We start from the raw sequence: 44,617 nt of genomic DNA on the forward strand, positions 1-44,617 counted from the left end.
ATGAGAGTTACCTCGTATTTTGTATTTTGTATAAGGATTAGACACCCATATCAAAACCGGTAACTCTCAATCTTTCAAGATCCAGTGTCAGTTCAAGTCACGACTAATACATATAAATTTAGGGCGAGTTTGGTTAGACTGTGTATCAGCCATCGTTTTTACCTTACTTAAACGGTTGTTGGTTATGCGCCCTGTATGTGTTGCGAGCACTACGGGGCGTTGTGTTTTATATTCTGTTTCTTATGTCATAGTCTTGTCTGCGTTATGCTACCCGTGATATCAGCGATATGTTGCGCGATCCAGTTATCAATTTCTGCTTCAATAAAGGCTACGGAGCGCGAGCCAATTTTGACTTGTTGTGGAAATGCGCCGTCACTAATCAATTTGTAGATCCACGTTTTGCTGTAACCCGTTCTGCGTTGCACTTCCGACAGACGGATCAGGCTGGTTTTCAATACTGCCATTGTCATGTTTTATTCTCCTGTTACCGAGTCCTTGAGCGCTCATCGCGGAGACAGGCGGATCATTGAAAAAACAAGACATAATGAACGGCGTTAACTCTTTTTCTCCCGATGAGAATTAATTTTTAGGTTGCATTATCGGTTTTTTCTGTCACGCAGCGGTTTGGCGAAGTCATACGGTGTGATGAGTTTTTCCCGGTTTGCGTCCAGATAATCCGCCCACCACTGCATCATCAACCGCCGTTCATCCAGATGTTTAGAGGTGTGGATATATGCTGCCCTAACGCTGTTTCGTTCGATATGGCTCAGCTGGCGCTCGATGGCGTCATCGCTCCACAGGCCGGATTCGCCCATTGCCCCGCGTGCCATTGTGCGGAATCCGTGTCCACATACCTCGGTTTGAGTGTCGTAGCCTATGTTGCGTAAAACTCTGTTAACAGTTGTTGCATCCATAACTTTCGTGGAATGGTAAGCGCCGGGAAACATCACATCACTGTTACCGCTCAGTTTATGCAGGGTTTTGATAAGCCGGGTTGCTTGATGGCTTAAAGGCACAATGTGATCAGTTTTCATTTTCATACCGCGTTCAGAAAAGGGAACACCATTGATGGGGGATCGTGTGGCAGGAATTTTCCACAGGGCATTTTCAAGATCGATTTCCTGCCAGCGGGCGAATCTTAATTCGCTGGCGCGGACAAATGTTAATAGTGTCAGTTCGACGGCTATCTTGAATATTAAGTGTCCACGGTAGGTAGATAAGCGTCTCAGAAAATCAGGTAAATCTTCATGGGCCAGAGCCGGGCGGTGGTGACATTTTGCGGTAGTCAGTGCGCCTGCCATGTCGTTAGCTGGATTGAATTCCAGAATGTCATTCTGGACGGCGTATCGCATAATCGACGTGATGCGTTGGCATAAACGTTGAGCGGTATCATGCTTGCCTTGTTCATCAATGGCTTTGACTGGAGCTAACAGTTGGCTAGTGCGTAATGTGGTAATGTCACGTGAGCCAATGCAGGGGAAAATATAATGTTCAAGGCTACGCATGATCCGGTTGCTGTGATCTTCACTCCAACGTTTATTGCTAGCGTGCCAGTCACGGGCAACTTTTTCAAAGGTATGTTTCCTTTTCGCTCCAGCATGAGTCTCTTTTTTCTCGGCTTTGGGATCAATGCCTTGTGCCATCAGCTTTTTAGCTTCATCGCGTTTAGCACGAGCTTCGGCTAATGACACGGCCGGGTAGACACCAAACGCCATCCGGTCTTCTTTTTTATCGGTGGGTCGGTGGTACTTCATGCGCCAATATTTAGATCCGCTGTGACGTGATCTCCAGATAGAGACCGCCACCATCGGCAAGTTTGTAGGTTTTTTCTTTGGGTTTTGCAGTTTCAACTTGTCGGGCGGTGAGTTTCATTATTAGAGCATCTCTGTAATCGAATAATAGTAATAGTCAAATGGTAAGTGCCCCAGATTATGCCCCTCACTGCATATTGATTGCAACAGACTAAACTAGACGTAAAAATAATAGATCACACTGATTTTGTTATAGTTTATAAAAATTATTTTACTTAGACAGACCTCACTGGAAGTGGAGCTGGTTCCAATATCAATAACGATAAGTTTCATTTACTGGTTGCGGAAGATGGGAATGACAATATTAAGGGTTTTGCTATTGCCCAGGAGGAAAAGACACCTTCCTTCAATTGCTTGGTACCAAGAACTTATGGTTATGTTTTTGACTTGATGGTAAGTCAGGATGCCAGAAATCTTGGAGTTGGTCAGAAGTTACTGGCTGGTATGAAAAAGTGGGCGCAAGAAAATCATTATTCACACCTTGAACTGAGTGTATTATCCCAGAATTTTGATGCGATACGCTTTTATATCAGGGAAGGGTATCAAGAAGTCAGCAGAACGATGGCAATGACCTTGTGAACAAAAATAATATATTGAAACCATCAAAGGTTATACTTTGATGGTTATTTTACTCTTCATGTTTTTAAACAGTAACACCAAACTTATTAGGAAATAATATTTGCAGCAGCCCGATACTCTTTTAATACTTCATCAATAACACAACTGGTGCGGGCGGCAGATTCACCCGTGGAGGGACAATCGCCATTTCCTTGTAGGTTATTAATCACTGTCTGAATGAATGGCATTTGGATATGTTTTGGATTTTCGAAATGATATTGGTGTAGTTGGTTATTTTCGTCATAGTATGAAATGGGGGAATCACCAAATGTGGCAAAAACGATTTTGCCTCTTGTGCCGATAATTTCAACTTTATCTTCGCGAGAACTGGCGACAAAATTCCAAATACCAGCTCCCTGAACATGATTCTCGAACATAAATGACATGGAAACGCAGTCTTCGGCGGGATAGGCTTTTGCCTGTGAATTGGCATGTCCTTTGACTGAGATAATTTTACCCAGCAGGAAATCCAATATATCGAGTGTATGGCACGCTAAATCAACAAATAAGCCACCACCAGATATTTCTGGTTTCACAGACCAGGGTAAATTATCAGGATCTTGATAGATAGCCGCCATTTCCCTGAATTGCATGCAATTGACTATCCGTGGCGTACCAATTACTCCAGAATCAATTAATTCTTTTATTTTAATAAACCTCGGTAGTGCTCTGCGGTAATAAGCGACGAACAAAGGAACTTTTTGAAATCGGCAGATAGCAATCATTTCGTTGCATTCTTCAAATGTTAATGCCATGGGTTTTTCGACATAAACACTTTTGCCAGCTTGTGCTGCTAAGATAGTATATTTTTTATGGGTAGAAGGTGGGGTAGCAATATAAACAGCATCAACTTCCGGATCATTAATCAAAGATTCAGCATCCGAATACCATTTTCGGATATTATGCCGTTCGGCAAAATCTTTGGCTAAATCCGCATTGCGACGCATGACGGCGACTAATTCTGAATTCTCCAATTTATAAAAAGCTGGACCACTTTTTACTTCTGTTACATCACCACAACCTATAATGCCCCATCTTACTTTTTGCATTGTGTTTTTCCGATATATCAAATTGTTGATTTGTAGAATATAGAGGAAAGTTTATAACAGTACCGTTTTCTATTCTATATTTCTCTGTTCAACAGATTAGTTTCTTTTATATAAAAGTGGTTAATATTCAGCGTGTTATTTTAGGTGCTGTCCTGATCTTAAAAGTGGGCAACGCATTCTGGCGATACTTTTCTTCTATTGTGGCATAATGCGCGACTATCGGTTTTATCATTCCCTTTTATCCACTTTAAGAGCAACAGTTGTGTTAAGTACAAACAACATCACTATGCAGTTTGGCAGTAAGCCACTGTTTGAAAATATTTCTGTCAAATTCGGCAACGGTAACCGCTATGGTTTGATTGGTGCGAATGGAGCAGGTAAATCTACTTTCATGAAAATCCTGGGCCGAGATTTAACCCCAACTTCCGGTAATGTCAGCCTTGATCCTAATGAACGTTTGGGTAAGTTGCGTCAGGATCAGTTTGCTTTCGAAGAATATACCGTGCTGGATACCGTCATCATGGGGCATAAGGAGCTGTGGGAGGTCAAACAGGAACGTGACCGTATTTATGCGATGGCGGAAATGAGCGAAGAAGATGGTTATCGTGTCGCGGATCTGGAAGTCGCTTATGGTGAAATGGATGGTTACAGTGCAGAAGCGCGTGCTGGCGAATTGTTGTTGGGTGTCGGCATTCCTGTTGAGCAGCATTATGGCTTGATGAGTGCAGTAGCACCGGGCTGGAAATTGCGTGTATTGCTGGCACAAGCTTTGTTTTCCGATCCTGACGTCCTGCTGCTTGATGAGCCAACCAACAACCTGGATATCGATACTATCCGTTGGTTGGAGCAAGTGCTCAACGAACGTAACAGCACCATGATCATCATTTCCCATGACCGTCATTTCCTGAATACGGTATGTACACATATGGCCGATCTGGACTATGGCGAGCTGCGTCTGTTCCCTGGCAACTATGATGAGTACATGATTGCAGCAACGCAAGCTCGTGAACGTCTGTTGGCCGATAATGCCAAGAAAAAGGCACAGATTGCTGACTTACAGGCATTCGTTAGCCGTTTTAGTGCTAATGCTTCCAAGTCTAAACAGGCGACTTCCCGCGCCCGTCAGATTGACAAGATCCAGTTGGAAGAGGTGAAGGCTTCCAGCCGTCAGAATCCTTATATCCGCTTTGAACAAGAGAAAAAACTGTTCCGCAATGCGCTGGAATTGGAGGGATTAACTAAGGGATACGATAACGGACCACTGTTTAAAAATCTAAATCTGCTGATGGAAGTCGGCGAAAAGATGGCGGTAATCGGTGAAAATGGTATTGGTAAAACGACTCTTCTGAAGACGCTGATTGGTGAGGAAACGCCAAATAGCGGCACCATTAAATGGTCTGAAAATAGCACGATTGGTTACTATGCGCAGGATCATGCCAGTGATTTTAACTGTGATATGACGGTGTTTGAGTGGATGAGCCAATGGAAGCGCGAAGGCGATGATGAGCAGGCAGTACGCAGTATTCTTGGTCGCTTGTTGTTTGGGCAGGATGATATCAAGAAGAAAGTGGGTGTGCTTTCCGGTGGTGAGCAAGGCCGGATGCTGTTTGGCAAGCTGATGATGCAGAAACCTAACATTCTGGTGATGGATGAACCGACTAACCACCTGGATATGGAATCTATCGAATCTTTGAACCTTGCGCTGGAACTCTACCAGGGAACACTGATTTTCGTCTCCCATGACCGTGCCTTTGTTAGCTCTCTGGCTAGCCGTGTTTTGGAAATTAAATCTGACAAGGTTATTGATTTTAAAGGTACTTATGATGAGTATCTGAGAAGTCAGGGTATTGACGAGTAAGCCTTTGATATTAATAGAGAAACATCCAGCTCAATTGGGCTGGATGTTTTTTTATCATAATAAGTTTCCAACGATATATTTATGGCGACTGGCAAACTTCACATAAGGGATCTTGCAGCAATGTTATTTGGCGAAATTGCATTGTCATTGCATCGAAAAGTAATACCTTGCCATGACAGGTTTGCCCATATTGAGTCAATAGCTTAATTGTTTCCATTGCCTGCAATGAACCGACAGTTCCTACCAATGGCGCCATAACACCTGCTTCAACACAAGTCAGGCTGTTTTCGCCAAATAAACGGCTCAGGCAACGGTAACAGGGTGTTTCCGGTTGGTAAGTAAAGACGGAAAGCTGGCCTTCCATGCGGATCGCAGCACCCGAAACCAATGCTATTTTATGGCCATAACACAGACGATTGAGTTGTTCACGAATGGCAACATTATCTGTACAGTCGAGCACAATTTCATGTTGGCTGATTAATTCATCTAACGCCGGATCATCCAACAGTCCTTCAATGGGATTGATAGTGATGTGTGGATTGATCTCCCGTAGGGTCAGTGCCGCGGAATGCACTTTTGCCATACCAATACGCTCATCACGATGGAGGATTTGCCGTTGCAGATTGGAAAGGGAAACCGTGTCAAAATCCAGCAGGGTCATTGTCCCAATACCCGCCGCCGCAAGATATTGGGAAGCGGCGCAACCCAGCCCTCCAGCTCCCACTATCAACACCTCGGCTGATTTTAATTTTTCCTGTCCGTCGAAATCGAAACCACGTAAGACAATTTGTCGGTTATAACGCAACGTTTCTTTATCAGTAAGTTCGACTGCCATGTTTCATATCTTCTTAATTATACGCATTAAACTTCAAGTTACATTTACAACACGCTATGAAATCACACGCATCTTGAAGTTAGATTGGTATATTAGTTTTTCAATTACTGGTTATTTCAATAAATAGTTAAAAAACTCGATTTGTACCGTTTCACCAGCAGTAACATGCCCACGTTCCCGTTCCAACACAATAAAACAGTTGCCGAGGCTATATGAACTAAAGATATGGGAGCCTTGATGCCCTGTAGTTTGTACCTCTAATTCACCTTGTTCATTAAGTGAAGCAATACCACGTTGGAAATCCAATCTGCCAGGGGATTTTTTCAAAGGTGTTGTCGTCTTGGCCGTGAGACGCATAGGTGGTTGCCATGCAGAAAAACCCGCTAGATGGGCAATCAACGGTTGTACCAATTGGTAGAACGTGAGCACGGCAGACACAGGGTTACCTGGCAGGCCGCAGAACCAGGCATTTTCCAATTTTCCAAAGGCGAAAGGTTTACCCGGTTTGATGGCGAGTTTCCAAAAACTGATTTTTCCTGCTTCCTCTAAAATCTGTTTGGTGTAATCCGCTTCACCAACAGAAACGCCACCGCTGCTGATCACTAAATCAGCTTGTTTATCTGCTTCAATAAAGGCCTGACGCAATGCATCAGGTTCATCGCGGATTACGCCAAGATCGATGATTTCACAATCCAGTTTTTCCAGCATCAGGCGAATAGCAAATCGGTTGGTATCGTAAATTTGGCCTGCCTGTAAGGGTTCACCGATGGCTTGTAACTCGTCACCGGTAGAAAAAATGGCCACTTTCAGTTTGCGAACAATATCAACCGTTGCAATTCCTAGCGAAGCAATCAGCGGTAATTGTGCTGTGGAGAGTTTGATCCCTTTTGGCAATACCACTGCATTTTGACTGATATCTTCCCCAATGGTGCGAATGTTCTGCCCCGGTTTTACCGGATGGGTGAAGCGAATTCCTGTTTCGGTAACCTCCGTTTGTTCTTGCATAACAACGGCATCAGCGCCAGAAGGAATGGGAGCACCGGTCATAATGCGGATGCAACTGCCATTCGGCCATTCCTGCTGAAACGGCATACCAGCGAGCGCCTTGCCTGCCACTGGCAAGGTTTGGTTTTCGTTAAGATCTACCAGGCGAATGGCATAACCATCCATTGCTGAGTTATCAAACGAGGGTACGTTGATCGGGGAAATGATATCCGTAGCGGTAATTCTGCCCGCAGATTCGGTCAGGTTAATGGTTTCTGTCGTGGTCAAAGGCGTCGCAGTGAGGGGAATGGTGTGTGCCAGTAATTTTTCTAGTGCTTGCTCAAGTGAGATTAAGTCTGAGGTATGACAATGATCCATAAAAACTCCCTATATGCCGCCAATTGCGGGCGCGTGTTTATTCTTGTATTGAACGCATTATGGCAAAGATTGCATTGATGGGGAATGACAGGCGATAGTGACTGCCACAGAGACGAAGTTTGTTAATAAAAGATGTATATCATATTCATGATTTGTTATAGATTTATCATATCCACAAAGCCAATTAATTTCATTAACACTTAATTACTATGGAAAATCAATCTATTACATTACGTAGTCGTAACTATCAAGCTTTTCAGATTGCATTAAGCGGTTTCCTCGCTTTGGTTGTTGCAATGGGAATAGGACGCTTCACTTTCACCCCACAAGTTCCATTGATGATCGCTGAGTCACAACTCACATTAACGAGCGCGGGGATAGTCGCAGCATTCAATTACCTCGGCTATCTGGCGGGTTCTTATGATGCTATGCGGGCGCAACGTTTTGTGGAATACCGTTTGTGGAGCGGTTTGTGGGGAGCCGTCATTATCACCCTGCTTTCCGCATTGTTGGATGGACCGATATTGCACAGTATCGCCCGTTTTTTTATTGGCTGGGCAAGTGGTTGGGCGTTGGTATTAGTGGCCGCATGGACGAATGATGAATTGTCAAAATTGAATCGTCCTGGGTTGGGTGCAGCCGTTTTCTCCGGGACAGGGGTGGGGATTTTTATTAGTGGCATGGTAGCAATTGGGATCCAGTCCTGGCAGATGAGTGCAGCCAGTGCGTGGATGTTATATGGTATTTTTGCGCTGTTATTCAGTATTTATGTCAGTCGTTATCTACCCCGCAGCGGTGAATTGCACCGTCCGCAGACGTCAATCCAAACACTGAGCCTGACACCGGAAATCAAGCGATTGGTGTGGTGTTATAGTCTGGCGGGATTTGGCTATATTTTACCTGCGACGTTTCTTTCCCAAATGGCGACAGCGCGTTTTCCTGATAGCTTGTTTGCCCAGTTTGTTTGGCCAATATTTGGCGGAGCTTCGGTCATTGGCATTATGTTAGGAATTTTGTTACGTAATGTCTCAACATCCCCAATTCGTCTGGCGGTGACGTTATGGCTTCAGGCACTAGGCATCCTGATTGCGGAAATGTTGCCGGGCATTGGTGGTTTGATGATTGGGGCATTGCTGGTAGGAGGTGGATTTATGTGTGTCGTTCAGCTTGCTTTGCAGTATGGCCGTGAATTGGCGCCCAATCATGCCCGTTATATGGCAGGATTGCTGACCACGGGCTATGCGCTGGGGCAATTGGTCGGGCCAATGTTATCCGCTATTTCGACATGGCTTACAGGCAAACTGGAACCTGCTTTGTATATCGCATTTATTGGGTTGCTCATTGCTGGTTTACTGGTATTTTATCGCACCAATCCTCATCGTGAGCCATCCTGATTTGGTGCATTGATGATATACAGGTATAGTTATGCGCTTATTCGTGCATGCGATATATGCGTAGAACAAGATAAATAAAGTCGATATTGTGTGGTATTACATTCGCTGATATCTGCGTAAAATAAGCATCCTGATTTCCCGTCAAGTAACGGAAATATTTACCTTGGAGAAACTGATGTCATCCCTAAGTACAGAAGCTGCGCTAGTGCATTCGGCACTGGTTGACCGTGGTCTTGAAACCCCACTGCGTGGACAAACTTTGGAGCCAGAGGTGCGTAAAGTACGCATTGAGGAACACATGACAGAAATTATGAAGCTGTTAAATCTCGATTTGAGTGATGACAGTTTGGCAGATACGCCCGGTCGTATCGCGAAAATGTATGTGGATGAGATATTCTCAGGGTTGGACTATAACAATTTCCCGAAAATTACGCTGATAGAAAATAAAATGAAAGTAGATGAAATGGTGACAGTGCGTGATATTACGATGACCAGCACTTGTGAACACCATTTTGTCACTATTGATGGCAAAGCCACGGTTGCTTATATCCCTAAGGATAAAGTTATTGGTTTGTCGAAGATTAACCGCATTGTCCAGTTTTTTGCGCAACGTCCACAAGTGCAGGAGCGCTTAACACAGCAGATCCTGATTGCACTACAAACCCTGCTTGGCACAAACAATGTCGCTGTTTCCATTGATGCTGTCCATTATTGCGTGAAAGCGCGTGGTATTCGCGATGCGACCAGTACCACAACGACGACTTCTCTGGGAGGGTTATTTAAAACCAGCCAGAATACACGACAGGAATTCCTGCGTGCTGTGCGTCACCTGCATTTGTCATGATGAACTCTTATTATCATGAAACACAGTTGTAATGGGGTAATGTGTCAGAGAATTGAGATACTTGATAGTGTGCGTGGTTTTGCCATTTTGGGAATATTGTTGCTGAACATTTCCAGTTTTGCTTTGCCATATGCAGCCTCTATGAATTTGTTTTATAAAGATTCAGTCTCGTTCTCTGATGTAATGACATGGTCTGTATTGAATACTTTTACTCAGGGAAAATTCCTGTTCATCTTGACGCTGTTGTTCGGGGCATCACTCGAATTGCTTCGGCAGCGGGGACGTGATTGGAATATTTCCCGGTTACTGGTTTTGGCTGTTATTGGTTTGTTGCATGGTGTGTTGCTATGGGATGGCGACATTTTGTTGTCATATGGCGTTGTTGGCTTATTGGCATGGCGTTTTATCAATACTCGTCAAAAGTTGTTTGGTACAGCGGCGACTTTCTATTTATTCGGCGTAATGATGTTTTACCTGCTAGGACTCTTTCCCTTAGGGGAAAATAATGCATTTTGGCAGCCTACACCGGAAGATATTTCTTATGAAAGCTACTGGAAAATGTATGGTGGATTATTGGCCATAGAATACCGTATTCGTCAGATAAGCGGCGCGATGATTGTGGTGATTGTGCAATATGGCTGGCAAATAATGGGAGTCATGCTTTGTGGCACTATGTTACTGCGTAATGGTTGGTTGAAAGGAGAGTTTAGCCGTAAACATTACCGCCGATTGGCATTATGTCTGATCCCTGTTGGTATGGTGGTTCAGGGGATTGCTTTGTCGATACAATATTTATATCCCTACAGCTATTTTGCATCCTGGACAGTCCGCTACACCATCACCGAATTGGCAACACCGTTGCTGGCATTGGCGTATATCGCATCGATTTATGGATTTTGGCCTGCCATTTCGCGTTGGAAAATCACGTTTTGGCTCCGGCAGGTCGGGAAAATGGCACTGAGCAGCTACTTGTTACAAACACTGATTTGTACCACACTTTTTTATCGTTTTGAGTTATTTGGACAGTTTAGCCGTTTGGAGTTAATGGCATTTATTCCCTTTATCTGGGCATTGAATATTTGGTTTGCTTGCTGGTGGTTGCAACGTTATTCTCAGGGACCGATGGAAAAGCTCTGGCGTAGCTTAACAGCAAAATTGGCTGGTAGGGTTTAGTGGAAGCGCTTTGCCAACCATTTTATCTCTGAGAGATTTTAAGAGGTTAATAGGTTGCAGTTTTAGTTTTGTCGGCAAACTGCAACTTTTATCCATTCTTATTTCTTTTGTGACTTCTTATCTAATTCCTGTAATTCCTCTGGTGATACCGCAGGGTAGCCTTGAATTCCTGTTGGTACGGTATGTGGTGCAGGGATAGGCAATAATGGGCCTAAAAAGCGAGGTTCACGTTTTAAAATATAGAGATCAGTCAAGGCGCCAAGACGAGCCAATACTTCCCTGATACGGATTGTCATCATATTTTTGGGGGAGGGAACCACATAACATTGCGCTTCTATACCAAAATGCATAGCGATAAACAGGGCTCGTTCGCAGTGGAAGCGTTGAGTGATGATAGTAAAATCGTTGGTATCAAATACCTTGCGGGTTCTGACAACTGAGTCCAATGTTCTAAAACCGGCAAAATCCATCACAATGTTACTGGCTGGAATTCCTGCCTTGATCAAATCTTTCCGCATGGTAATTGGCTCATTATAACTATGCTGGGCATTATCTCCGCTCAATAGCAGGTATTTGACTTTACCGCTGTTGTAAGCATTAACCGCTCCCTGGATACGATAAAAATAATATTGGTTATATGTACCGGTCTTATAATACTTGGATGTGCCGAGTACCATACCGACTTCTCGCTCAGGCAGTTGACTGACATCATCAAAAATGTAAGGAGCGGTTTTCCAGCTAACCCAACGGTCAAGCATCATGGCTGCCAGAATAAGAACAGCAATGATAAAAATGAAACCAGTAATCAAGCGCTTCCACATGATTTTTATTTGCCTTATATGTGCTGGTGAACCAATGCCGTAAAGGCTACTTGACTTGAAATATTGAAGCAAGTATTGGGGGATCATATCGGCACTAAACTGATTCAATTTAAAAAATATAAAGCAATTATTTATGATTTATCTGGCCAGATTATTATTTGATTACTTTTCAAGCCTGCCAATATGACTGGCAGGCTTATTACCAATATCAGAATGAAGTGCGTTTATAGACGCGATATTCTGGTTTCCAGAAGTTGCGCTCAATCGCTTCATCCAACGCATCTTCCGATGTAACAATCGCTACGCCTTGAATTTGGGCTTTTTTCGCCACTTCTTTGGCTATTTTGCGGGAAACATCCTGGATGTCATCAATCAGTGGCAACAATGGACCAGAACCTGTTTGCGCCAGCGGTGAACGATCCGCTAATGCGCGGCTGGCAGCCATCAACATATCATCGGTAACACGTTTGGCGCCAGCAGCGATAACACCTAAGCCGATCCCTGGGAAGATATAGGAGTTGTTGCATTGTGCAATTGGATATTCCTGACCGTCATATTTTACGGGTGCAAACGGGCTTCCTGTAGCGACCAATGCTTTGCCTTCTGTCCAATTGATGATGTCTTCCGGGCGAGCTTCCACACGTGATGTTGGGTTAGACAGAGGCATCACGATGGGACGTTCACAATGCTTGTGCATTTCACGAATGATCTCTTCGCTGAACAGACCTGATTGACCAGAAACACCAATCAGAACGGTAGGCTTGGCGTTGCGAACCACATCCATCAATGAGAGAGAATCGCTGGTGACATCCCACGATTGCAAGGCGGAGCTTTTTTGTACCAATGCACTTTGGAAATCCAGTAAGTTTGGCAGCTTGTCAGTGAGGAGGCCAAAGCGGTCAACCATAAACACACGGGCACGAGCTTGTTCATCACTCAATCCTTCAGATTTCATTTGAGCAATGATCTGCTCTGCAATACCACAGCCAGCTGAGCCAGCACCGAGGAATGTCACGGTTTGATCTTTCAATTGGCGTCCTGCGGCACGGCTGGCGGCAATCAGGCTACCTAAAGCGACGGCTGCGGTGCCTTGGATGTCATCGTTGAAGCAGCAAAGCTCATCACGATAGCGGTTCAACAGTGGCATGGCGTTGTTCTGGGCAAAATCTTCAAATTGCAGCAGTACGTTAGGCCAGCGACGTTTTACGGCCTGAATAAATTCATCGACAAATTCATCGTACTCTTTGCCAGTAATGCGTGGATGCCGCCAGCCCATATACAGTGGGTCATTGAGGAGTTGTGGGTTATTTGTCCCTACATCCAGAACCACAGGCAGGGTATAAGCAGGGCTGATCCCGCCACAGGAGGTGTACAGCGACAGTTTTCCAATAGGAATACCCATGCCTCCGATTCCCTGATCCCCCAGACCAAGGATGCGTTCACCATCGGTAACAACGATAACTTTTACATTTTGCTTGGTGGCATTTTGCAGCATGTCATCAATGTAAGCCCGGTTTGGGTAGGAGATAAACAAGCCACGGGCACGGCGATAAATATCAGAAAAGTGTTCACACGCAGCACCAACGGTTGGCGTGTAGATAATAGGCATCATTTCGCTTAAGTGAGCATCAAGGAGGCGGTAGAACAGCGTTTCGTTGGTGTCCTGAATATTCCTTAAATAAATGTGTCTATCGATATCGTTTTTGAAATCGCAATATTGACGGTAGGCGCGTTCGGCCTGTTCTTCTATTGTTTCAACGGCCTGCGGCAATAAGCCATGTAAATTGAAATTACTGCGTTCTTCTTCTGTAAAGGCACTGCCTTTATTCAGCAGAGGGAATTCCAACAAGATAGGACCAGCGTAGGGAATATAGAGAGGACGTTTACTTTCGTGTTCCAGTTCCATGATGCTTACTCTTTGAACTTATCAATAACAAAATCGGCTATAGATCCTAAGAAGATAAAAACAATAAGTACAGTAAATGTTACTTAGATATGATTATCATGAGCAAAAATGAGAGATAACATACAGAATTCGCTAATAAAATGTTATTGGATGATGTATGTTTCAAAATGTATACCGTTCTGCTTTTGTACAACCAAGAGCAGTTAATGTGTATTCTGTCGCATTCCATTGTGATAAATGGTTATTTTCACCTTCCACCAAGACTGCTCGCTTGATGGATTGACAATTGCCACCTGACATATTCATGAAAATCAGTGCTGCCTGTAATGGGGGTAAGCTTGGATTGAATGCAGCATTTTCTGCATAACGGCCGGTATAAATTTTCCCTTGTTCATCTTGTAGGGCAATTCCTGCGTGGGATTGGCTATAAGGTGCATGACTGCGGTTCGCTGCATCCAATGCTGCCTGCACCAATTCGTCACGGGTAGCTAACTGATAGCCGTGATTAACCTCATCCAGCAACAATGGTGTGTCAGCTAAATCGCTTGGGCCAAAGGCTTCTGGCAGGTAATCGGCCAGAGTTAATGCGGGACGGTTGGGGAGGCAAACTTCCAATTGTGTTCCACTATTCAGTTCATTCATAAATTGTCGGCAATGGCCACAAGGTGAATAATTGACAGTGATGGCAACTAACTTCTTCTCACCACGCAGCCAGGCGTGTGTGATGGCCGATTGTTCTGCGTGGATAGTTTGTTGTAATGGAACGTCAACAAATTCCATATTGGCACCGAAATAGAGATGACCACTTTCTCCCCGCGCAATTGCGCCAACATAAAAATGGGAAACAGGAGCAAAGGAATAAGCCGTAGCAAGTGGCAATAAGGCTAACGCTAGTGCCTGATCATCCAATCCGCAGAGCTGTTTAATTGATTCCGCTTGCTCTGCTGTCAGCATGGCTGGAAAATCGTCGTTGCCAATATAAGGTAATAGGGCTTTTTGTAGTTCAGGTGTGATTTCTGACCAAATAGCGTGAAAACGAACTTGCATAGAATGATCTCCAAATTAATTGAAGGTCATTCTAGGACGTCTGTTCAGGTTTGCAATGTGATAAATAGCATATAATTAATGAAATTCGTGTAATAAATACATTATTTTATTAATCTATATCAAATTTTTACTATTTTGTAGTATTTGTTTACTTTGTTGCTACGTTTTCGTAACCAGTAAAACCATAAAATGATTAGCCAAACAGATGCAGCAATACTGGAAATAGAAAAGGTGCAATCAGTGAGGTAATAATGCCGCAGGTCATTAAGGCCAGTGAGCTGTATGCCCCTTCAACATGATCCATTTCCGCACAGCGAGCCGTTCCCACCGCATGAGATGCTGTACCCATTGCCAACCCTCGTGCCGCCTGGGTTTTTATTTTCAGGGCGTTAAATAGATTGTGACCAAAGATAGCCCCCAAAATACCGACCATAATGACACAAGCTGCGCTAATAGCAGGAATACCGCCAATAGAATCGGCCACAGCCATAGCAATTGGGGTTGTCACGGATTTGGGGAGAACAGAGGCCGCAATTTCAGGCGTGGCACCTGCCCATAATGCGATGGCAGTCCCCGTAACCATTGCGACAATGCTGCCCACAAAACAGATGCTAATAATAGATTTCCACTGGGCACGGATTTGATGTAGCTGTTCATACAGCGGAAAGGCCAGGGCAACAACAGCAGGTTGCAGCAAATCGTTCAGTATCCGGCTGCCGGTAAAATAGTGTTCGTATGGTGTATGTGACAGCAACAGCAGGGGGATGATAACGGCCATTGATATCAATAACGGATTAAATATAGGCAATTTGAGTCGCACGGATAGCTTTTTAGCGCAGTAAAATACAATCAGGGTTAACGGTAGTGACCACCAAATATGACTTAACATTTTTCTTTCTCTTCCGGTTCTTGTGATAACTGTTGTGATGGATTTGTGGGTGTTGAGATGAATTGAGTTGAGGTGTGTTCTTGCTGCGCAGTATTCGTTGGGCTGGTATCCATTTGTTGTGCACCAATAATGATACGTTCACGATGAATATAGTGGGAACTGTAGGCAACAACGACCATTACAATCACTGTGCTAACGATACAAGAAAGCAGAATAGGGAGCATTTGTTGGCTAAGCTGTGGGTAATAATCCATGATCCCCACTCCAATGGGCAAAAAGAGCAGTGTCATGTTTTTCATCAACAGGCTACAGCCTGGCTTTACCCAGTGTGAGGGAATAATTTGGGATGCGAGTAAGCCAAACAAGAGAAGTAGGCCAATAATACTACCGGGGAGAGAGAAAGGAAGTTGTGCCGAAATGATATTCCCCGCGATCAGGCACAAATAAAGCAGCGCGAATGCGCGCAGGTATTGCCAACCTATTATCAGCACATTTTGGAAAGACATAATCAATAATTCCTCAATATAACGAGGGTTTTATCATACGACTAACATTATAAATGTGCCATACATCACATTAAAAAGCGGGCCCTTTTTGGAACCCGCTTTGTTATCTAATTAATAATATCTGTCAAAAATATGCAACGATCATTTAACCAGCATACCTGGCTGGGCGCCACTATCAGGGCTTAGCAGGAAAATATCTTTTCCACCAGGGCCTGCCGCCATCACCATACCTTCTGAAACACCGAAGCGCATCTTGCGTGGTGCAAGGTTAGCAACCATCACTGTCAGGCGATTTTCCAGCGCCTTGGGATCAGGATAGGCTGAGCGAATACCAGAGAAGACTTGGCGAGTTTCACCTCCGAGATCAAGCGTGAGTTTCAGTAACTTATCTGAACCTTCAACAAAATCAGCCTGTTTGATCAGTGCGATTCTCAGGTCAACCTTGGCAAAGTCATCAAATGCAATGATGTCCTGAATGGGATCATCTGCCAGTGGGCCTGTTACGGTTTGTTGTGGTTCGATGCTCTCTTTCGAATCAGCGACCATTGCTTCAATTTTCGTCATTTCAATGCGGTTGAACAGCGCCTTGAATGGTGAAACAGCATGGTTTAACAGAGGTTGCTGAATGCCATCCCAGGTCAATTCAGTATTCAGGAAGGCTTCTGCTCGTGCGGCCAAAGCCGGAAGTACAGGTTTCAGGTAAGTCATCAGCACGCGGAACAGGTTAATCCCCATTGAACAGATTGCTTGCAGATCAGCATCACGGCCTTCTTGTTTTGCCACAACCCACGGTGCTTGCTCATCAACATAGCGGTTAGCCAGATCGGCCAGTGCCATCATTTCACGGATTGCCTTGCCGAATTCACGGTTGGTAAAGTCTTCTGCAATACTTTGTGCAGCATCGACAAATTTCTGGTATAGCACAGGATCAGCGAGTTGCTCCGCCAGTTTGCCCCCAAAGCGCTTGTTGATAAAGCCTGCATTGCGTGAAGCAAGATTAACCACTTTATTAACGATATCGCTGTTTACACGCTGAACAAAATCTTCCAGATTCAAATCAATATCGTCAATGCGGGAAGAGAGTTTTGCCGCGTAGTAATAGCGCAGGCAGTCTGCATCAAGGTGTTTCAGATAAGTACTGGCCTTGATGAAGGTGCCACGGGACTTGGACATCTTAGTGCCGTTAACCGTGATATAACCGTGGACAAACAGGTTGGTTGGTTTACGGTAGTTACAGCCTTCCAACATAGCAGGCCAGAACAGACTGTGGAAATAAACGATATCTTTGCCAATAAAATGGTAGAGATCGGCTTTGGAATCTTTCTTCCAGAACTCATCAAAATTCAGGTCATCACGTTTATCACACAGATTTTGGAACGAGCCCATATAGCCAATGGGGGCATCCAGCCAGACATAGAAATATTTACCTGGCTGATCAGGGATCTCAAAACCAAAATAAGGTGCATCACGGGTAATATCCCATTGTTGCAACCCCGCTTCGAACCACTCGTGCATTTTATTAGCCACTTGTTCCTGCAAGGTGCCGGAACGTATCCATTTTTGCAGCATATCGCTGAAAGCAGGTAGATCGAAAAAGAAATGCTCTGTGTCACGCATTTCTGGCGTTGCTCCAGAGACAACAGAACGAGGATTAAGCAATTCCGTTGGGGAATAGGTGGTTCCGCAGACTTCACAGTTATCGCCGTACTGATCTTCTGCCTTACATTTCGGGCAGGAGCCTTTGACGAAACGGTCTGGCAAGAACATACTTTTTTCGGGATCAAATAATTGAGAAATCGTCCGGTTTTTAATGTAACCGTTCTTTTTCAGTTCCAGATAAATTTTGGAGGCAAGTGCTTTGTTCTCTTCGCTGTGCGTAGAGTGGTAATTATCATAGCTGATGGCAAAACCAGCAAAATCCTGCTGATGCTCTAGGCTCACCTTGGCAATCATCTCTTCTGGAGAAATACCACTTTGCTGGGCTTTCAGCATAATTGGTGTACCGTGGGCATCGTCGGCACAGACAAAGTGAACCTCTTTGCCGCGCATTCGATGATAACGAACCCAAATATCAGCCTGAATGTGTTCCAGAATATGACCGAGATGAATTGGACCGTTAGCATAAGGTAACGCACAGGTCACCAATAATTTGTTCGCGACTTGAGACATAGTTAGGATCTGACTTCCGTAAAGTGTAAAGGGTTTTTGATGTTACCTGATAAGGCGCGTTGCTGCTAGGGTAACGCGAGATCTTCGTCACTTTTACTGGTTGCCTTTATCCGAAGTGGTTAGCTTCTGTTATGATGGCTGAACAGTTTTAGGTTTGAGAAAGATAAATCAAAAGGAGCTGGGATGAACTCACAATCCCCGGAGCAGACCAACCCTGACCTGCTGAAAGAACATGTTGCAAAGATATTAGCAACATTCAAACATCCGACTTTAGAACAAGATTTGATTGCCCTGAAAGCATGGCATCATTGCACTATGCTGGATGGGGTATTGCATATTGAATTAACCATGCCGTTTGTCTGGAAACGTGCCTTCGAAATATTAAAGAAAGAAACCACCCAACTTTTGCAATCCGTAACGGGAGCAAAATCCGTTGAATGGCGATTAACCCATAATATCAGCACATTACGCCGATCCAATAATCTACCAGGTGTTAATGGCGTGCGCAATATCGTGGCAGTCAGTTCAGGGAAAGGGGGCGTAGGGAAATCCAGCACAGCGGTGAATCTGGCACTGGCACTAGCACAGGAAGGCGCAAAAGTGGGAATTTTGGATGCGGATATTTATGGCCCGTCTATCCCCAATATGCTTGGTACAGCCAAAGAGCGCCCGACTTCCCCTGATGGACAGCATATGGCGCCAATTATGGTTCACAGCATGGCAACTAACTCCATCGGCTACCTTGTTACTGATGATAATGCAATGGTATGGCGTGGTCCGATGGCAAGTAAGGCCTTGATGCAAATGCTGCAAGATACGCTGTGGCCGGATCTGGATTATTTGGTGATTGATATGCCGCCAGGAACAGGCGATATCCAGCTAACGTTGTCCCAGAATATTCCGGTGACAGGCGCGTTGGTTATCACAACACCGCAAGATATTGCCCTGATCGATGCGATGAAAGGCATCGTCATGTTCCAGAAAGTCAATGTGCCAGTGTTGGGTATTGTTGAGAACATGAGTACCCATATTTGCAGTAACTGCGGTCATCATGAGCCAATTTTCGGCACGGGTGGGGCGGCAAAACTGGCAGAAAAATATGATTGCCAGTTATTGGGGCAGATCCCACTGCATATTTCACTGCGTGAAGATCTTGATCGTGGTGAACCAACAGTAAGCAGCCAGCCTGACAGTGAATTTGCCGATATTTATCGTGAAATTGCTGCCAATATTTCTGCGAAAATGTATTGGCAGGGCGAAAAAATTCCGACTGAAATTTCTTTTCGTGCAGTTTGATTAATGAGTTTAACCGCATGTAACAGCGGTTGCGTAGGAAATGTTGGTCAATGGCTCAATTGATACAGAGTCATTGAGCACTGCTCAATGTTTTCTACGCTTTTTATTTGCAGAATATTTTCCATCAGGGGCATAAAATTGCGGGATTTTTATGCGAAGCGTATCGAAAAAAACGAGACTTATCTTGTTTACTCTGGAATAGAAGTCATTAACTCCCTATAATCCGTCAAACATGGTGTTAGCGAATACCATATTTCTACTTTATTTTTTTCTTTTTTAACCAGGTTATTTTTAGTATGGCTGATGAAGCACATAAGTGTACAATCGTAGGTATTTCAGGTGCCTCCGCCTCAGGCAAAAGCCTTATTGCCAGCACACTTTATCGAGAATTACGGGCTCAGGTTGGTGATCACAATATCGGCGTTATTCCAGAAGATTGCTATTATAAAGACCAAACTAACACCCCGATAGAAGAACGTTATAAAGTTAATTATGATCACCCAAATTCAATGGATCACAATTTACTATTCGAACATCTTCAGGCATTGAAAGCTGGAAAATCCATTGAATTGCCACAATATGACTACGTTGAGCACACCCGCAAACCTGAATCTATTCATTTTGAACCAAAAAGAGTTATTATCCTCGAAGGTATTCTACTATTAACAGACAAGCGTCTACGCCAAGAGCTGGATTTCTCCATTTTTGTCGATACGCCACTGGATATTTGTTTGATGCGCCGCATCAAACGTGATGTGAATGAACGCGGACGTTCATTGGATTCCGTGATAGATCAGTACAATCAAACTGTGCGCCCAATGTTTCTGCAATTTATCGAGCCATCGAAAAAATATGCCGATATTATTGTGCCTCGTGGTGGGAAAAACCGCGTGGCCATTGATATCTTAAAAGCCAAAATTGGTCAATTTTGCGAATAATCTGTTGTTCAGGCATTCATAAGTTAATATCGTATTTGAGAGGAAATAATGCGACTCTGTGACCGTGACATTATTAAATGGCTAGATGAAGGTAAGCTGGTAATTACCCCTCGTCCTCCTGTTGAACGTATTAATGGGGCAACTGCTGATGTGCGCCTTGGGAATCAGTTTCGTGTTTTTCGTGGTCATACTGCCGCCTATATTGATTTGAGTGGCCCGAAGGCGGAAGTCAATGCGGCACTTGACCGTGTCATGAGCGATGAAATCACTTTGCCGGATGGAGAAGCCTTTTTCCTTCATCCTGGCGAATTGGCTTTGGCAGTAACACTGGAATCTGTCACACTGCCTGATAATTTAGTCGGTTGGTTGGATGGTCGCTCATCTTTGGCACGCCTTGGTTTGATGGTTCATGTTACTGCACATCGCATTGATCCAGGTTGGCAGGGGCAAATTGTCCTGGAATTCTACAATTCAGGCAAACTGCCTCTAGCCTTGCGTCCTGGCATGGTAATAGGTGCATTGAGTTTTGAACCGCTTTCTGGCTCTGCTGAGCGACCTTATAACCGACGTCAGGATGCTAAATATAAAAATCAGCAGGGAGCCGTAGGTAGCCGAATCAGTGAGGATTAATCTTTTTTGGTAAAAGCCTTCTGGTGAAAAATGGTCTTCTTGTGAACACGAGACTGGGGAAGTCATGAAAAGGTTGTTGACGACACTCATTATTTTGTTGGTAGTCATTGTGGCCGGCCTGACGGCATTGGTTATGCTGGTTAATCCAAATGATTTTCGTGGCTATATAGTCAAACAAGTACAAAAGAAGAGTGGCTACCAGCTCGTGTTGCGGGATGACTTGCGTTGGCATGTTTGGCCCAAGTTAAGCATTCTGACCGGTGAGATCTCCCTGACTGCTGAGAATGCCAAGGTGCCGACTATTGTGGCAGAAAATATGCGTCTGGATGTGGAGTTGCTGCCACTGCTGTCTCATCAACTCTCAGTCAAAGAGGTAATGTTGAAAGGGGCTGTTTTACGGTTAACTCCGGATAGCCAGCCGAAAAAGCAGCCAGAAGCCCCAATTGCGCCGGAAAGTGATATTCATTATCCAGTCGTCACAGGAAGCCAAGCTTGGAAACTGGCTATTGCCAGAATCAGATTAGTGGATAGCTTACTGATCTGGCAAACCAACGAGCATTCCCAATTAAATGTCCGTGATCTCAATTTATTGCTGGAACGAAGTGATCAAGGTCATGTTAACCTTAACCTCCGCAGTAAAATCAATAAAAATCAGCAAGAGCTGTCATTTGAACTCGATTCGTCGGTAGATATCTCTGATTATCCACAGCAGCTATCGGCCGACATTAATTCCTTTGAATACCAATTACAGGGAATTGGGTTACCGTCTGCGGGTATCCAGGGAACGGGCAGTGCCATAGTGAAATATCAGACTGCACCTGAATCAATTGCGTTGCAAAAAATGGCATTGACGATGAATGATGGGAATGAACTGAAAGGGAATATTACTGCCGTTTTACAAGATAAGCCGCAATACTCTGTCAACTTGAGTTCGCCAAAATTCAATTTGGATAACTTGTTAGGGTGGGATGCCTTACCGAAAAATACGCCGCAGGCAAAACATGATTATCGGGTTGAAAATAATTCTTTAAAACCGGTGATTGCAACCTCAGTTTCGGCATTGTCTAACTATGACCTTACCTTTTTGCAAGGGTTTGATGCTGATATCTCATTGACAGCAGATAAATTTATTTATCAGGGTATGGATATTGAACATTTTGGCCTGGAAGCTATCAATAACAGAGGCTTGGCGGAAATCACAAAATTAAGTGGCAACGTGTTTGGTGGGCATTTTGCGCTGCCGACATCAATTGATGCCACGGTTGTTCCTGCAAAACTGTACACAAAGCCGCTCTTGCAAGGGATTGAGATACAACCTTTGTTAACTGCATTGGCATTGCCATCGATATTCAGTGGTCAGCTTAATGTTGACGGTGATCTTTTGGGAGAAGGTTACGATGAGTACGCGATTTCTCATTATTGGAAAGGTGATTTGAATATTGATCTAAAAAATGCGCGTCTGGAAGGATTGAATATTCCTCAACTTATTCAACAATCTTTTGCACGGGCAACAGATCAAGTCAGCCAACCTACAAATACAAATGATTTCACTGAAGCTAAAAATATGTCAGTGAAAGCCCAATTGGAGCGCGGTGAGGTTAAAATCAGTGAACTTGCGGCAACTTCAGGCATGTTTAATATTAAAGGACAGGGAAAAGCCAATTTACTGAAACAGAATACTGATGTTTCATTATGGGTGCAATTAACCAATGGATGGGGTAAGCAGAACGAATTGGTACGTCGCCTGGCGCAGTTAAAAATCCCACTGCGGGTTTATGGTGACTGGAACAACCTGCAATATGCGTTGAATGTAGAACCCATGTTGCGCGATGAATTACAGCAGAAGGCCAAAAAATCGATCAAAGATTGGCTTGAAAATAACAGCGACAATGAAAACCTTAAGGCGCTGGAAGATCTGTTGAATAAAAAATAGGTGATCGCTTAAGCGATCACCTGATCTACTGAACCTACTATTTCTATTAATACCCTACAACCTGATAATAGAAGTTCGGAACCCAACCTAATTGAGGTGTCGTGACGGATATTGTTAAGGTATCCTTCGACAAACCATCCCCGTTTGCATTGCCTCGTTGTGTTTTGACATCAGCCAGGTAAGCGGGGCGTTGATTATCAAAATTATCTCCGACAACACTTGCTTGGCATGAGATGATGCCATTTGGCAAAGCAGTGGGCAGTTTGATTTTGTAGAAGTGGGTATAGTAAGTCACTCCGCCGATCTCGGCTGCATGAGAATCTCCAATGGGTTCACTACCTACCGCAACCCCATTTATCATGAGTATTTCACCCAGCTTGATGATGGTGTGTTCATCCGTGATTCGACGTGACTCAATACCTAATCCAATCAGATTACCCAAGCCTAAATTTCTTACAAAGGCTTGTTTATCAGGAATATCCGCCCCGTTTTTGCTTTTCGCCAATCGGCTATTAGCATCAGCTTTGGCTGCCACCGCATTGGTATTGGCATCACTCGCTAATACCTCAACTTTGCTGATGTGAGTATCAACCTCGACTTTGCTATAAGCGCCTACATCAGAAGCGGTAAGTTTAATATCGGATAATAGGGCCTTACCATTGACGGTGCGTGTAAGTGGCACTCGGCTATCTGCATTGTTATTAGCTTTATTTGCCAGACTCTTAATATCTTCAAGGCGATTTTCTACCTCTATTTTAGTATAGGCATTCACATCGGAGGCCGTCAGATCAATATCGGATAACAGAGCCTTGCCATTCACCGTCCGAGTCAATGGGACTTTGTGCTCCGCGGTGTTATAGGCATTATTGGCTGTCTCCTTGACTTCATCGATAAGGATGTTGATCTCCGCCTTGTTATAGGCATCTACATTGGCTGCGGTGAGTTCAATGTCTGTTGACAGTTCTTTGCCATTGACCTTACGGGTTGATGGCACTTTGCTGTCAGCAAGTTGAACAGCTGAATTTGCTGTCTGACTGGCGGCATCAGCCCGTTTTTCAATTTTGCTGATACTCTCATCAAGTTCCGCTTTATTGTAAGTTCCAACGTCAGCGGCATTCAGCTCAATATCCGTTAACAGCTCTTTGCCGTTGACCTTACGAGTTGATGGCACTTTGCTATTGGCATCTTTACTCGCTGTCTCAGCGTTGTTATAGGCAGATTCTGCCAGCTTATCGACCTTGCCGACACGATCATCGATTTCTGCTTTGTTATAAGTACCGACATCAGCCGCAGTCAGCTCAATATCCGTTAACAGCTCTTTGCCATTAACCTTGCGAATGGATGGGACACTGTTAGCAACATCTTTAAGCGCTTCATTTGCGAGCTGATTGGCAGTATCTGCCAGGGCCTTAACATCCTTGATCTGGGCGTCAGTTTCGCCTTTGTTATAGGCATCAACATCCGCCGCAATCAGTTGAACATCTGCTGACAGCTCTTTGCCATTGATTTTGCGGGATTGTGGGACTTTTTGGTTAAGCTCTTGGATGGCTTGATGGGCGTTATCATTGGCAGTATTAGCCAGTTGTTGGACATTATCAACTTGTGTTTTGACACCGCTGATAAGGTCATCCGTTTCCTTCTGGTTGTAGGCATGGACATCGGATGCTGTCAATTCAATATCCGTTAACAGCTCTTTGCCATTGACCTTACGGGTTGATGGGACTCTATTCTTGACATCTTGAATTGCGGTATTCGCGTTGTTATTAGCAGATTCCGCCAGCTTATCTACCTTACTGACACGGTCATCAATTTCCACTGTATTGTAAGTGCCGACATCCGCTGCACTTAGCTCAATGTCAGTGGTCAGCGCTTTGCCATTAACTTTGCGAGTTGATGGGACACTGTTAGCAACCCCATTAAGGGCGTCACTTGCACGTTGATTGGCCGTTTCTGCCAGTTTGTCAACCTTGCCGATGCGATCATCAATCTCTGCTTTGTTGTAGGTATCAACATCTGCGGCAGTCAGGTGAATATCTGCTGACAGCTCCTTACCATTAACCTGACGGGTTAACGGGACCTTGCTCTTAGCCTCTTGAGCTGCGGTATTGGCATTATTATTAGCGTTTTCAGCTAAGTTATTAACATTGTCGATCTGTACTTTGACATCTTTGATGATGGCATCAGTTTCTTCTTTACCATAGGCACCAACATCAACTGCGCGTAATTCAATATCAGATAATAGCTCTTTGCCATTGATTTTTCGGGATTCCGGGACTTTTTTGCCAAGTTCTTGAATCGCGGTATTGGCGTTGTTATTGGCCGTTTCCGTTAGCTTCTCAACATGACTAATACGATCATCGATTTCTACTTTATTATAAGTACCGACATCAGCCGCACTTAATTCAATATCTGTTGTTAACGCTTTACCATTGATCTTGCGGGATTCAGGGACTTTTTTGCCAAGTTCTTGAGTAGCGGTATTGGCGTTGTTATTAGCAGTGTCAGCGAGTTGCTGGACGGTGTTGATTCGATCATCAATTTCTTTTTTATCGTAAGTGTCAACATCATTTGCTGTTAACTGTATATCTGTTATCAACTCTTTGTTGTTGATCTTGCGATCTGTTGGGACTTTTTTGTCCAACTGTTTCAGGGCGTCGTTGGCACTCTCATTAGCTGTGTTAGCCGATTTCTCAACGTTTGCGATAAGCCCATTGACTTCCTGTCTGGTATAGGCATTCACATCATGTGCGGTAATTTCGACATCGGTTAACAATTCTTTTCCGTTTATTTTACGGGATAACGGAACCTTAGTGTTTGCCAGCTCAAACGCTTTCTTGGCTGATTGCTTGGCTTCATCAACAAGAGTGTCTGTTTGAATTTTGTCATAAGCGCCGATATCTGTTGTTGTCAGCTCAATATCTTTGGACAGTTCTTTACCGTTAATTTTACGTGTTGATGGTACATATTTATTTGTCGAGAGTACCAAATTAACCGATTCATTGGCTTGATTGGCTAATTCATATGCTGTTTTTACTGCCTTGGGCGTTGCAGCATGGACTTCGCTGTCACTGCCTACTTCATTACTTAATGCAACAAATCCTTTTTTTCCTAAGGTTGCGCTTGGGTGATTACGGCTTTCAGCGTGTTCTTTAATTTTTTCTCTCACATAATTACGAGAGGCAAAACCAGAAAGCAGTTCTTTTATCCACCCTGTCAGGCCATTGTTGCTAACCGTCAGCGCCATACGGATAGCTTGTTCCTGGGATTCTGGTTTGTAGAGTTCGGCACAATTTCCTACCGCAATTAATGTGCCATCTTTATCGAATAGGCCAATTTCACGAACCCACCAATTACCTTCACCTTCAGGAAGTATTTGTTCGGCGATAATTTGGCCGGGTGTCTGGGGATTGACGAGTAAGGCATCAAGTTCAGCGCGATGTTTTTCATTAATCAATCCGGATTGGTTGACATTGGGCATGGGTGAACTGCCACCACCATCACCTACAGCCATATGGGTAATTTCAAGTTTGATGCCTGATGAGGCTGCTTTTTCCAGTTTTTCTGTGCCGGCTTGTGTCAATAATGCAAAATATTTTGTACTCATATAAACCCTCACTTTATCAACAATAAATAGGTGTATTGCTAACTCAACCACAAGAGATATTTTGTAGGACTCTTGGGCCATATGAAGGCGGTGTGATATCTCCGCTAACTACCATTGAACGGGTTTATTGTACTTAGGGTAATCATGAACAAATACTTTAAAAATTAAATGAAACTGATAAAACTTATAGGAATAAAAAAAACCGGCTTTATGCCGGTTTTTTTCAGTAGGTGATATCGTCTTAAGATCGTGGGTTATATTTCTGCCATTTCTTCAACGGATAGTGGGGTAATTTTCACTTTATTGATGCGGTGGCTGGTGATTTCCAACGCTTCAAACAGATAGTCACTAATCTTCAATTGCTCGCCTTGTTGTGGAATGTGTTGCAGATGTTCCATCAACAAGCCTGCTAGTGTCTGATATTCCCGTTTTTCATCCAATAGCAGCGGCACATAAAGCACCAAATCTTCCAGTGGCATAAATCCATTGGCGATCCAATATCCTTCTTCCATGACCTGAATATCATGGCGAGCATCGATCTCTCCGCTACCTACAGGGAGATTACCTGTAATGGTTTCCATCACATCAGTTACTGTAACTACCCCTTCGACAGAACCGAATTCATCGACGACAAAGGCAAAATGGGTTTGTGCCTTACGGAATTGTTCCAACGCCTGTAGTAAAGAAAGAGATTCCGGGAAAATCAACGGTTGCTGAACTAACTTCCTTAAATCGAAAGTATTATGCATCAGTTGTTGATTAAGGATATCAATTACATGTACAACGCCAAGCGGTTCGTCACCACTCTGTTCATCTGTGACCACAATTCGTGTATGTGGTTTTTGTTTCAATAAGTTAGTCAATTTTTCCGTAGGGGAATGGACATCAAGATAAACCACATCATGGCGTGACGTCATGATGCTGCTGACGGTACGTTGTGCCATGCTGAGAACGCGGGCAATCATCTGGCGTTCCTGAGGCTCAAAGATTTCTTTGTTATCTGCATGATCTGCAATCAGGTCAGAAGTATGGTTATCCAACGCAGCGTTTTCACGTTTGCCATTTAAAATGTGAAGAACAGCTTCTGCGGTTCTTTCGCGCAGAGAGCGGGAAGCGCTCAAGAATTTGCGGCGATTGAACTGAGCGAACTGGTTTAGTGCTTCAATCATGATGGAGAAACCGATGGCAGCGTAGAGATAGCCTTTCGGAATATGATAGCCAAAGCCTTCTGCAACCAGGCTAAATCCAATCATTAGCAAGAAACTGAGACACAGGATCACGATTGTGGGATGCACATTGACAAATTTTGTCAGCGGCTTGCTGGCCCATATCATCAAGATCATGGCAATGGTAACAGCAGCAACCATGATACCAATGTGATTAACCATTCCTACAGCGGTGATAACAGAATCCAGAGAGAATACCGCATCTAAGACGATAATTTGCACAACAACCGCCCAGAAGCTGGCCCCTTTGCGTTGTTGATTAGTATGTAACGTTTTTCCTTCTAACCGTTCGTTCAATTCCATTGTCGCTTTGAACAGCAAGAAGATCCCCCCTATCAACATAATTAAATCACGGGCACTGAAACGGTGCTCCCATAAAGTAACCAGTGGATTAGTCAGGGAAATGAGCCAGGATAGGCTGAATAGCAGCAATATCCTCATGACAAGGGCGCAGGAAAGCCCTGTCAGGCGAGCTTTATCTCTCTCTTTTTCAGGTAGTTTATCTGCCAGAATGGCAATGAATATTAAGTTGTCTATTCCGAGAACAATTTCTAAAACGATAAGTGTGGCCAGACCTGCCCATATCGTCGGATCAGCGATCCATTCCATATAATTTGTTTTACCTTTTAGTGGGACGGCATTTGCCGACTATTAAATAATGCGTATTGAAATGCGAAATATCAATAGGTGATTTATCTCAGTTGGAAATTTTTTCAGCAAAAAAACATCACGACGATATCGGTTGCATCAATAACTATCACCGATGACCATTCCTGAGTTAACATGTGACTTCATTAACAAATTGCCCACTCTGTTTTGTTGCATACGGTATGTATACATTTGGTATTACGTATAGCATCTTGGGTGGGCGGCAGTCATTATTAGACGGGAGTTATTCATGTCCAAACAACAGATCGGTGTTGTCGGTATGGCGGTAATGGGGCGCAACCTGGCGTTGAATATTGAAAGCCGTGGTTACTCTGTATCTATTTTTAACCGCTCCAGCGATAAAACAAATGAAGTTATTGCTGAAAATCCAGGGAAAAAATTAGTTCCAAATTATTCCATTGAAGAGTTTGTCGATTCGCTGGAAAAGCCACGTCGTATTCTGTTGATGGTTAAGGCTGGTGAAGCTACGGATAAAACCATTGCATCGCTGATGCCACATTTGGATAAGGGTGACATTCTGATCGATGGTGGCAACACCTATTTTCAGGATACTATTCGCCGTAATCGTGAGTTGTCTGCACAGGGCATTAATTTTATCGGTACGGGTGTTTCTGGTGGTGAAGAAGGTGCATTGAAAGGCCCTTCAATTATGCCGGGTGGTCAGAAAGAAGCTTATGAGTTAGTCGCCCCAATTTTGAAAGAGATCGCAGCTCAGGCTGATGGTGAGCCTTGTGTGACTTATATCGGGGAAGATGGTGCGGGTCATTATGTGAAGATGGTTCACAATGGCATTGAATATGGTGATATGCAGCTGATTGCAGAAGCCTATTCTCTGTTGAAAAGCGCATTGAACCTGAGCAATCAGGCGTTGACTGACGTGTTCAGTGACTGGAACCAGGGTGAATTAAGCAGCTATTTGATCGAAATTACTGCTGATATTTTCCGTAAGCAAGATGAAGATGGAAAATATCTGGTTGACGTGATCCTGGATGAAGCAGCCAACAAAGGCACCGGTAAATGGACCAGTCAAAGCTCTCTGGATCTGGGTGTTCCAGTAACACTTATTACGGAATCTGTCTTTGCACGCTATATCTCTTCCCTGAAAGAGCAGCGTGTAGCTGCATCTAAAGTTCTGTCAGGCCCGGAAGTTCAGCCATTCAACGGAGACAAGGCTGAATTTATCGAGAAAGTTCGCCGTGCCCTGTATTTGGGTAAGATTGTGTCTTATGCGCAAGGCTTCCAACAGTTGAAAGCGGCATCAGATGAGTACAACTGGGCTCTGAACTATGGCGAAATCGCCAAGATCTTCCGCGCTGGTTGTATTATTCGCGCGCAATTCCTGCAAAAAATCACCGATGCATACAATGAAAACCCAGCTATCGCTAACCTGCTTTTAGCACCTTACTTCAAACAAATCGCAGATGAATATCAGCAAGCTCTGCGTGATGTTGTTTCTTACGGTGTGCAGAATGGTATCCCAACACCAACATTCTCTGCTGCAATCTCTTATTACGATAGCTATCGTTCTGCTGTATTGCCGGCTAACTTGACTCAGGCACAGCGCGATTACTTTGGTGCACACACTTACAAGCGTACTGATAAAGAAGGTGTTTTCCACACGGAATGGTTGGACTAATCATTAAATATCTTTATACCAATCTAACTTCAAGATGCGTGTAATGTCTCCCCGCGGGGCGGGGAGACATTAAGTTTCATATGGTGTTAAAAATGGCAACTTGAAGTTTAATGCGTATATAAGAAATAAAATTTTCCTAAAAAGCAAGGTGCTGAGTTTTCAGCACCTTTTTTATGAAATGACGTGAAGTAAAATTAAAGTATCAATTTGGAGGTTGCCACTTAAGCAATCGTTGGGCAAATCTCTCCAACCAGTGTGCTATCTCTGCATCGTGGAGATAAAGAAAGACGGCAAGGCAGAGGATAGTCAGGCTGAGTATTACCAGAACAAAAATATTATTCATATAATAATCACCCATTTTATCTGGTTAAATTATAGCAAAATTTAAGTTGTCTTTAATTTATTGGGCATTTTCTTAAAGCTAGCTTTAATCGGTTATTTTCCGAAAAGCAACTAACTCTGGCATAGCGATGCGAAGGTAATCTTTTGTATTCAAAATAATCGAACGTTCCAGACTACCTGCATTAAATGCCAATTCCTCATAGCGTTCGAATAAAAGCGGAGCGGCCGCCAGTAGCGTGTTCCATAACACGATAGCGGGCATTGTTAGTGTCTAATAGGGTAGTGGGGCGTGCAAAAATGTCGTTTTTTAGCAAAATATTCTCCTACGTAAACGCAAAGTAAATGATACCTATTTTTTCATGCTTGCTTCGGCACTTATTGATTTTGATCAAAATGACTAAAATAGATAAGTGTCACATTGTAATTCCATTTTTTTATATTCAGGTTTGGAATACTTCAGTAAAACCTAAGGAGTTTCAAATGGCAGCATCAACTTTCTTTATCCCGCCAGTGAATAAAATCGGTATGGGATGCATGGACGAAGCCGTCGAATTAATGAAAAATTATGGCTACAGGCAGGCTTTGATTGTCACTGACCGCGTGTTAAACGAGATTGGTGTTGTTGGAAAAGTTCAGGCCTTGCTGGCAGATGTTGGGATAAAAAGTGCAATTTATGATGGAACCAATCCAAACCCAACTACGATTAACGTTGGGGAAGGTTTGGCAATTCTGCACCAGCATACCTGTGATTGTGTGATCTCTTTAGGGGGTGGTTCACCGCATGACTGTGCAAAAGGTATTGCGCTGGTGGCAGCTAATGGCGGGGATATTCGTGATTATGAAGGCGTTGATCGTTCAGCTAAACCACAATTACCCCTGATTGCCATCAATACTACTGCGGGAACAGCTTCTGAAATGACACGTTTCTGTATCATTACAGATGTTGAACGTCATATCAAAATGGCAATTGTAGATAAAAATGTAACGCCTATTTTGTCAGTCAATGATTCTGCATTGATGGCCGGGATGCCAAAAGGATTGACTGCCGCAACGGGGATGGATGCATTGACTCATGCTATTGAGGCTTATGTTTCTACGGCGGCAAATCCTATTACTGATGCTTGCGCATTGAAAGCGGTGACAATGATTAGCAATTATTTGCGTCGCGCTGTTGAAGATGGCAATGACATGGAAGCGCGTGAAAATATGGCTTATGCCCAGTTTTTGGCTGGCATGGCGTTCAATAATGCTTCTTTGGGATATGTCCATGCTATGGCACACCAGTTAGGTGGATTTTATGATTTGCCCCACGGAGTCTGTAATGCGGTTTTACTGCCACATGTACAGAAATTCAATGCAAAAGTATCTGCTGCGCGTTTGAAAGAGATTGCGGCGGCTATGGGCGTTGAGGTAGGTGCTTTAAACGATACACAAGGTGCTGAAGCCTGCATCCATACCATCAGTGAATTGGCAAAAGATGTAAATATTCCGTCAGGTTTGTCTGAGTTGAACGTAAAAGAGGAAGATTTGCCTACATTAGCGACCAATGCATTGAAAGATGCCTGTGGATTCACCAACCCGATTCAAGCATCACATGAAGAAATCGTTGCTATCTTTAAGGCGGCAATGTAGTTCCAGAGAATAAGCCACTTCGTTTATATATTTGTTGGTGAAGTGGCCGCTATTTTTCAAAATCTTAATTCTTGCAATTGAAAATTAAGCTTTGGCTGGGTGCCGCTGCCGCAATTGACGAATAATACTACTGAGGTCGAGCTTTTGATCCTGGAGTAAAACCAGCAGATGATAGAGCAAATCTGCGGCTTCGTTGGTCAGCTCTTTCCGATCATTGACTGTAGCGGCTAACGCGGTTTCGACGCCTTCTTCACCAACCTTTTGGGCGATGCGTTTTGTCCCACTGGCATATAAACGAGCCGTATAAGAACTGTCCGGTGAGGCGTGTTTTCGGCTTGCCAGTAATTGTTCCAATTCATAGAGAAAACCCCATTCGGTTTGTGCAGGCGCAAAACAGCTTTCATTACCTGTATGACAGGTGGGTCCAATAGGCTCTACTAAGGCTAATAGGGTATCATTGTCACAGTCGGGATAGATACCAACCAAATTCAGAAAATGGCCGGAGCTTTCGCCTTTTGTCCATAATCTCTGTTTAGTACGGGAAAAAAAGGTCACTTTGCCAGAGTTGAGCGTGACATTTAGCGCTTCCTGATCCATGTATCCCAGCATTAACACGGTTCCAGAGATGGCGTGTTGGACAATGACGGGCATCAGATTATCCACTTTTTTCCAATCCAGTTTCTCTATTTCCTGAGTTGTTAATTGTCGTTCTGTCAACATGTCCTAACCTCAATGCCCTGTGTAGCAAGATATTGTTTGAGTTCGTTGATATTAATGATCTGTTTGTGGAAAACGGAGGCAGCCAAAGCACCATCAACATTTGCAAGCTGAAAAGCATCGCGGAAGTGTTCTGGCGCTCCAGCTCCTCCAGAAGCAATCAGTGGTACAGAACAGACATCACGCACTAATTTTAGTTGGGTAAGCTCATAACCATTGCGGACACCATCCTGATTCATCATATTCAGGACGATTTCACCAGCACCGCGTTGTTGCACTTCTTTAATCCAATCCAATGTTTGCCAGCGGGTTGCGGTTGTGCGCTTTTCATCCCCGGTAAATTGGTAAACTTGGTAACTGTTAGTCTTTTCATCAAACCATGTATCAATACCCACGACGACACATTGCACACCGTAACGATCAGCCAGACGGTTAATTAAACTTGGATCAGCCAAGGCTGGGGAGTTAATGGAAATTTTATCTGCACCGAATGCTAAAATTTGTCCCGCCTCTTCGACGGATTTAATGCCACCCGCTACGCAGAAAGGGATATCGATAACTTCAGCAATTTTTGCCACCCAGCTTTTATCTACCACGCGGCCGTCGGAAGAGGCGGTAATATCGTAAAACACCAACTCATCAGCGCCTTCCTGGGCATAGCGTTGAGCGAGCGGGACAATATCACCAATAATTTCATGGTTACGGAATTGTACGCCTTTGACGACTTGTCCATCACGGACATCCAGGCATGGAATTATGCGTTTTGCCAACATTGGATAGCCTCCGTCAGGGTAAATTTTCCTTCCAGTAGTGCGCGGCCGACAATGACACCTGCCACACCAGAAGCAGGTAGAGAAGAGATATCAGTGAGACTGCCAATGCCGCCGGAAGCCTGAAATTGGATTTGTGGATATTTGTGACTGATTTCCTGATAAAGCGCAATATTAGAGCCGTTTAATGTGCCATCACGGGAAATGTCGGTACATAAAACATGTTTTAGCCCGACAGGGAGATACTGCTCAATGACATACTCAAGGGTAGCGTTGCTGTTTTCTTGCCAGCCACTAATAGCGATTTGTTTTACCCCATCTGCATTGATGCGAACATCCAGTGCCAGCACAATGGCTTCTGCCCCGTAGTTTTGCAACCATTGTTTGACTAATTCAGGCTGTGTAATTGCCGTAGAACCAATAACAACACGGCTTGCACCTGCTTCAAGCAGGGTTATTATATCTGCCTCTGAACGAATACCCCCGCCAACTTGAACGGGAACAGTAACGCTTGCCAGTAGCTCTTTTAAAAGCACAATTTGGCGTTTGGCAGGATCTTTGGCACCAGCCAGGTCCACTAAATGCAGCAACTTAGCGCCTTCCTGTTCATATTGCTGTAAGCGAGAGAGCGGAGAATTGCCATAATCCCGACGTTGGTCATAATCTCCTTGATGCAAACGCACCACATTGCCATCGATTAAATCTAATGCAGGTATAATCATGCGATTACATCTCCAAAAAGTTTTTCAGTAGTTGCGCGCCTGCTGCCCCTGAACGTTCAGGGTGGAATTGCACCCCAAAGAAATTATCTTTTGCAATGGCGCTACTAAATGTATTGCCATATTCAGTTTGAGCAATCGTATATTCACCGACAGGTAGGGCATAGCTGTGAACAAAATAGAAACGGGAATTATTTGCGATAGAGCGAAACAGTGGATTATCTGTCAGCACTTTCACCTGATTCCAGCCCATATGTGGCAATGGCAAATCTGCGGTCACCATTTTTTTGACTGGTGCGTCAATGAGCTGCAAGAGAGGGATGTTATCACCTTCTTCGCTGATACGGGCCAGCAATTGCATGCCAAGACAGATACCTAATACGGGTTGGGTAAGAGAATTAATCAAGGGAATTAATTGTCGTTGTTCAAGTTGTTCCATCGCGGCAATCGCCGTACCCACTCCCGGTAGAAGTAGTTTATCGGCTGCCTGAACAATATCCGCATCTAAACTCACCGTCGGTTCATAACCTAACCGGCGGATGGCATAGGCAACGGAAGCGAGGTTAGCGCAGCCTGTATCTAGAATAACAACGTTCATCATAGTTTCCTTTACACCTTTCCTATAAAACACCTTTGGAACTCGGCAAAATATCGCCCTCTACGTGAATAGCTTGACGTAAAGTTCGGCCAAACACTTTAAACAGGCTTTCTGCCCGATGGTGATCGTTCTTGCCTTTAGTTTTCAGGTGTAAGGTGCATCCCATTGTGTAAGAGAGAGAACGGAAAAAATGTTCGATCATTTCTGTACTCAAATCTCCAACCCGTTGGTGTTTAAATTCAGCTTTATATTCAAGATGTGGGCGACCGGAAATATCCAGAGCACAGCGAGCAAGGCATTCATCCATTGGCAACATAAAGCCAAATCTGGCAATACCGCGTTTATCCCCCAGTGCTTGCTTTAAAGCTTCTCCCAGTGCGAGGCCGGTATCTTCAACAGTATGATGATCGTCAATATAGAGATCACCCTTGACTTGGATATTCATGCGGAAGCCGCCATGAGTTGCGATCTGATCCAGCATATGATCGAAAAAACCGACGCCTGTATTGATACGACTTCCTCCTTCACGATCTAACCAAATTTCAATATTGATAGTGGTCTCTTTGGTTTTTCGTTCAACATGGGCATGGCGATCTTTACAGGTCAGTTGTTCACAAATGACCGACCATCCCAGTGATTCTGGCTGGTAGCGAATGCCCCTGATCCCCATATTTTGGGCTAATTGTAGATCAGTTTCCCGATCACCGATGACGTAACTGTTGTCAGTATCAATGGCATTGTCTGCCAGATATTTTTGTACCAACCCAAGTTTGGGTTTACGGCAATGACAGTTATCTTCTGGCTTGTGTGGGCAAATCAGTACCTCTTCAAAATGGATACCTTGTGAAGTGAAAACCTGCATCATCAAGGCATGAGGTGGCTCAAAATCCGCTTGTGGAAAACGAGTTGTACCTAATCCGTCCTGATTAGTGATCATCACTAACTTATAATTGGCTTTTTGCAGGGCGAGTAAGGCAGGGATCACACCAGCTTCAAAAGCCAATTTATCAAGGCGATCAACTTGATAATCACTGGGGGGTTCGGTGATCAATGTTCCATCGCGGTCAATAAAAAGCATTTTCTGGCTCATGGATTTTCAGTTTCCTTGATTTGTTGAGGTTGATCGGAAAGTGCACTAATGGCACGAACCAACTGTTCACATTCATTCCGATTGCCGACGGTAATGCGCAGGCAATTTGTTAATCCTGGTTGTTTACGCTGGTCACGCAAGATGATCCCTTGTTCCCACAGCGTCTTGAATACAAGTTCTGCATTGATAAATTTCACCAAAATATAATTAGTTTCGCTTGGAAACACGTTTTCAACCAAGGCCAATTTACTGAGAGCTTGCTGGAGATAAGCCCGATTGTTGGTGATCTCTGCCACACGATTTCTCATTGTTGCAATACCTGCTTCGGTTAATGCTTGTGCAGCGATATCAGCAACAGGCGTCGCCAATGGATAAGGGGCAATCACTTTTAACATCAATGCGATGATATCGGCAGAGGCCAGCGTAAATCCACAACGTAATCCAGCCAAAGCAAAAGATTTCGAGAGGGTTCGCAAAATCACTAAGTGAGGATAGTCTTGTAGCCAACGGGTGGTAGCATGAGTAGTTGTGTGTTGTGGACAAAATTCGATATAGGCCTCGTCAATAGCAACGATGGCACGGTTACGGGCTAATTCAAGGATCTGGCGTAATGCCGCAGGATCAATCAGGTTGCCTGTCGGATTGTTGGGGCTACAGATATAGATTAGCTTGACACGATCCAGATTATTTTTGATAGCGGCAATATCTGGTTGCCAGTCGGTGCTGGCAGGAATTTTTTTCTGCTCTACGCCGAAGGTTTCAGCACTAACGCTGTACATACCATAAGTTGGTGGGCAAAACAGGACAGCATCGCGTCCTGGCTCACAAAAAACGCGGATCAGCAGTTCGATCGATTCATCGGCTCCGCGGCTGACAAGAACTTGCTCCGGTTGCAGGCCTGCATAATCGGCATAACGTTGAATGACGGTTGCTGGTTGGCATTCAGGATAGCGATTGAGCGTATTTTCGGTGAGTTGGAAATCGGGTGCGATGGGATATTCATTCGCATTTAACCAAACATCACCACGACCACCCAGACGGCGGGCAGACATATAAGGGACTAATTTGCGAACGTTTTCTCTTGCCAATGAATTGATATCAAAAACTGTACTCATGATTGTTCCATTCAACGCAGCCATACGTAATGTAACGGCATTTTTGTGCGCGATAAGCTGTTCTGCCTGTGCCAGTGTTTCGATAGTGGGGGCGAGTTTTTTTAATCCTTGCGGAGTGATCCTCTGGACGGTCATTCTTTTCAGAAAATCAGTCAGGCCAAGGCTGGAATAAGTTGAAGTATAGCCATAGGTAGGCAGAACGTGATTGGTGCCGGAAGCGTAATCTCCGGCGGATTCAGGTGACCAGTCACCAAGAAAAATAGAACCGGCGTTGGTAATCTGCTCAAGTAGTTGTTCAGGCTGACGAGTTTGGATGATCAAGTGTTCTGGACCATATTGGTTGCTGATTGCTACGCACTGGTCAAGATCTTGCGTAATAATTATCCGGCTGGCTTGCAAGGCTTGGATTGCGATCTGCTGGCGTGGCAAGGCTATGAGTTGGGTTTCAATTTCATGGATAACTTTTTTAGCTAAATTTTCATCGGGAGTTAGCAATATCACTTGGGAATCGGGGCCGTGTTCTGCCTGTGAAAGTAGATCTGCTGCCGTAAATACGGGATTGGCTCCGCTGTCAGCGATAACCAATACTTCGGACGGGCCTGCGGGCATATCGATTGCCGCGCCGTCAAGCTGTTGGCTGACTTGACGTTTGGCCTCTGTTACCCATGCATTTCCGGGACCAAAAATTTTGTCTACTTTGGCAACGGATTCTGTTCCGAATGCCATTGCGGCAATCGCCTGAGCACCACCGATTTGAAATATCTCGCTGATCCCACATAGTTGCGCAGCATAGAGTATTTCATCGGCAATAGGGGGAGGAGAACACAAGATAACTTTACGGCAACCTGCAATGTTGGCGGGCGTACCTAACATTAATACCGTTGAGGGCAGGGGAGCAGATCCGCCAGGAATATAGAGTCCAACTGAATCTATTGGGCGCGTAACTTGTTGGCAGCGAACTCCGGGCAATGTTTCGACGTCAATTTCTGCCGGTTTTTGTGCTTCGTGGAATTGCCGGATATTGTTCATAGCCTGTTGCATAGCTTGCTTAATTTCTGGGGGCAGACGAGCGGCGGCGGCATCCACTTCGTTGGCAGAAATTCGGATGGTTTCAACAATGGTTTTGTCGAAGCGTTGGCTAAGCTCTTGTAATGCCTGGTCGCCTCGTGTTTTCACGGTTGCCAAAATTTGTTTCACTGTATCGGAAATATCATCGGATGCGGCAATAGCCGGACGGGTCAGCAATATTTTTTGTTGTTCTGACGCACATGCTTGCCAGCGAATGATGGTTTTAAAATTAGTGTTCATCAAAGTTACTCCATCATTTTTTCAATTGGCAGAACCAAAATAGAACTGGCACCTAATGCCTTGAGTTTCTCCATCGTTTCCCAGAACAGGGTTTCACTACTGACCATATGCATGGCTACGCGATTTTGTGCACCTGCCAGCGGCAAGATAGTGGGACGTTCTGCGCCTGGTAGCAGGGAGATAATCTCTTCCAATTTGTCGTTGGGAGCATGCAGCATGATGTATTTGGATTCTCGTGCCTGAATGACGCCTTGGATGCGGAGCATCAATTTATCAATAAGCTGCTGTTTGGCCTCTGCTATCTCTCCATCACGTTGGATCAAACAGGCTTTTGACCGATAAATGACCTCAACTTCCCGTAAGCCATTGGCTTCCAACGTGGCACCTGTGGAAACTAAATCACAGATAGCGTCTGCAAGCCCTGCACGGGGGGCAACTTCGACTGAACCATTGAGAAGACAAGATTTGAAGAGAATGCCTTTTTGGTCTAAATAACGTTTTAATAAGTGAGGGTAAGAAGTTGCGATACGGGCATCTTGCAGGCATTCCACGTTGGTATAATCGCAATCAAAAGGCATTGCCAAAGAAAGCCGACAATCGCCAAAATCGAGGCGGCGCAATATTAGATAGCGAGGATCTTCTCCTTGTGCCCGGCGAGTCAGTAGCTCTTCTTCAAGCACGTTTTCCCCAATAATGCCCAGATCGACAACCCCATCCATCACAAGGCCCGGAATATCATCATCACGGACACGCAGAATGTCGATAGGCATATTTTCAGCGAATGCGATCAGGCGCTGTTGTTGTAAGTTAATTTTGATACCACAACTCGCCAGCAATGTTCTGGAGTCATCACTCAGACGGCCTGATTTTTGAATGGCTATACGTAAGCGTGTTTTATCTAGCATGTTTTATCCTATCTCAAGATTCAGTCATTAATTCCTAAAAATCAGATATAAAAAAACCCCCGGAAAATCTTCCGAGGGTTTTTATCGTATTCGTACCACCGGAAGACGGGTCAAATGTCTTCCAGCACACAGCAGCCTGAAAGACTAGTCAGGATGATGGTGGTGGTGGTGGTTAAACTGAATACGGTTCATATGTACGAGTTCTCTATTTTTTTACAAAGTTGTTTTTACAAAAGGTTTTATACAAAAATATGCTGTACTGAATAATGGCGGTACGTAACGTTATGTTTGTGACTAAGGATTGGTTGCTTGTTGTTTAACCTATACGATCTTGTGTATAAAAAGCAAACTTTATTTTAAAGAAGAAGTTTATTTCTTATTAACATATTGTTTTAAAACCAATATGTGTTTGGTTGCTATTAAACAAATAGATGAGTAATGTTAGCCGTGGTTATATAATGGCCTAAGAATCAACACGGCATCGCTTTTGGGAGGGTGGGGTGAGAAAAGTTTCCATTATTGGATTAGGGTGGTTAGGAATGCCATTGGCACAAGCACTACAAAGCAAGGGAATGCAGGTAGTTGGGAGTAAAACAACACCAGATGGTGTTGAAGCGGCTTGTATGTGTGGAGTAGATTGTTACCAACTAAATTTGGAGCCTCAGATTGTTTGCGATGCAGATGATCTTGATCAACTGATGTCTGTTGATGTGCTGATTTTGACATTGCCTGTTAGTGGTGTTGCTGGTGGTGGGAAGGGATATGTAAAAGCAGTACAACTGGTTGTTGATACTGCACTTTCGTATTCGGTTCCACGGATTATTTTCACCAGTTCTACTTCAGTTTATGGTTCATCTGTTGGTTATCTTAATGAAGATGAGTCCGTGTTCCCCGAAACTGAGTCAGCCAAGGCACTGGTTGAGTTGGAAAACTGGCTGCATCAATTACCTAATACATCGGTCGATATCTTACGTCTGGCCGGATTGGTAGGCAATGGGCGTCATGCAGGACGTTTTCTTGCTGGAAGGAAGGCACTCAGTGGAGGAGAAAGTGCGGTCAATTTGGTACATCAAGACGATGCCATTTCTGCCATTAAGCTTCTTATTCAACAACCGGAAGGTGGACATCTTTTTAATTTGTGTGCACCAATACACCCGAAAAGAGCAGAGTTTTATCAGTCAGCCAGTCGCCAGCTCGATCTGACGCCGCCAGAATTTTTACAGTCAGAAGGTGCAGAAATCGAAAGTAAGGTAGAAAAAATCGTTGATGGTAGCCGTATCTGTCGGGAACTAAGGTTTGAATATCAGTTCCCAGATCCCGGCAGAATGCCAATGAGTTAATAAAATACTAAGTAAAACCTCAGCTTATTTCTATCATAACAATCTTTCTGAAAGCGGGTCTTTCGGTCAGCAATTGATACCAGCGCTCTAAGTTTGGCAAAGATGGGCGCTCTATTTCTACGTTTAACCATAAGTAAGCCAGCGGAGCTAAGGCAATATCAGCCATACCAAATTTGTCGCCGGAAAGGTATTGCTGATTACTTAGAGTGTCATCGATAATTCTCAGCCATTTTTCAATTTCTGCTAACAATTGGTCAATGATTTTAGGATCGCGTTGATCTGCCGGTGTTCTGACAAAGTTGATCATAAATTGTTTAATCGGAGGGAAGAAGTTGCAACCAACCCAATCCATCCATTTTTCAACACTGGCTCTTTCTTGAAGATCGGCTGGGTAAAGACTGTCTTTGCCAAATTTTGCAGCAATGTAACGAACAATTGCATTGGATTCCCATAAGATAAAATCGTCTTCTTGTAAACAAGGAATAACTGCATTGGGGTTCATACGCCGGTATTCAGGTTCGTTGAGTTTACCAAATTTGCCACCAACATCCATTTGTTGATATGGCACATTTAGCTCTTCCAGACACCAAAGCACTTTTTTCACGTTTGATGAATTTTTACGGCCCCAGATTGTCAACATTATTTTCTCCTTAAGATCAGTATATTTTTAACAATTGATAATATGACAATAAAACCCGTTGAATAACAGAAAAATCTTTACGTTATTGGGTTGGAGTCTTCTTTCATAACATCCTATATTAATAGAGTTTTAGCAGAGAAAAAGGGCGAGCGATGATGAAAAAAAGACAGCAGATACCGATAATTAAATTTTTTACTTTTGGCTTGGGTGTTTTTTGGTTGGCAAATATCAGTGTATATGCAATGGAACAGCCCGCAGTGCCTGAAATTGATGCAAGAGCCTATGTGTTAATAGATTATTCCAGTGGAAAAATCCTGGCCTCAAATAACGCGGATGAGCGGTTAGATCCTGCCAGCTTGACGAAGATAATGACCAGTTATGTTGTCGGCCAGGCGATCAAGTCAGGGAAAATTTCCACAGAAGATATGGTAACGGTTGGCAAAGATGCCTGGGCTACAGGGAATCCAATACTTAAGGGATCTTCGCTAATGTTTTTGAAACCGGGTGACAGGGTTAAGGTGATTGATCTGAACCGCGGTGTTGTGATCCAATCCGGTAACGACGCCAGTATTGCACTTGCAGATTATGTTGCTGGCAGTCAGGATGCTTTCGTTGATTTGATGAATAAGCACTCAGAAACACTAAAATTGACGAACACTCATTTCAAGACAGTGCATGGTTTGGATGCAGCAGGACAGTATAGTACTGCCTATGATATGGCGATTTTAAGTCAGGCTATGATCCGTGATGTGCCGGAAGAATACGCCCTGAATAAAGAAAAAGTGTTCACTTTTAACAATATCCGCCAGCCTAATCGCAATCGTCTGTTGTGGAATAAAAACATGAATGTGGATGGTATCAAAACCGGACACACCAGCGGCGCTGGCTATAATCTTGTTGCATCGGCAACTGATGGGCCAATGCGTTTGATTTCAGTGGTATTGGGTGCACCTAGTGATCGCGTACGTTTTTCTGACAGTGAAAAACTTTTGTCATGGGGATTTCGTTTTTATGAATCGGCGACACCGCTGAAGGCCAGTGATACGTTGGTGACGGAGAAAGTATGGTACGGGACTCGCCCAGAAGTCGCATTGGGAGTGGAAAAGGATGCTTCCGTGGTAGTTCCCCGTGGGCAAATAGGGAATTTGAAAGCGAGTTTTACTCTAGATAATACCTCGCTTGAGGCACCATTAGCCCAGAACCAAGTGGTAGGTACGGTGAACTTTCTGCTGAATGATAAAATTATTGACCAGCGTCCGCTGGTTGTTAAAGAAGCAGTGGAAGAAAGTGGTTTTTTTGGGCGTATGTGGGATTTCGTTGTAAAAACGGTCAGTGGCTGGTTTAATTCGATTTTCGGTTAACACCTAGATGAAAAAAACGCCAGTCGATCTTTTGATGACTGGCATTTTTTGACGTGCTACCAACGAAGAAAGCAGCTCATGGATTTTGATTACATGACGGAGTAAATCGCTGCTGAAATAGCAATTGAACCGGTCACAATGACAAAAATATTGCTTGGTTTACCTGCATATTTGCGCATAGCTGGAACTTTTTTGATTGCGTACATTGGCATGATAAACAGGATCATCGCAATAACTGGCCCACCCAGTGATTCAATGATGTTCAGGATGCTTGGGTTAAGTGTCGCGACGAGCCAGGCACTGACCAACATAAAGAGGCTAGTGATACGATTCAGCGTTTTGTGCTGAACAGTCTTGCCACGTGTGTTCATCATTGCTTTGTTCACAATGCCGTTAAAGCCTTCACGGGCGCCCAGATAGTGGCCGAGGAAAGACTTGGTTATAGCAATAAAAGCGATAAATGGCGCAATATACTCAATAGTTGGTACACGAAAGTGGTTAGCCAGGTAGGACAGAATAGTGATGTTCTGTGCTTTTGCTTCTGCTAAATTTTCCGGTGACAGGCTCAGTACGCAACTGAAAACAAAGAACATGACTGTCAGTACCATCATGATATGGGCATAGGACAGAATGCGTGAACATTTTTTCTCTGCGTGCTCACCATATTCTTCACGTTTTGCAACTGCGAAGGCTGAGATGATTGGGGAATGGTTAAAAGAGAAAACCATAACAGGAATTGCCAGCCACAAGGTAAATAGCAGACCATTATTACTTGTAGTAGACAGGACATTGCCCTGCGACAGGCTATCAAAAATGGTAGTGTTCCAGTGAGGGATTAAGTACAAGGCCAACAGCATCAAAACGGTGACGAATGGGAATACCAATACACTCATGGCCTTAACGATGGCTTTCTCACCGAAACGGATGATGCTCATCACACCCAGAAGCAATACCAATGCCAGCAATGCACGTGGTGGAGCATCTATCTGTAGCTGATTTACAAGAAAGCTCTCTACTGTATTGGTCAGTGCAACACTGTACACGAGTAAAATAGGATAAATAGCAAAAAAATAGAGGACGGTGATCAGAAAGCCTGCAACTTTACCAAAATGTTCTTCTACCACACCGGTGATATCATCACCATTGCTTTTGCCAGATAGAACAAAACGGCACATTCCACGGTGCGCAAAAAATGTCATGGGAAAAGCAAGAATTACCATGATAATGAGTGGAATTAAACCACCAATACCTGCATTGATGGGAAGAAACAAAACGCCGGCACCAATCGCTGTGCCATATAATCCCAGCATCCATACTGTGTCTGATTTACGCCAGGTAGTGTGATTGCTTTTGCTGGAAGCAGAGGATGCTATCGAACCTGCTTGAGATGTGTCCATAAGTATCTCCGAAATAACGCGGTAAAGTAAAATTTAAAAACTACTAAACCCGCACATTAATTAAATGTGCGAGTTGGATTTTTATATGAATAATAAGTTGTCAGATATTGTGTTGGTGTTTATCTAAACGTTTTTATTACTACATCCAAAAAACTTAACCCCAGACTTTTGGTAGGGGAAATATAGTTATTTTCAGTGAAATGTACCGTGATCACTCTCGCAATTGCAAGATTTATATAGAAAAGGAAAATTGTTAAAAACATTCATGGAAATGTTGACTAAATATTAAGTAAAATAAAATGCAAATTTTGTTAAAGAATGTATCATTATTTTTATTTTAAATTCTAATATTTATCGGGTTTATTGCTTAATAATATTCACATGTTAATAATTCTTTCTTGTTTGGTGTTTGAATAACCTGAAATTGAATTATAAATGCCAATGTTCTTATCTTAATATATCTCTATTT

36 protein-coding genes, 3 pseudogenes and 1 other annotated feature are annotated in these 44,617 nt (G+C 43.8%); of the genes and pseudogenes, 13 read left to right on the plus strand and 26 right to left on the minus strand.

The features are described from left to right. Positions 1 to 245 precede the first annotated feature (245 nt). A complete protein-coding gene (locus IQ209_RS14395; RefSeq protein WP_193851942.1) occupies positions 246 to 470 on the minus strand; it encodes an AlpA family transcriptional regulator in 225 nt (74 codons plus the stop codon). A 126-nt stretch (positions 471 to 596) separates the two neighbouring features. Next, positions 597 to 1,872, minus strand: a pseudogene (locus IQ209_RS14400) (tyrosine-type recombinase/integrase). 191 nt (positions 1,873 to 2,063) lie between these two features. Here IQ209_RS14400 and IQ209_RS14405 point away from each other — a divergent pair. Next, positions 2,064 to 2,390: a GNAT family N-acetyltransferase gene (locus IQ209_RS14405; RefSeq protein WP_193851972.1), complete on the plus strand. Its 327-nt coding sequence runs from the start codon at positions 2,064 to 2,066 to the stop codon at positions 2,388 to 2,390. An 86-nt stretch (positions 2,391 to 2,476) separates the two neighbouring features. On the opposite strand, the gene IQ209_RS14410 is transcribed toward IQ209_RS14405, so the two are convergent. Next, entirely contained in the window at positions 2,477 to 3,478 is a 1,002-nt protein-coding gene (locus IQ209_RS14410; RefSeq protein WP_193851943.1) for a Gfo/Idh/MocA family protein, read from the minus strand. A 262-nt stretch (positions 3,479 to 3,740) separates the two neighbouring features. Between IQ209_RS14410 and IQ209_RS14415 the strand changes: the two genes are divergently transcribed. After that, the gene (locus IQ209_RS14415; protein WP_193851944.1) at positions 3,741 to 5,336 is read left to right on the plus strand and encodes an ABC-F family ATPase; all 1,596 of its coding nucleotides are present in this window, start codon (positions 3,741 to 3,743) and stop codon (positions 5,334 to 5,336) included. A gap of 79 nt (positions 5,337 to 5,415) precedes the next feature. Here IQ209_RS14415 and moeB read toward each other — a convergent pair whose 3' ends face one another. Next, a complete protein-coding gene (gene moeB / locus IQ209_RS14420) occupies positions 5,416 to 6,171 on the minus strand; it encodes a molybdopterin-synthase adenylyltransferase MoeB (protein WP_193851945.1) in 756 nt (251 codons plus the stop codon). 111 nt (positions 6,172 to 6,282) lie between these two features. Further along, a complete protein-coding gene (gene moeA / locus IQ209_RS14425) occupies positions 6,283 to 7,533 on the minus strand; it encodes a molybdopterin molybdotransferase MoeA (RefSeq protein WP_193851946.1) in 1,251 nt (416 codons plus the stop codon). A 209-nt stretch (positions 7,534 to 7,742) separates the two neighbouring features. Here moeA and IQ209_RS14430 point away from each other — a divergent pair, with 209 nt between their 5' ends. The 3 genes from IQ209_RS14430 to yeiB all read left to right on the plus strand — a co-directional run bounded on the left by IQ209_RS14430 (position 7,743) and on the right by yeiB (position 10,944). Beyond that, positions 7,743 to 8,927 carry a YbfB/YjiJ family MFS transporter gene (locus IQ209_RS14430; RefSeq protein WP_193851947.1) on the plus strand — a complete coding sequence of 395 codons (1,185 nt, stop codon included), beginning with the start codon at positions 7,743 to 7,745 and terminating at the stop codon, positions 8,925 to 8,927. Positions 8,928 to 9,102: 175 nt separating this feature from the next. Next, the gene (gene folE, locus IQ209_RS14435; RefSeq protein ID WP_193851948.1) at positions 9,103 to 9,771 is read left to right on the plus strand and encodes a GTP cyclohydrolase I FolE; all 669 of its coding nucleotides are present in this window, start codon (positions 9,103 to 9,105) and stop codon (positions 9,769 to 9,771) included. Between the two features lie 15 nt (positions 9,772 to 9,786). Beyond that, complete coding sequence (gene yeiB, locus IQ209_RS14440; protein WP_370588425.1) at positions 9,787 to 10,944, plus strand: DUF418 domain-containing protein YeiB; 1,158 nt, start codon at positions 9,787 to 9,789, stop codon at positions 10,942 to 10,944. Between the two features lie 98 nt (positions 10,945 to 11,042). On the opposite strand, the gene sanA is transcribed toward yeiB, so the two are convergent. The 6 genes from sanA to metG form a co-directional block, all read right to left on the minus strand. Next, the gene (sanA, locus tag IQ209_RS14445; RefSeq protein WP_193851949.1) at positions 11,043 to 11,765 is read right to left on the minus strand and encodes an outer membrane permeability protein SanA; all 723 of its coding nucleotides are present in this window, start codon (positions 11,763 to 11,765) and stop codon (positions 11,043 to 11,045) included. A gap of 208 nt (positions 11,766 to 11,973) precedes the next feature. Beyond that, complete coding sequence (locus IQ209_RS14450) at positions 11,974 to 13,671, minus strand: NAD-dependent malic enzyme (protein ID WP_193851950.1); 1,698 nt, start codon at positions 13,669 to 13,671, stop codon at positions 11,974 to 11,976. Between the two features lie 162 nt (positions 13,672 to 13,833). Further along, positions 13,834 to 14,718, minus strand: coding sequence for a cytidine deaminase (cdd, locus tag IQ209_RS14455; protein ID WP_193851951.1), 885 nt, complete (start codon positions 14,716 to 14,718; stop codon positions 13,834 to 13,836). 193 nt (positions 14,719 to 14,911) lie between these two features. Beyond that, positions 14,912 to 15,607, minus strand: coding sequence for a CidB/LrgB family autolysis modulator (locus tag IQ209_RS14460; protein ID WP_193851952.1), 696 nt, complete (start codon positions 15,605 to 15,607; stop codon positions 14,912 to 14,914). Next, positions 15,601 to 16,113 carry a CidA/LrgA family protein gene (locus IQ209_RS14465; protein WP_193851953.1) on the minus strand — a complete coding sequence of 171 codons (513 nt, stop codon included), beginning with the start codon at positions 16,111 to 16,113 and terminating at the stop codon, positions 15,601 to 15,603. Before IQ209_RS14465 ends, IQ209_RS14460 begins: the two co-directional genes overlap by 7 nt. Before the next feature lie 141 nt (positions 16,114 to 16,254). Beyond that, complete coding sequence (metG, locus tag IQ209_RS14470; RefSeq protein WP_193851954.1) at positions 16,255 to 18,282, minus strand: methionine--tRNA ligase; 2,028 nt, start codon at positions 18,280 to 18,282, stop codon at positions 16,255 to 16,257. Between the two features lie 183 nt (positions 18,283 to 18,465). On the opposite strand from metG, the gene apbC reads away from it, so the two are divergent. From apbC to asmA, 4 genes are all read left to right on the plus strand, one after another. Further along, positions 18,466 to 19,578 carry an iron-sulfur cluster carrier protein ApbC gene (apbC, locus tag IQ209_RS14475; RefSeq protein ID WP_193851955.1) on the plus strand — a complete coding sequence of 371 codons (1,113 nt, stop codon included), beginning with the start codon at positions 18,466 to 18,468 and terminating at the stop codon, positions 19,576 to 19,578. A 296-nt stretch (positions 19,579 to 19,874) separates the two neighbouring features. Then, complete coding sequence (gene udk / locus IQ209_RS14480) at positions 19,875 to 20,516, plus strand: uridine kinase (RefSeq protein ID WP_193851956.1); 642 nt, start codon at positions 19,875 to 19,877, stop codon at positions 20,514 to 20,516. A gap of 48 nt (positions 20,517 to 20,564) precedes the next feature. Next, positions 20,565 to 21,146 (plus strand): dCTP deaminase, encoded by a 582-nt coding sequence (dcd, locus tag IQ209_RS14485; protein ID WP_099114380.1) that lies wholly within the window; start codon positions 20,565 to 20,567, stop codon positions 21,144 to 21,146. A 64-nt stretch (positions 21,147 to 21,210) separates the two neighbouring features. Further along, the gene (gene asmA / locus IQ209_RS14490; protein WP_193851957.1) at positions 21,211 to 23,079 is read left to right on the plus strand and encodes an outer membrane assembly protein AsmA; all 1,869 of its coding nucleotides are present in this window, start codon (positions 21,211 to 21,213) and stop codon (positions 23,077 to 23,079) included. A gap of 46 nt (positions 23,080 to 23,125) precedes the next feature. On the opposite strand, the gene IQ209_RS14495 is transcribed toward asmA, so the two are convergent. Continuing rightward, positions 23,126 to 26,683, minus strand: a complete 3,558-nt coding sequence (locus IQ209_RS14495; protein ID WP_193851958.1) for a phage tail protein — start codon at positions 26,681 to 26,683, stop codon at positions 23,126 to 23,128. A 254-nt stretch (positions 26,684 to 26,937) separates the two neighbouring features. Beyond that, on the minus strand, positions 26,938 to 28,518 hold the full coding sequence (locus IQ209_RS14500; protein WP_193851959.1) for a TerC family protein: 1,581 nt from the start codon (positions 28,516 to 28,518) through the stop codon (positions 26,938 to 26,940). Positions 28,519 to 28,807: 289 nt separating this feature from the next. Between IQ209_RS14500 and gndA the strand changes: the two genes are divergently transcribed. Beyond that, positions 28,808 to 30,214 carry an NADP-dependent phosphogluconate dehydrogenase gene (gene gndA / locus IQ209_RS14505; protein WP_193851960.1) on the plus strand — a complete coding sequence of 469 codons (1,407 nt, stop codon included), beginning with the start codon at positions 28,808 to 28,810 and terminating at the stop codon, positions 30,212 to 30,214. Between the two features lie 202 nt (positions 30,215 to 30,416). On the opposite strand, the gene IQ209_RS14510 is transcribed toward gndA, so the two are convergent. Both IQ209_RS14510 and IQ209_RS14515 read right to left on the minus strand, forming a co-directional pair. Continuing rightward, the gene (locus IQ209_RS14510) at positions 30,417 to 30,557 is read right to left on the minus strand and encodes a hypothetical protein (RefSeq protein WP_193851975.1); all 141 of its coding nucleotides are present in this window, start codon (positions 30,555 to 30,557) and stop codon (positions 30,417 to 30,419) included. Between the two features lie 84 nt (positions 30,558 to 30,641). Next, positions 30,642 to 30,788: pseudogene (locus IQ209_RS14515) on the minus strand (YbaK/prolyl-tRNA synthetase associated domain-containing protein); the annotation flags it as partial. Between the two features lie 248 nt (positions 30,789 to 31,036). On the opposite strand from IQ209_RS14515, the gene yiaY reads away from it, so the two are divergent. Then, a complete protein-coding gene (gene yiaY / locus IQ209_RS14520) occupies positions 31,037 to 32,188 on the plus strand; it encodes an L-threonine dehydrogenase (RefSeq protein WP_193851961.1) in 1,152 nt (383 codons plus the stop codon). An 84-nt stretch (positions 32,189 to 32,272) separates the two neighbouring features. Here the strand turns inward: yiaY and hisIE are convergent, their stop codons facing one another. The 9 genes and pseudogenes from hisIE to hisL all read right to left on the minus strand — a co-directional run bounded on the left by hisIE (position 32,273) and on the right by hisL (position 39,602). Beyond that, on the minus strand, positions 32,273 to 32,908 hold the full coding sequence (gene hisIE, locus IQ209_RS14525) for a bifunctional phosphoribosyl-AMP cyclohydrolase/phosphoribosyl-ATP diphosphatase HisIE (RefSeq protein WP_193851962.1): 636 nt from the start codon (positions 32,906 to 32,908) through the stop codon (positions 32,273 to 32,275). Next, positions 32,902 to 33,678 (minus strand): imidazole glycerol phosphate synthase subunit HisF, encoded by a 777-nt coding sequence (gene hisF / locus IQ209_RS14530; protein ID WP_193851963.1) that lies wholly within the window; start codon positions 33,676 to 33,678, stop codon positions 32,902 to 32,904. The genes hisIE and hisF overlap by 7 nt, the downstream gene beginning before the upstream one ends. Beyond that, on the minus strand, positions 33,660 to 34,397 hold the full coding sequence (hisA, locus tag IQ209_RS14535; RefSeq protein ID WP_193851964.1) for a 1-(5-phosphoribosyl)-5-[(5-phosphoribosylamino)methylideneamino]imidazole-4-carboxamide isomerase: 738 nt from the start codon (positions 34,395 to 34,397) through the stop codon (positions 33,660 to 33,662). Before hisA ends, hisF begins: the two co-directional genes overlap by 19 nt. Before the next feature lie 4 nt (positions 34,398 to 34,401). Then, complete coding sequence (gene hisH / locus IQ209_RS14540) at positions 34,402 to 34,992, minus strand: imidazole glycerol phosphate synthase subunit HisH (protein WP_193851965.1); 591 nt, start codon at positions 34,990 to 34,992, stop codon at positions 34,402 to 34,404. A gap of 22 nt (positions 34,993 to 35,014) precedes the next feature. Beyond that, positions 35,015 to 36,082, minus strand: coding sequence for a bifunctional histidinol-phosphatase/imidazoleglycerol-phosphate dehydratase HisB (gene hisB, locus IQ209_RS14545; RefSeq protein ID WP_193851966.1), 1,068 nt, complete (start codon positions 36,080 to 36,082; stop codon positions 35,015 to 35,017). Then, a complete protein-coding gene (hisC, locus tag IQ209_RS14550) occupies positions 36,079 to 37,221 on the minus strand; it encodes a histidinol-phosphate transaminase (RefSeq protein ID WP_339378889.1) in 1,143 nt (380 codons plus the stop codon). The genes hisB and hisC overlap by 4 nt, the downstream gene beginning before the upstream one ends. After that, positions 37,198 to 38,505 (minus strand): annotated as a pseudogene (gene hisD, locus IQ209_RS14555) (histidinol dehydrogenase); the annotation flags it as partial. The gene hisC and the pseudogene hisD, both read right to left, overlap by 24 nt. A 5-nt stretch (positions 38,506 to 38,510) precedes the next feature. After that, entirely contained in the window at positions 38,511 to 39,410 is a 900-nt protein-coding gene (gene hisG / locus IQ209_RS14560; protein WP_193851967.1) for an ATP phosphoribosyltransferase, read from the minus strand. Between the two features lie 47 nt (positions 39,411 to 39,457). Further along, positions 39,458 to 39,579, minus strand: a sequence feature (His leader region). Then, positions 39,555 to 39,602, minus strand: a complete 48-nt coding sequence (hisL, locus tag IQ209_RS14565; protein ID WP_113967449.1) for a his operon leader peptide — start codon at positions 39,600 to 39,602, stop codon at positions 39,555 to 39,557. Its footprint overlaps the feature before it by 25 nt. Positions 39,603 to 39,910: 308 nt before the next feature. On the opposite strand from hisL, the gene IQ209_RS14570 reads away from it, so the two are divergent. Continuing rightward, on the plus strand, positions 39,911 to 40,750 hold the full coding sequence (locus IQ209_RS14570) for an SDR family oxidoreductase (RefSeq protein ID WP_193851968.1): 840 nt from the start codon (positions 39,911 to 39,913) through the stop codon (positions 40,748 to 40,750). A gap of 19 nt (positions 40,751 to 40,769) precedes the next feature. Here IQ209_RS14570 and IQ209_RS14575 read toward each other — a convergent pair whose 3' ends face one another. After that, positions 40,770 to 41,390, minus strand: a complete 621-nt coding sequence (locus IQ209_RS14575; RefSeq protein WP_193851969.1) for a glutathione S-transferase family protein — start codon at positions 41,388 to 41,390, stop codon at positions 40,770 to 40,772. A gap of 155 nt (positions 41,391 to 41,545) precedes the next feature. Between IQ209_RS14575 and IQ209_RS14580 the strand changes: the two genes are divergently transcribed. Beyond that, positions 41,546 to 42,751 carry a serine hydrolase gene (locus IQ209_RS14580; RefSeq protein WP_370588426.1) on the plus strand — a complete coding sequence of 402 codons (1,206 nt, stop codon included), beginning with the start codon at positions 41,546 to 41,548 and terminating at the stop codon, positions 42,749 to 42,751. An 89-nt stretch (positions 42,752 to 42,840) separates the two neighbouring features. Here IQ209_RS14580 and IQ209_RS14585 read toward each other — a convergent pair whose 3' ends face one another. Next, the gene (locus IQ209_RS14585) at positions 42,841 to 44,148 is read right to left on the minus strand and encodes an HAAAP family serine/threonine permease (protein WP_193851971.1); all 1,308 of its coding nucleotides are present in this window, start codon (positions 44,146 to 44,148) and stop codon (positions 42,841 to 42,843) included. Positions 44,149 to 44,617 lie beyond the last annotated feature (469 nt).

This window comes from Xenorhabdus sp. BG5, assembly GCF_015163665.1.
In the GTDB taxonomy this organism is placed as follows: domain Bacteria; phylum Pseudomonadota; class Gammaproteobacteria; order Enterobacterales; family Enterobacteriaceae; genus Xenorhabdus.

Excerpts from the sequence above, each read along its gene's own strand:
- hisB (WP_193851966.1), bottom strand. The coding sequence starts at position 36,082 with ATGAGCCAGAAAATGCTTTTTATTGACCGCGATGGAACATTGATCACC.
- cdd (WP_193851951.1), bottom strand. The coding sequence starts at position 14,718 with ATGCAAGTTCGTTTTCACGCTATTTGGTCAGAAATCACACCTGAACTA.
- apbC (WP_193851955.1), top strand. The coding sequence starts at position 18,466 with ATGAACTCACAATCCCCGGAGCAGACCAACCCTGACCTGCTGAAAGAA.
- yiaY (WP_193851961.1), top strand. The coding sequence starts at position 31,037 with ATGGCAGCATCAACTTTCTTTATCCCGCCAGTGAATAAAATCGGTATG.
- IQ209_RS14450 (WP_193851950.1), bottom strand. The coding sequence starts at position 13,671 with ATGGAACTGGAACACGAAAGTAAACGTCCTCTCTATATTCCCTACGCT.
- IQ209_RS14460 (WP_193851952.1), bottom strand. The coding sequence starts at position 15,607 with ATGTTAAGTCATATTTGGTGGTCACTACCGTTAACCCTGATTGTATTT.
- folE (WP_193851948.1), top strand. The coding sequence starts at position 9,103 with ATGTCATCCCTAAGTACAGAAGCTGCGCTAGTGCATTCGGCACTGGTT.
- yeiB (WP_370588425.1), top strand. The coding sequence starts at position 9,787 with ATGAAACACAGTTGTAATGGGGTAATGTGTCAGAGAATTGAGATACTT.
- moeA (WP_193851946.1), bottom strand. The coding sequence starts at position 7,533 with ATGGATCATTGTCATACCTCAGACTTAATCTCACTTGAGCAAGCACTA.
- metG (WP_193851954.1), bottom strand. The coding sequence starts at position 18,282 with ATGTCTCAAGTCGCGAACAAATTATTGGTGACCTGTGCGTTACCTTAT.
- udk (WP_193851956.1), top strand. The coding sequence starts at position 19,875 with ATGGCTGATGAAGCACATAAGTGTACAATCGTAGGTATTTCAGGTGCC.
- IQ209_RS14465 (WP_193851953.1), bottom strand. The coding sequence starts at position 16,113 with ATGTCTTTCCAAAATGTGCTGATAATAGGTTGGCAATACCTGCGCGCA.
- IQ209_RS14495 (WP_193851958.1), bottom strand. The coding sequence starts at position 26,683 with ATGAGTACAAAATATTTTGCATTATTGACACAAGCCGGCACAGAAAAA.
- hisC (WP_339378889.1), bottom strand. The coding sequence starts at position 37,221 with ATGGCTGCGTTGAATGGAACAATCATGAGTACAGTTTTTGATATCAAT.
- hisH (WP_193851965.1), bottom strand. The coding sequence starts at position 34,992 with ATGAACGTTGTTATTCTAGATACAGGCTGCGCTAACCTCGCTTCCGTT.
- hisIE (WP_193851962.1), bottom strand. The coding sequence starts at position 32,908 with ATGTTGACAGAACGACAATTAACAACTCAGGAAATAGAGAAACTGGAT.
- sanA (WP_193851949.1), bottom strand. The coding sequence starts at position 11,765 with ATGTGGAAGCGCTTGATTACTGGTTTCATTTTTATCATTGCTGTTCTT.
- IQ209_RS14580 (WP_370588426.1), top strand. The coding sequence starts at position 41,546 with ATGAAAAAAAGACAGCAGATACCGATAATTAAATTTTTTACTTTTGGC.
- hisG (WP_193851967.1), bottom strand. The coding sequence starts at position 39,410 with ATGCTAGATAAAACACGCTTACGTATAGCCATTCAAAAATCAGGCCGT.
- IQ209_RS14510 (WP_193851975.1), bottom strand. The coding sequence starts at position 30,557 with ATGAATAATATTTTTGTTCTGGTAATACTCAGCCTGACTATCCTCTGC.
- moeB (WP_193851945.1), bottom strand. The coding sequence starts at position 6,171 with ATGGCAGTCGAACTTACTGATAAAGAAACGTTGCGTTATAACCGACAA.
- IQ209_RS14395 (WP_193851942.1), bottom strand. The coding sequence starts at position 470 with ATGACAATGGCAGTATTGAAAACCAGCCTGATCCGTCTGTCGGAAGTG.
- asmA (WP_193851957.1), top strand. The coding sequence starts at position 21,211 with ATGAAAAGGTTGTTGACGACACTCATTATTTTGTTGGTAGTCATTGTG.
- IQ209_RS14585 (WP_193851971.1), bottom strand. The coding sequence starts at position 44,148 with ATGGACACATCTCAAGCAGGTTCGATAGCATCCTCTGCTTCCAGCAAA.
- gndA (WP_193851960.1), top strand. The coding sequence starts at position 28,808 with ATGTCCAAACAACAGATCGGTGTTGTCGGTATGGCGGTAATGGGGCGC.
- dcd (WP_099114380.1), top strand. The coding sequence starts at position 20,565 with ATGCGACTCTGTGACCGTGACATTATTAAATGGCTAGATGAAGGTAAG.
- IQ209_RS14575 (WP_193851969.1), bottom strand. The coding sequence starts at position 41,390 with ATGTTGACAATCTGGGGCCGTAAAAATTCATCAAACGTGAAAAAAGTG.
- hisA (WP_193851964.1), bottom strand. The coding sequence starts at position 34,397 with ATGATTATACCTGCATTAGATTTAATCGATGGCAATGTGGTGCGTTTG.
- hisF (WP_193851963.1), bottom strand. The coding sequence starts at position 33,678 with ATGTTGGCAAAACGCATAATTCCATGCCTGGATGTCCGTGATGGACAA.
- IQ209_RS14500 (WP_193851959.1), bottom strand. The coding sequence starts at position 28,518 with ATGGAATGGATCGCTGATCCGACGATATGGGCAGGTCTGGCCACACTT.
- IQ209_RS14410 (WP_193851943.1), bottom strand. The coding sequence starts at position 3,478 with ATGCAAAAAGTAAGATGGGGCATTATAGGTTGTGGTGATGTAACAGAA.
- IQ209_RS14430 (WP_193851947.1), top strand. The coding sequence starts at position 7,743 with ATGGAAAATCAATCTATTACATTACGTAGTCGTAACTATCAAGCTTTT.